This is a genomic window from Tatumella ptyseos ATCC 33301, assembly GCF_000735525.1.
GTDB lineage: Bacteria > Pseudomonadota > Gammaproteobacteria > Enterobacterales > Enterobacteriaceae > Tatumella > Tatumella ptyseos.
In genome coordinates this window covers 1-44,580 of sequence record NZ_JMPR01000031.1, presented here as the reverse complement: position 1 = coordinate 44,580, position 44,580 = coordinate 1, and the positions used below count along the sequence as shown (strand labels likewise).

39 protein-coding genes and 4 pseudogenes are annotated in these 44,580 nt (G+C 50.6%); 15 read left to right on the top strand and 28 right to left on the bottom strand.

All coding sequences use genetic code 11. The annotated features are described in order from the left end of the window. Window positions 1–53 precede the first annotated feature (53 nt). Window positions 54–1,185 (top strand): annotated as a pseudogene (locus GTPT_RS09095) (IS3 family transposase). A gap of 162 nt (window positions 1,186–1,347) precedes the next feature. Here the strand turns inward: GTPT_RS09095 and GTPT_RS09090 are convergent. Genes GTPT_RS09090 through GTPT_RS17980 form a run of 3 tightly spaced genes read right to left on the bottom strand, consistent with a single transcriptional unit; the run spans window position 1,348 to window position 4,666 of the window. Then, window positions 1,348–2,970, bottom strand: a complete 1,623-nt coding sequence (locus GTPT_RS09090) for a UvrD-helicase domain-containing protein (protein ID WP_029990493.1) — start codon at window positions 2,968–2,970, stop codon at window positions 1,348–1,350. Beyond that, window positions 2,967–4,190, bottom strand: a complete 1,224-nt coding sequence (locus tag GTPT_RS09085) for an ATP-dependent nuclease (RefSeq protein WP_345968893.1) — start codon at window positions 4,188–4,190, stop codon at window positions 2,967–2,969. The genes GTPT_RS09090 and GTPT_RS09085 overlap by 4 nt, the downstream gene beginning before the upstream one ends. Beyond that, window positions 4,184–4,666, bottom strand: a complete 483-nt coding sequence (locus GTPT_RS17980) for an AAA family ATPase (RefSeq protein WP_345968892.1) — start codon at window positions 4,664–4,666, stop codon at window positions 4,184–4,186. Before GTPT_RS17980 ends, GTPT_RS09085 begins: the two co-directional genes overlap by 7 nt. A gap of 720 nt (window positions 4,667–5,386) precedes the next feature. On the opposite strand from GTPT_RS17980, the pseudogene GTPT_RS17485 reads away from it, so the two are divergent. Beyond that, window positions 5,387–5,514, top strand: a pseudogene (locus GTPT_RS17485) (IS3 family transposase); the annotation flags it as partial. Window positions 5,515–5,615: 101 nt separating this feature from the next. Here GTPT_RS17485 and GTPT_RS09080 read toward each other — a convergent pair. The 4 genes from GTPT_RS09080 to GTPT_RS17975 form a co-directional block, all read right to left on the bottom strand. Continuing rightward, window positions 5,616–5,870, bottom strand: coding sequence for a pyocin S6 family toxin immunity protein (locus tag GTPT_RS09080; RefSeq protein WP_029990490.1), 255 nt, complete (start codon window positions 5,868–5,870; stop codon window positions 5,616–5,618). Between the two features lie 258 nt (window positions 5,871–6,128). Then, complete coding sequence (locus tag GTPT_RS09075; RefSeq protein ID WP_029990489.1) at window positions 6,129–6,386, bottom strand: bacteriocin immunity protein; 258 nt, start codon at window positions 6,384–6,386, stop codon at window positions 6,129–6,131. Window positions 6,387–6,479: 93 nt separating this feature from the next. Continuing rightward, window positions 6,480–6,719, bottom strand: a complete 240-nt coding sequence (locus GTPT_RS09070; RefSeq protein WP_241964919.1) for a bacteriocin immunity protein — start codon at window positions 6,717–6,719, stop codon at window positions 6,480–6,482. Between the two features lie 80 nt (window positions 6,720–6,799). Continuing rightward, window positions 6,800–6,970, bottom strand: coding sequence for a hypothetical protein (locus GTPT_RS17975; RefSeq protein WP_338116815.1), 171 nt, complete (start codon window positions 6,968–6,970; stop codon window positions 6,800–6,802). Window positions 6,971–7,575: 605 nt separating this feature from the next. Here GTPT_RS17975 and GTPT_RS09065 point away from each other — a divergent pair. Then, window positions 7,576–8,400 carry a substrate-binding periplasmic protein gene (locus tag GTPT_RS09065; RefSeq protein ID WP_025901357.1) on the top strand — a complete coding sequence of 275 codons (825 nt, stop codon included), beginning with the start codon at window positions 7,576–7,578 and terminating at the stop codon, window positions 8,398–8,400. A 389-nt stretch (window positions 8,401–8,789) separates the two neighbouring features. Here the strand turns inward: GTPT_RS09065 and GTPT_RS09055 are convergent, their stop codons facing one another. From GTPT_RS09055 to GTPT_RS09045, 3 genes are read right to left on the bottom strand one after another with little or no spacing between them, the layout of a single operon-like run. Next, window positions 8,790–10,118 carry an NAD(P)/FAD-dependent oxidoreductase gene (locus GTPT_RS09055; RefSeq protein ID WP_029990484.1) on the bottom strand — a complete coding sequence of 443 codons (1,329 nt, stop codon included), beginning with the start codon at window positions 10,116–10,118 and terminating at the stop codon, window positions 8,790–8,792. A 42-nt stretch (window positions 10,119–10,160) separates the two neighbouring features. Continuing rightward, complete coding sequence (locus GTPT_RS09050; protein WP_025901360.1) at window positions 10,161–10,772, bottom strand: helix-turn-helix domain-containing protein; 612 nt, start codon at window positions 10,770–10,772, stop codon at window positions 10,161–10,163. Between the two features lie 39 nt (window positions 10,773–10,811). Further along, window positions 10,812–12,287, bottom strand: coding sequence for an aldehyde dehydrogenase family protein (locus GTPT_RS09045; protein ID WP_025901361.1), 1,476 nt, complete (start codon window positions 12,285–12,287; stop codon window positions 10,812–10,814). A 443-nt stretch (window positions 12,288–12,730) separates the two neighbouring features. On the opposite strand from GTPT_RS09045, the gene GTPT_RS09040 reads away from it, so the two are divergent. The 3 genes from GTPT_RS09040 to GTPT_RS09030 are packed head-to-tail and all read left to right on the top strand — an operon-like array spanning window position 12,731 to window position 15,043. Beyond that, on the top strand, window positions 12,731–13,381 hold the full coding sequence (locus GTPT_RS09040; RefSeq protein WP_029990481.1) for an amino acid ABC transporter permease: 651 nt from the start codon (window positions 12,731–12,733) through the stop codon (window positions 13,379–13,381). Window position 13,382: 1 nt separating this feature from the next. Beyond that, window positions 13,383–14,150 (top strand): amino acid ABC transporter ATP-binding protein, encoded by a 768-nt coding sequence (locus tag GTPT_RS09035; RefSeq protein WP_029990479.1) that lies wholly within the window; start codon window positions 13,383–13,385, stop codon window positions 14,148–14,150. Between the two features lie 17 nt (window positions 14,151–14,167). Continuing rightward, window positions 14,168–15,043 carry a GNAT family N-acetyltransferase gene (locus GTPT_RS09030; RefSeq protein WP_029990477.1) on the top strand — a complete coding sequence of 292 codons (876 nt, stop codon included), beginning with the start codon at window positions 14,168–14,170 and terminating at the stop codon, window positions 15,041–15,043. A gap of 64 nt (window positions 15,044–15,107) precedes the next feature. Here the strand turns inward: GTPT_RS09030 and yajD are convergent, their stop codons facing one another. Both yajD and GTPT_RS09020 read right to left on the bottom strand, forming a co-directional pair. After that, a complete protein-coding gene (gene yajD / locus GTPT_RS09025) occupies window positions 15,108–15,455 on the bottom strand; it encodes an HNH nuclease YajD (RefSeq protein WP_025901364.1) in 348 nt (115 codons plus the stop codon). Window positions 15,456–15,735: 280 nt separating this feature from the next. Further along, entirely contained in the window at window positions 15,736–16,296 is a 561-nt protein-coding gene (locus tag GTPT_RS09020) for a GNAT family N-acetyltransferase (RefSeq protein WP_029990476.1), read from the bottom strand. A gap of 483 nt (window positions 16,297–16,779) precedes the next feature. Between GTPT_RS09020 and GTPT_RS09010 the strand changes: the two genes are divergently transcribed. The 6 genes from GTPT_RS09010 to GTPT_RS08985 all read left to right on the top strand — a co-directional run bounded on the left by GTPT_RS09010 (window position 16,780) and on the right by GTPT_RS08985 (window position 22,953). Next, a complete protein-coding gene (locus GTPT_RS09010; protein WP_029990473.1) occupies window positions 16,780–17,682 on the top strand; it encodes a LysR family transcriptional regulator in 903 nt (300 codons plus the stop codon). 503 nt (window positions 17,683–18,185) lie between these two features. Beyond that, the gene (locus GTPT_RS09005; protein WP_025901368.1) at window positions 18,186–19,010 is read left to right on the top strand and encodes an ABC transporter ATP-binding protein; all 825 of its coding nucleotides are present in this window, start codon (window positions 18,186–18,188) and stop codon (window positions 19,008–19,010) included. Further along, the gene (locus GTPT_RS09000; protein WP_029990472.1) at window positions 19,010–20,035 is read left to right on the top strand and encodes a FecCD family ABC transporter permease; all 1,026 of its coding nucleotides are present in this window, start codon (window positions 19,010–19,012) and stop codon (window positions 20,033–20,035) included. Before GTPT_RS09005 ends, GTPT_RS09000 begins: the two co-directional genes overlap by 1 nt. Next, complete coding sequence (locus tag GTPT_RS08995) at window positions 20,032–21,084, top strand: FecCD family ABC transporter permease (RefSeq protein ID WP_029990471.1); 1,053 nt, start codon at window positions 20,032–20,034, stop codon at window positions 21,082–21,084. The genes GTPT_RS09000 and GTPT_RS08995 overlap by 4 nt, the downstream gene beginning before the upstream one ends. Before the next feature lie 15 nt (window positions 21,085–21,099). Then, entirely contained in the window at window positions 21,100–22,047 is a 948-nt protein-coding gene (locus GTPT_RS08990; RefSeq protein ID WP_029990469.1) for an iron-siderophore ABC transporter substrate-binding protein, read from the top strand. A 12-nt stretch (window positions 22,048–22,059) separates the two neighbouring features. After that, window positions 22,060–22,953 (top strand): MurR/RpiR family transcriptional regulator, encoded by an 894-nt coding sequence (locus tag GTPT_RS08985; RefSeq protein WP_025901372.1) that lies wholly within the window; start codon window positions 22,060–22,062, stop codon window positions 22,951–22,953. 85 nt (window positions 22,954–23,038) lie between these two features. On the opposite strand, the gene GTPT_RS08980 is transcribed toward GTPT_RS08985, so the two are convergent. The 4 genes from GTPT_RS08980 to GTPT_RS08965 all read right to left on the bottom strand — a co-directional run bounded on the left by GTPT_RS08980 (window position 23,039) and on the right by GTPT_RS08965 (window position 31,157). Further along, entirely contained in the window at window positions 23,039–25,804 is a 2,766-nt protein-coding gene (locus GTPT_RS08980) for a M16 family metallopeptidase (protein WP_029990468.1), read from the bottom strand. Between the two features lie 60 nt (window positions 25,805–25,864). Further along, on the bottom strand, window positions 25,865–28,408 hold the full coding sequence (locus tag GTPT_RS08975) for a TonB-dependent receptor plug domain-containing protein (protein ID WP_071780113.1): 2,544 nt from the start codon (window positions 28,406–28,408) through the stop codon (window positions 25,865–25,867). A 36-nt stretch (window positions 28,409–28,444) separates the two neighbouring features. Continuing rightward, entirely contained in the window at window positions 28,445–29,317 is an 873-nt protein-coding gene (locus GTPT_RS16735) for a TonB family protein (protein ID WP_029990463.1), read from the bottom strand. 727 nt (window positions 29,318–30,044) lie between these two features. Next, window positions 30,045–31,157, bottom strand: a complete 1,113-nt coding sequence (locus tag GTPT_RS08965; protein WP_029990462.1) for a glycerol dehydrogenase — start codon at window positions 31,155–31,157, stop codon at window positions 30,045–30,047. 646 nt (window positions 31,158–31,803) lie between these two features. Here GTPT_RS08965 and GTPT_RS17480 point away from each other — a divergent pair. Continuing rightward, the gene (locus GTPT_RS17480) at window positions 31,804–31,980 is read left to right on the top strand and encodes a hypothetical protein (RefSeq protein WP_156022688.1); all 177 of its coding nucleotides are present in this window, start codon (window positions 31,804–31,806) and stop codon (window positions 31,978–31,980) included. Between the two features lie 80 nt (window positions 31,981–32,060). On the opposite strand, the gene GTPT_RS08955 is transcribed toward GTPT_RS17480, so the two are convergent. From GTPT_RS08955 to fetA, 3 genes are all read right to left on the bottom strand, one after another. Next, on the bottom strand, window positions 32,061–33,374 hold the full coding sequence (locus GTPT_RS08955; RefSeq protein WP_029990458.1) for a DNA cytosine methyltransferase: 1,314 nt from the start codon (window positions 33,372–33,374) through the stop codon (window positions 32,061–32,063). Window positions 33,375–33,732: 358 nt separating this feature from the next. Next, window positions 33,733–34,506 carry an iron efflux ABC transporter permease subunit FetB gene (fetB, locus tag GTPT_RS08950; protein WP_025901378.1) on the bottom strand — a complete coding sequence of 258 codons (774 nt, stop codon included), beginning with the start codon at window positions 34,504–34,506 and terminating at the stop codon, window positions 33,733–33,735. Further along, window positions 34,493–35,197 carry an iron efflux ABC transporter ATP-binding subunit FetA gene (gene fetA, locus GTPT_RS08945; protein ID WP_029990456.1) on the bottom strand — a complete coding sequence of 235 codons (705 nt, stop codon included), beginning with the start codon at window positions 35,195–35,197 and terminating at the stop codon, window positions 34,493–34,495. The genes fetB and fetA overlap by 14 nt, the downstream gene beginning before the upstream one ends. A 235-nt stretch (window positions 35,198–35,432) precedes the next feature. Between fetA and GTPT_RS08940 the strand changes: the two genes are divergently transcribed. Continuing rightward, window positions 35,433–36,356 (top strand): ketopantoate reductase family protein, encoded by a 924-nt coding sequence (locus GTPT_RS08940; RefSeq protein ID WP_029990455.1) that lies wholly within the window; start codon window positions 35,433–35,435, stop codon window positions 36,354–36,356. Between the two features lie 102 nt (window positions 36,357–36,458). Here the strand turns inward: GTPT_RS08940 and GTPT_RS08935 are convergent, their stop codons facing one another. The 5 genes from GTPT_RS08935 to dacD all read right to left on the bottom strand — a co-directional run bounded on the left by GTPT_RS08935 (window position 36,459) and on the right by dacD (window position 41,358). Beyond that, window positions 36,459–37,082, bottom strand: coding sequence for a glutathione S-transferase family protein (locus tag GTPT_RS08935; protein ID WP_071780114.1), 624 nt, complete (start codon window positions 37,080–37,082; stop codon window positions 36,459–36,461). A gap of 345 nt (window positions 37,083–37,427) precedes the next feature. Then, the gene (locus GTPT_RS08930; protein WP_029990453.1) at window positions 37,428–38,162 is read right to left on the bottom strand and encodes a 2-phosphosulfolactate phosphatase; all 735 of its coding nucleotides are present in this window, start codon (window positions 38,160–38,162) and stop codon (window positions 37,428–37,430) included. Window positions 38,163–38,495: 333 nt separating this feature from the next. Continuing rightward, complete coding sequence (locus GTPT_RS08925) at window positions 38,496–38,834, bottom strand: DUF496 family protein (RefSeq protein ID WP_025901383.1); 339 nt, start codon at window positions 38,832–38,834, stop codon at window positions 38,496–38,498. 153 nt (window positions 38,835–38,987) lie between these two features. Beyond that, entirely contained in the window at window positions 38,988–40,046 is a 1,059-nt protein-coding gene (locus GTPT_RS08920; RefSeq protein WP_025901384.1) for an FUSC family protein, read from the bottom strand. Window positions 40,047–40,188: 142 nt separating this feature from the next. Then, on the bottom strand, window positions 40,189–41,358 hold the full coding sequence (gene dacD / locus GTPT_RS08915; RefSeq protein ID WP_025901385.1) for a serine-type D-Ala-D-Ala carboxypeptidase DacD: 1,170 nt from the start codon (window positions 41,356–41,358) through the stop codon (window positions 40,189–40,191). A gap of 532 nt (window positions 41,359–41,890) precedes the next feature. On the opposite strand from dacD, the gene GTPT_RS08910 reads away from it, so the two are divergent. Continuing rightward, window positions 41,891–42,475 (top strand): sugar O-acetyltransferase, encoded by a 585-nt coding sequence (locus GTPT_RS08910; protein WP_051170760.1) that lies wholly within the window; start codon window positions 41,891–41,893, stop codon window positions 42,473–42,475. Window positions 42,476–42,521: 46 nt separating this feature from the next. On the opposite strand, the pseudogene GTPT_RS17805 reads toward GTPT_RS08910, so the two are convergent. From GTPT_RS17805 to GTPT_RS08895, 4 genes and pseudogenes are all read right to left on the bottom strand, one after another. After that, window positions 42,522–42,656: pseudogene (locus GTPT_RS17805) on the bottom strand (N-acetyltransferase); the annotation flags it as partial. A 101-nt stretch (window positions 42,657–42,757) separates the two neighbouring features. Further along, on the bottom strand, window positions 42,758–43,144 hold the full coding sequence (locus GTPT_RS08905; RefSeq protein ID WP_025901387.1) for an HVO_A0114 family putative DNA-binding protein: 387 nt from the start codon (window positions 43,142–43,144) through the stop codon (window positions 42,758–42,760). A gap of 4 nt (window positions 43,145–43,148) precedes the next feature. Next, window positions 43,149–43,514 (bottom strand): toxin-antitoxin system TumE family protein, encoded by a 366-nt coding sequence (locus tag GTPT_RS08900; RefSeq protein WP_029990451.1) that lies wholly within the window; start codon window positions 43,512–43,514, stop codon window positions 43,149–43,151. A 213-nt stretch (window positions 43,515–43,727) separates the two neighbouring features. Then, window positions 43,728–44,503: pseudogene (locus GTPT_RS08895) on the bottom strand (terminase); the annotation flags it as partial. Between the last annotated feature and the right edge of the window lie 77 nt (window positions 44,504–44,580).

Genomic DNA, 44,580 nt, shown 5'->3' with positions numbered 1-44,580 from the left:
GGGATACATCCCGATGTTAGTAAAGTCTTCATAAGCCACATGAGGACGTCCCCATGAAGAAGCGTTTTTCCGACGAACAGATCATCAGTATTCTGCGCGAGGCCGAAGCCGGGATTTCTGCACGGGAACTTTGCCGCAAGCACGCCATTTCCGATGCCACGTTTTACACCTGGCGCAAGAAGTATGGCGGCATGGAAGTGCCTGAGGTTAAGCGCCTGAAGGCGCTCGAGGAAGAGAACGCCAGACTCAAGAAGCTGCTTGCCGAAGCCATGCTGGATAAGGAGGCTCTTCAGGTGGCTCTTCAGGTGGCTCTTGGGCGAAAGTACTGACGACAGACCAGAAGCGGGAAGCCGTGGTGTTGATATGTGATGCAACCGATCTGTCGCAACGTCGTGCCTGCAGACTGGCAGGTTATCCCTTTCCACCTGCCGCTATGATGCTCAGCGTCCAGCTGCTGATGTGCATTTATCTGGACGTATCACTGAGCTGGCACTGGAGCGCAGGCGTTTTCGTTACCGGCGCATCTGGCAGTTACTGCGTCGGGAGGCCCTTCACGGTAATCACAAGCGGGTATACCGCATTTACCACCTTAACGGACTGAGCGTAAAACGCAGACAACGTCGTAAAGGGCTGGCGACAGAACGATTTCCACTTCTGCGCCCGGATGCACCGAACCTGACCTGGTCGATGGATTTCGTTATGGACGCACTGGCCACCGGTCGCAGGATCAAGTGCCTGACCTGCGTGGATGATTTCACGAAGGAGTGCCTGACAATTACCACCGCATTCGGGATTTCAGGCGTGCAGGTCACGCGTATTCTGGACAGTATCGCGCTGTTTCGTGGCTATCCGGCTACGATAAGAACCGATCAAGATCCGGAATTCACCAGCCGCGCACTGGATCAATGGGCCTTTGAGCATGGCGTGGAGTTGCGTCTTTTCCAGCCGGGCAAGCCGACCCAAAACGGATTTATTGAGAGTTTTAACGGACGATTCAGAGATGAGTGCCTGAATGAGCACTGGGTCAGCGATATTGTTCACGCCAGGAAAACGATTAATGACTGGCGGCAGGATTATAACGAGTGCCGTCCACATTCATCGCTGGATTACCAGACTTCAGCTGAATTTGCAGCAGGCTGGCGAAACGGGAAATATGAAGAAAAACCAACCGACATTACTAACTGAAGGTTGTATCTAATCCTGGGGGCAGGTCAATACCTTTTTTCGCTACCATTGAATATCGTGATAAATATAAATCATGAATGCACTTAAATAACCCCCCAGAAAGTTTTCGAGAGGAGAGTAATTAATTATCAGTAATATAGGTAGTTTTCAAATTTATCCCCCTTACATTTTTATGAATAAACCGTCCAAACCAGATCTGTTAAGGAACTGAGAAGGCGCCCCCCTTTTTAGTTGCCCATTTGTATTGTATCGGCTGTCGGAATAGAGGAGAGTTACAGCTTTTCGCGCCCTTGTCACACCTACATAATGCAGGTTAAGGCACTGTTGTTCATTCTGAAATATCACATCATAACTTCCCTGAACAAATTCCCGAATAGGAATTACCCAGTCATAAAGATCAAGATGGAATACAAAATCAAATTCCAGCCCTTTAGACTTGTGCAGGGTCATAATTTGTACTTCATCTTCATGAACTTTGAGATAGTTATTTCTCACACGCTGAATTGTTAGCGCGTCCTCAATACCATTGATATGCTCTTCCGCCATTCCGACGCCGAAGCAGCGGAAAACAATTTCTTTGATAACGTCCAAGAGAGCTTGATCAGTACAACTCCGTGTCTTCCGCATAAGGATACGCGTCTGTACAACTAAATGACGCTTGCAGGTCGGGTTCAAAAATTCATCAAGTAGAGGTTGAACCGTCAACTCGTCAGAAAAACGATAGGACAGCAGCGCTCTGATTAGTTCTGATGTCCTGCCACCTATTTTGGAGAGACGATCATCAAGGTAAGCCCTATTTGGGGCTTTCAAGTTGTCAGCAATCAGCTCAGCACACATGTTGCTCCGTACCAGAATTGCAATCTCGCTATTACATGGTATAGAAAAATGCACTTTCATTGCGGGAAGAACAGAATCTATCCATTCAGCGATGTTCTTTTGGCTTCCCTCGATTTTTTTCCTGTACACTCTCAGTTCATCCGCTTGCTGCAAGTGACATGTTGGGTCTTGCAGACGACTGGCATAGTTGATAATTGATGGGTGGCTTCTGAAATTCAGAGTTATCCTTTTGTGGCAGAAATCACTTGATTGTAAAAAGTCATTAAGCGAGTCACTACCCCGATGTGAATAGAGATAAATTGACTGCTCAGCATCACCAACAACCGTTAGCTGCAGCCCTATTGAAGCTAGTAATTTAAAAAATTGATGGGTAAAAAATCCGGTATCTTGATATTCATCCACATAGATCCCACCAGTATATCTTGCCTTGAGATATCGCTGACATGCAGGGGAATGCATTACAACATAGCAAGCTATGATGGGTAACAACTCAAGGACTATCGTTCCTCTCTGGTATAACTTGCATAGCTCCTCCATCCCGGTATCACTGATGTTATTTTCCATTTCAGCATGCAAGAAATACTGCTCCAATTTAGCCTTAGTCTGTGTCTCTAGATCCGACCAGCGGACGAGCTCTGTCTCCTGATGAGGACGGAACCATAGATGCGCGATAAATTGCATAACAATTTCACGCAGCATAAATTTGTCTGTAGTTCCGAAAAAGCTGGCCTTCAATTCGCCAACTACCGTTTTACATCGCGTCTTAAGTTCTGTAGATGACTTGTTGGTAAAAGAAATGGACACGACCCCCTGGAAATCGCGGCATAATTCTAGATGTCGAATGATCCTATGGACTAGAACGGTTGTTTTACCGCTTCCAGGGCAGGCGGTGACAACCAAGTTCCCGCAGTGGCTGATCGCATCAACCTGCTCTGCTGTCAAAATCATACTTCCTCCTTAGCAAGCCGCTGAGCATATAAAAGTGGTCGAGCGATATCCTTGTCTGATAGTTCAGGCAAAACTGTCCTGTAAGCGTTCAAAAATTCGCGCATCCTGATCGCTTTTTTCTCTCGGAAATAGTCAACCGCATCATCAGGATTAGTCTTGCCGGAAAATTCCATCATGTAGCTAGTCAAAGTACCAGCCAAATCCCCTTCAAGATCGGTGAATGACAGGAAGACGCCGTAAGGATTAACCTGCGGGGAAACGGTTCCCCAAGCATTCACCAGATCCTTATGTTTAATTTCATTTGGGACATTGATTCCTTTAGGTAACCCGCATAAAGCAAGTGCCCGGTTTACTCCTGTATAGCTCCAGTCTGTACGTCGTGGAACTTTCGCAGCGTCATTATCTGTTCGCACTACCCAGCGGATGTTCAGAGCCTGTAATATTTTTGTATAAACATCAAACTGTACGCCATCCACTGACATAATGCTTACATTAAGCCAGTCGAGATCTATTTTGAGTGCCTTTGCCAGCTCAGTGTAAAAAATCACTTCTGAAGGTCCCTCAACAAGCAAAACCACATTAGCAAAAAATGCCTCTGCTGGGATGATACTCATCCGATACCCCATACCATCCCATGCATCACTAATGCATGCCGAACAACCGTTGCTAGCGGCAGAGGTTTCACCCCTTCGAGAAAATAAACGGATAACGGAATCTGGCGTGAAATTAACAGCAATCTGAGGAGAGTGTGTAGTTACGATCGACTGCCCAGGCAGATTTTCCGTAAGATAGGTTGCTAATTTACGTTGCTGATGTGGAAACAGGTGTGCCTCGGGTTCCTCAATGCAATAGATAACAACTTCACTGCTAACATCGTGCTCCCGTAGGCTTTTTGCTCTCCAAAGGGCGAGAAGTATCTGGTTATTGAAACCGTCACCGCCCAACATGAGCTTTTTCCCGCTACTGCTAGCTCCCAGCTCTAGCTTCTCAATGAACTGCTCGATGCCGATAGCCCCGGTATCGAGTTGAACGCGCAGCCGTTCATGGTTATAAGAGAGCTTTCTTAACTCTTCATTGAGCTCTGCTGTTGCCTGTGCAACATAGCTGATGTCCCGTACCTTATTATTCACGTCACTTAGCAACGTATTCAATTCATCGAAAATAGCTTGATCACTGCGGCTCTGTTCTTCGTTGCGAATGTCCTGAGCCAGCCTTAGCAAGTGTTTTTTTCAATACGTATATATTTTTCAAGGTCGCGCTGAGAATTAATATATTTAAGGTTTAGATATTTTAAATAAAAACGATTGGGAACTTCCTCGTACTGAATACCATCATGGCTTAGCGAAACGGAATAGTCGAGATTAGCTAGCGAAGCTTGATATTTTATGTACGTCTCCTGATCTTCGCTGATGTAGCCTCCTATTCTAGAAACGATGGCATCTTCTATCACCTCTGCAAATTGAATGACAATTTCAAGGTTTTCGTGTTGCTCACCTGTTTCGGTAATATGGAAATCATTGCTTTTAGGTTCAAGTTCAAGCTCTGATAGGCTTTTGTCCAGAAGAAGCCTCAAGGCATATAATAGATTTGTCTTGCCGACGTCATTTGCTCCTATAATAAGTGATGATTTCTTGAAATTGATACGCGCGTCCGCAAAGTTCCTGAATCCTTTTAAAAAAATCGTTTCAATAAACATGGAAGTCTTCCTTAATACTATTATTCTAAAATGAAGTTTCAGTTACAGCCCCTCATGGAAAACAGTAGAATGAACTTGCCACACAGGTCAACATTGTATTGCCATATGTTAACGATACTCTCAAACTAAAACCAAACCCCGTGACGTGACTCTCTCCTGATTGATTAACTCACTACGGTGTGGACAACGACAGCTCTTGGCAAGGACGGATTGTCTGATCCCCTTAGGTACATCTCCCCTGCAGGAGACAGAATCAACACCCCTAGCAGAGGTAGACATAGTAGTGATGACCAAATGCTACATGGCCACTCAGCTAAGGTTTAAGTAACCAGCGTTTATTGGTGGTCATTCTGGTGGTCTTGACAGACAGGAAACTCTAGTTTAGCTTATTTATTAGCCAGTTGCTGGCAAAGGCGATCCCAGTCAGAGGAGCCATATTTAAGAAACCCGCTTAAGGAAACTTAAGCGGGTTTTTTGCTTTTATCCGTTGGTTATCCCTTTCTTCAGGTTCACCCTCGTTCAGTAAAAACGGTAATCCTCCCGAAAAACCGGTGTATTCATAAGCAGAACTTTCCCGTAATCTGAACTGAGGAGAATTCAATGAAGAAATCGCGTTTTACCGATAGCCAAATCCTGGCGATCCTTAAGCAGGCTGAAGCCGAAATCATTCAGGAAGCCATAGCAAAAAAGTGGTGAAGCCATCGCGTAGAAAGCTGATGGCACGTGAAGCTGTCAGATGGTCGTTCTGTACGTCTGCTAATATCATTGATGACTTTAATCGTGAGGCACTGGCGATTGATGCCGACTTTTCACTTCCGGCCATACGTGTCGTAAGAACGCTGGAGCGCAACAGTTAGTCGAAGGGATAAGGAATAAAGCAGCTCTAAGGAGGATGTGCTGCTTGCGTTAAATTGGCAGTTGATAACTTCGCTGCGAGGATAACTATATTTCAGATTTCCCCACCTGATATTTGAAAATCCAAATCTTCCTGGAAAAAGTTTTTATCTAAGATTTTCTCAATTGCCCTGACCTGTTGGCTGGTAAGATCCCATCCACCAATCCCTGCACTAAAGTCACTATAATCTTCATCTGTCCAAACCATGACTTTTGCTACTTCCGGGAGTTTTTCTTTCGGTATATCGATTTCGAAGACGAGTAGTTCATCTACACGTTCGAAAGCATCAATAGTATAAACAATTGTCATTTTTCTACCATTTTACCATTATTGGTATCATGGGGTTCTCCGGATACGATAACCCCTGCCTCACCACATTTCGGACAGGGGGTGGTTTTATCCTCAACGCGGCCCCCCGGAGACCGTGCCCGGTATCATTGGACATGGAGGCGATACAGACCGCGCCCGTGGTGGTTTTATCACCTTCAAGTGCGGTCCCTCGTCCATAGCAGTCAGATCGATTCCCCATTACGCCACCTCTGCAGATAACAGGAAATCAGTACGATCCTAACTCTTAAAGCCCGATTTACCATTCGCCTGACGCCATTCTTTCACTTCTTGGACCACCCCTTCGGGACTATCTTCGCGGTTTTCTCGTGGATAATAAATAAGGTCGGAACCTTCCGGGTGCTCACATAGACGTTCAAACGCCAGAAGGTTATTCACATCTTCTTCTTCGGCTTTTTCTTCTGCATTATAGATCCTACTAACCAATGCCAGAAATTCTTTCTCAGTATAATCAGAGATGGTTTTTTTATTATTCATGTAACCACCTTATTTATTATAATGTATATCAATATGCCACCGGGGTGTTGTAACCCACCATATTGTCAACGTTATAGACTTCACCACCTTAGCCTAACTCTTAAAGCCCGATTTACCATTCACCTGATGCCATTCTTTGACTTCCTGAACAACGCCTTCGGGGCTATCTTCACGATTTTCACTCGGATAGTAAATAAGATCCGAGCCATCAGGATGTTCAGCCAATCGTTTAAACTCAAAAATATTTTCTATATCTTCTGCGTCTGTAGTGTTACTGGCATCAAATAAATTACGAACAAAATCCAAAAATTCTTGCTCAGTATAATCACTAATTTTTTTTCATTTCATCCGCCTCTGTGAATATTTATATGACGTTTCGGGTTCACTATTCCCATAGTATCCGAATTATAAACCTAACCACCTTCACTGATCGGTTTAATATGATGAATATCACATTTTATCTTTCCTCCGGCCTGCTCACTCTCCCTTGATGCCGGGGCTTTACCAATCTTAATATTACCGGAGCTCCCACTGTACACCCTATTCTTCAGCCTACTAAGCCAGTGCCAGTGAGATAAATTCAATTTAATGAAATTTTAAGTATTCCCCGCATCAGCCTGAGCCCCACCCTGGCTAAGGTACATTGGACGTCCCCCGGCCACAGTCCTCCGCTGATCACTATATGAAATTCGTATTACATACGGATACCACAGAGTACAAGGGCTGAAGCGAAACGGCTGTAAATATCTGCATTAGCAGATTGACATTTCTTATGAAAATTTCATTATAGTGAATATGCTATGACAATAAAAACATAAGTCTCCGGAAAGCTGGCTCCGGAGAGTGCCAGAGGACCCCCTGATTGCAGAAACATATTTAAAAATTTTCTGCGGGTCAGAAGCCTGATTGGCAAGGATTATAGGGATTTATACCCGGTGAAAGTACCGGGCCCGTAAAAACGGGGTCATGGCGGGGACACATTGGCCGTTGACGATCACAGGAGTGATACCAGTGAAGCGCAAAATTATCATGTTCGCTCATCAGATAATACACCGGCATTGAAACGTACGGCCAAACTCAGGGAGCAATAACGTGTACAAAACCATAGGGGTTGCCGGGATTGCCCGCTAAACCTGACTTTTCATAAAGCATCTCTCATGGTGCCGTTTAACTCGCAGGAGATTAGAAAATGGTGATGTCGTCTTATTCTTCCGTTGCAGACGTAATTAAAAAGAAAACGAAATATCATACTTCCCGCTTAATACTTGCAGGTACCCTGGTATTTAGTGCCGGTGTCAATATTGCCCAGGCTGCTGACATTCCGACATTAACTGCTGGCTCCACACCATCAAGCAGGCCCGCGTGTTTTCTGGATATTACCACCGGTAAGTTTGAAGGATTTATGCCCGAGATAGCGTCTGAAGTTGCACGCCGGGCAGGTTTTAAAATTACGTTTAACGCCATTCCATTTTCTGCGTTATTACAATCATTACTGACCAATAAAATCGATATGATCGTCGCCGGAATGTCGCCGACAGCCCAACGTAAAACCAAGGTAGACTTTTCAGAAGATGTTACCAGCCTCGGTGAAGGTATTTTCGTTCGTAATGACAATAAGAAACAATACAAAACCGCGCAGGATTTCAAAGGTGAAGTGATTGGCATCATGGCGGGTGCAGATTATGGTCCTCGCATCGCGGCCATGCATGTCGCGAAAGAAGTGAAATTCTATGAAAGTCCGGCAGATCTTGCCAGAGACGTACAGTTAGGTCGTATTTCCGTAGGGATAAACGATTACCCTATTATTAAAGGAGAAGCGGCTGCGGGGTCACTAAAAGGTATGCATGTTGTTGAAAGTTATCAGCCGACTCAGGTTGATCCTATCGCCTTCGCATTCCGCAAAGGTAATGAACCCTTGCTGCTGAAAGTGAATAAAGCTATCGACAGTATGAAAGCCGATGGCTCGCTGCAGAAGATCCTGAACAAATGGGGTATGAAGTACTACGCCGGTTAAATGTGGCTCATACCTGCTATCCCTTATTTAAGATTTCCTGAATCATCCGTCCACTGCATTAAAAAGGGTTCATGTTCCGCATGAACCCTTTTTACATAGATGTGCCCTTTTCATCCGCGACGACAAAACCGGTCATCAAACCTCCGGCATTCACACCCTATGAGTCTGCCTTTCAAAGGGGAAGCGCAATATTTACGGAAGTGCCGACCGTATTTCTGTTAGCCACTCACTATTTTCGTTACCGCGAGCAGGAGTCGAAACCGGGAGACTTCAGGAAGAAAAAACAGGAAGGAGGGTTATTACGCGAATACCCGCAATACAAAAGGCTAAACAGACTCTCTGTGTTCGGGGCATTCCGGTGAGCCCCGGAATGCCCCGAACACAGAGGATTACATCATTTCCGGCTGACGAATAGTGCTGCCATCACTGAAACGCTCAAGCCGGTAGGGCGCTAATTCAGTGAAGGTGTTGTCGTTGGTCACCATTTCTGCGGCCAGCCGCCCAGCCCCCGGGCCAATACCAAACCCATGGCCGCTAAATCCGGAGGCAACAACAAAACCAGGTAAGTGACTGACCGGAGAAATCACCGGAACCAGGTCCGGCGTAGTATCAATCCATCCGGCCCAACTGCTTTCTACTTTTATCCCCTTTAATGCGGTGAACTCGCGCTCAATCTCAGCGATTGCCAGCTGCAAAATTTCTCCGTCCGGAATGGGGTCCAGGACCCGGTGTTTCTCAAAAGGAGACAGACCGTCAAAAGACCAGGACCCGGCAGCTTCAGGGCCATCGAAGAATGAACTGTTCAACCGGATTTTCAGTTTTTTCGCCAGTTTACTACGATACATTGGATAAAATTTTGCCGCATACCTGAGGTTCTGTGGGGCAAGATCCATGCGACCTCGCCCGGGCATGGAAACGGTATAGGACCCATCAAGCCGTCGACGCAATGCCAGATTCGGGGTACTCAGACAACCTTTCACAATTTCTTCAGCGACCGTGGTTTTGAATGCAGTTCCCAGAATATTCGCCGCAGGCAACTCAATTCCGTGACGCCGACACAATCGGGAACTCCATGCCCCGCCGCAGCAAATCACGGTGCTCGCTTTGACTAATCCCTTTTCGGTCCAGACACCGCTCACCTTTCCGCCACTGATATCCAGCCCACGGACCGCGCATTGCTGCTGAATATTCGCTCCTGAATTTTGCGCACCGGTTGCTATCGCCGGAGCCGCCTTTGAAGGATCTGCCTGTCCGTCGGTGGGTGACCAGACACCACCAATCCAGGGAGATGCCCCGCCAATTCTTTCCTGTGCCTCACTGGCACTAAGCAACTGGCTGGAAAAACCTTTCTCCTGAGCTTTTTTACCCCATGCTTCCCATTTCGCCATATCAGACTCCCGGGTCGTCCCGTAAAGGATCCCTGTACGGCGGAAACCGAGATCAATGCCAATTTCCTGGCTAAGTGTTTCCCAGCGCTGAAGACTGTACATCGCAAGAGGCAGCTCAAATAAATCGCGATTCTGTTGTCGAACCCATCCCCAGTTCCGGCTGGATTGTTCCCCGCCAATACACCCTTTTTCAAATAATGCGACAGAAACGCCACGCTGAGCTAATTCATAACATATTGAGGTGCCAATAATACCGCCACCGATGATGACAACATCCGCCTGCTCAGGAAAGGTCTTACTGTTCGCCACGGTATCCACTTTTACGCGCATGAAGTTTTCCTCAATGTCAGTAATTATAATATTAGCAACCCGCTATAAATGATTTTCAGGCTGGATATGCATAATCCACAGGACTTTCGCCCCTGAGTGAGTATGATTAAAAACGTTGTGTCTGAGGCTGCTTTTGAACTGGAAGCTATCACCCGGATGTAAAACGGTGCTATTACCCTCGATCTCAAGCGTCAGCTCACCTTCGAGCAGTAACCCTGCTTTTTCACCATAACCTGTCAGTACTTCATCCGACCTTATCTGTGCAGGAATATCGATTATCATAAATTGCAACTGATGGTCGCCTTTCGGGGACAATAATTCTTTCGCGATCCCCCGTTTTCCTACATGAAAGCCCGGGCGCTCCTGCAATCGTCTGACATAGTGTTCCGCACCGGGGGGATCATGTTCCTCATTTTCAAGAAATGCAGTCAGCGGGACATTTAATACAATGCGTAACTGCTCCAGCATTCGTACTGTCGGGTTACTCAGATTTCTTTCAATCTGACTGATGGCGCCGGCAGAAACTCCCGCACGGGAAGCCAGTTCACTGATTGTAAGGTTTCGGGATTTGCGCAATTTTCTTAAACGCAATCCAATATCAGCTTCAAGCGAGTCCGGAACCGGATCCTCACTCAACCCACGATCTTTAGTCATTTATTTTCATCCTGAGAATATGCCTCTTTCCATGATACGCTAAAAATCTATCAGCACGCTTTTATAACGCTGGCACGCTTCCATCGCAGCACGGCCCAGATCCTTCCCTATGCCTGACATTTTAAATCCGCCGGTCGGAATGATGAAATCCTGACTGCGCCCGTAGCGATTAACCCAGACAGTGCCCGCTTCAATCGCTCTTATTGCTCGCATCCCCTGCGAAAGATCACGGGTGTAAACACCGGCAGCCAGTCCGTACACAGTATCATTAGCCAGAGCAATGCCTTCATCCTCATCAGTGAAGGTTTGTATTGTCAGAACCGGTCCGAATACTTCCCGGCAAACCACATCCATATCGTTTGTGACCCCGGCAATCAATGTCGGACGATAAAATGCGCCATTTCCGGTCTCCGGGAAGAATGTCCCGCCAGTAAGGATGTCGGCTCCTTGCTCACGGGCATGACAGACGATGGAATGGATTTTATCCGCCTGCGGTTTATTTATTATCGGGGAATAGCGGCTCGCGCTGTTCCACGTTAAACCAGGCTCACAGCGGACAATATTCTGTTGAATTTTCTCAATGAGTTCATCGGCTATATTTTTATGAACGATTAAACGGGTCCCTGCCACACATACCTGACCCGCATTCCCGGTAAATCCGCCGGAAATACAGTTGGCAACCTGTGCCAAATCATTCACTTTCTCAAACACCAGTTGAGGGCTTTTCCCCCCTAATTCGAGCGTGACAGGCTTGATACCATTATTCGCAGCATTCGTCATAATAGCTGCACCCGTCACAGGCGACCCGGTAAAACTGATCTTACCTACCGCAGGATGAGCCACAAGCTGCGCACCGGCAGTCGCCCCTAATCCGTGAATAACATTGAGAACACCGGAAGGTATACCGGCTAAAACAGCAAGTTCAGCCAGGCGCACCGTGGAGAAGGGTGTCATTTCAGAAGGTTTAATGACTATTGCATTACCGGTAGCCAGCGCCGGACCACATTTCCAGGCAGCCATAGATAAGGGAAAATTCCAGGGCGTTATCGCACCAATCACACCATAAGGCTCCGCTGCACTGAAGCCTAGTTTGGAGTGACAGGTAGCAAAATGATCCCCCCCTTCTTTATCCGCCAGCTCTGCAAAAAAACGAATCGTTTCGGCTGCCGAGGCCACATCACCACTTTTGGCCAGCGTTACCGGACGGGTTGAACAGGCTGATTCTAATTGCAGCAGCACCACATCCTGCTCAATCAATTCAGCCCAGCGATAAAGAGCCCGCGTCCGTTCTCGAGGCGCACAGGTTGACCAGCCACTCTCTTTTGCCGCACGTAAGGCGCTACTGACGGCATGATCTACTGTGTCTGCACTGGCATCCGGGATAGAGGCAAAAAACTTGCCATCAGAAGGACGATTAACATCAATTTCTCTCTCTCCGGCGGGTGTCACTAAAGTACCGCCGATGTAATGACCTACCGGGACGGGCACGTTCTCCGGAGTGAAGTCTAACGTCATTTAAAAGTCCTTTGAATTAGGCCTGATGATGTCATCCGCAGGGATCTGCTCAATTTCTGGCGTTCAACGCTTATTTCAATTCACTTATGCCTTGTCTGGCATGCTCCTACCCCCGGTACTTCGGGTTATCAGAAACAGGGCCGGTATAAAGGTGGAGCACGAACGCCCCTAAGTTTCATTATAATGAATTTATGACTATCACTTTGTCAAGCTTATCCACCCTAAAATACGCCGGGTTAACTCCCCCCAGCAACCACTGAATAAAGCAAACCATCCTGAAATATAGTGCTGACATTCATCGAATAGCGTTTATAAGCAAATAATATGATCAGAGGCAGCAAAGCGATTGACTTAACAGAGGCATCCGATGATATTCATTAAAATGAATTATGCATGGATTTATTTCCCTGCCCACCAAAGACCAAAAAAAGAGCGAGTGACATATGGATTGGAGCAATGTTCATACCTATCTGCCATTTCTGCTAAAAGGCGCAGAGATGACGGTCTATATCACTGTTATTTCATTGGTGATTAGCACCCCTCTTGGGCTGCTTTGGGCAGCAGGAAAAATGTGTCCCTGGCGCATCATCCACTGGCCGGTATCAGTCATTATTAATATCACCCGTGGATTACCGATGATTGTGGTCCTGTTCTATATCTATTTCGTGTTCCCGGATATAGGTATCACCCTCACCTCTTTCGAAGCCAGCGTTATCGGGATTGCCTTCTGTTATTCAACTTATATTGCAGAGATATTCCGGGCCGGAATAGAAGCGGTAGACCGTGGACAACTGGAAGCTGCACGCTCCCTGGGGATGGGTTTCAGAAAAGCCATGTGCCGGGTGATCCTTCCTCAGGCATTCCATATAGCATTACCCCCTTATAGCAACACACTGGTAATGATGCTCAAGGATTCGGCTCTGGCTTCCACCATTGCGGTGACAGAAATAACGCGTCAGGGGCAATTGATTGCAGCATCAACGTTTGACAATACCACTATTTATACTCTGGTAGCGCTACTCTATCTGGCGCTGAGCTTGCCTCTGATGGCGATGACCAAGCGACTGGAAGCACGACGAGTGAAAGGGGCTTAAGATGATTGAAATCAAAGATGTCCATAAACGCTTTGACCAGGTTGAAGTCCTTAAAGGGGTAAATTTCAGCGTGGCAGAAGGGGAAGTGGTCTGCCTGATTGGCCCTTCCGGCTCCGGTAAGTCGACGATATTAAGGTGTATTAATGGACTGGAAACCTATGAGGGTGGAGAAATAAGCGTTCTGGGACAACGCGTCAATAACAAAGATAAAAGCATTAATAACCTGCGCCGTCAGGTCGGCATGGTGTTTCAGCGCTTTAATCTGTTTCCTCACCGCTCGGTGCTGGAGAATGTCATGGAGGGGGCTATCCATGTGAATGGCGAGCCCCGGGATATCGCACAGAAACGTGCAATAGAGCTGCTCGGGCTGGTCGGACTTGCTGATAAATTATCGGCATGGCCCGCTCAACTGTCCGGAGGACAGCAACAACGCGTCGCGATTGCCAGAACGTTGGCCCTCAATCCCAAAGCGATTCTGTTTGATGAGCCTACTTCCGCCTTAGACCCTGAACTGGTGGGTGACGTGTTGCAGGTTATGCGTACATTAGCGGATGAAGGTATGACCATGATCGTGGTCACTCATGAAATGCAGTTTGCACGTGAAGTGGCGGACAGAGTCTGTTTTTTATACAGTGGCCGCATTGTCGAACAGGGGCCAGCCGGAGAGGTTTTGGGTAACCCACAAGAGCCCAGAACACAGGAGTTTTTAAAAAGGATCCTTGGCGGCTCGCGTCCGACCCGCTGTGAGACATGCAGGAAAATAGCCTGATCAGGAATACAGAGGAAATGAACCTGCTTTTGCCCACTGTCGATGACCCATTACATCTTCGTAAAATGACATGGCAGGATTTACCTGCCGTCCATCGTTTGTCGTCTCTGGTGGGGTGGTCACATCGCCCTGAAGACTGGCAGTTCATGTTTCAGTCCGGGCAAGGATGGATAGCCGAAATCCATGGCAGGATCGTGGGTTGCGCACTTTACTGGCTTTGGGGCAATAGTGCCGCCACCGTGGGGATGGTGATTGTCTCTCCGGACTGGCAGGGAAAGCGTATCGGGTTTCTTATGATGGAAAAGATAATGTCTTGCCTGGAGGGTTACCAGGTGCGTCTTCATGCAACAGCAATGGGTAAAGGACTTTATCAAAAGTTCGGTTTTAAGGACGCCGGGATTGTGACTCAGTACCTGAGCAACCCGTCACCAAAAATACAGCCGTGTAATATTCCAGAACCGTTATCGGTACGTCTGGCGTATCCGTCAGATAAAGAAACACTGACAGCACTGGATTATCTCTCCACCGGCCTGCTGCGCACTGAATTAATCGAACAAATCCTCACCGATGGAATAAAAACGATTGTTTTACTGGATAAACATCAGCAAATTATCGGTTTTGCCGGTTACCGGAACTTTGGCCAGGGAGTCATTATCGGACCGGTCGCTGCCAGTAATATTGAGCAAGCGAAAGTGCTTATTTCTCAATTTTTTTCCGACGCCGCCGGGTTGGTGCTCCGCATTGATATTACGGATAATGCACCGCTGGCACGCTGGCTGGAGGATCTTGGGTTCACACCTGTCAGCATCCCGATAGTGATGTATAAAGGTCGCCGACCGGCAGAGAAAAGGCAATGCTCAAATTTTGCTATCGTCACCCAGGCTTTAGGGTGACGGCTCAGCGTAAATTTTTAAGGAAGGTTGAATATTACCGGTGACGCCCGCCGCCGGATCGGGACTATTTTTTCTTATTCAGCATCGACTTTAAATCGGCAAAAGGGTTAAACGTCGCCACACCCATATCTTTTTGTGCATCTTCGCCCGCGACAACGCGGGTGCCATACATATCGGCTTCTGTGTATTTCGAGTGTTCATGATCGTGGCAATAGAGGCACAATAGCTCCCAGTTACTGCCATCTTCCGGGTTATTGGTGTGATCGTGATCGATATGGTGGACCGTCAACTCACGCAGGTTGGAATAAACGAACTCCCGGGAACAGCGCCCGCAGACCCACGGATATATTTTAAGTGCTTTTTCACGATAGCCACTTTCCAGCCGCGCGTAGTTTTTTGGAATAAAAGCCATTGCCAGTGTTACCTTTTATAAAAAGACGATGTCGGATTTTGCTGAAGACAGCCGGTGTCCCTTCCTGCTGAGAAGATGCACCTTATCTGAGTATGGCTATTCTACACGGGTAAGCGATAACCTGACCACAGAGCCGATAACAAACACCGGACAGTTTTTCATTTTTTGTCACCGTAACCTGCTGACTGCGGCGTCATTACGATGACGACAGAATGTGGCACCCCGCCCCACCGGAATTTATATACCGCAGTCATCCCTTCCCCTGCCGGGAGCCTGTAAATTACCGGGCCTCAGAGCGCCGAACGCGGGCATTCCATTCATCGCGGGTGATTTCCCATAATTCAGACGTCATCCAGCCGCTGACATAGTGTTTCTCTTCCGTCCCGATAAGCCGCATGCCACTGCTTTCGGAGATTGCCCGGGAACGACGGTTATCCGCGGCTTTCGGTACCCGTAAAACGTCCCGCTCCAGGGTATTGAACCAGAAATCCGTGACCGCAATACTGGCTTCACGCATATAGCCCTGCCCCTGATATTCAGGCACCAGCCAGAAACCCCGGTTATTATCGGGTATATCATATAAACAGATATGCCCGATAAGTTCTTCCGGGGCGCTCTTTCGGCGTACCGTCCAGCACCATGCCTGCCCTTTTTCCATTTGCGGAAGGGCAATGGAGTTGACGTAAACCTCTGCACCATCATCCGGATAGGGCCAGGGGACAGTCCCTGTCAGATACCGGACGATCTCCCAGCGCGGAAAACATTGCTGGATCTGCACTGCATCTTCACTGACCAGCGGGGTTAACAATAATCGCGATGTTTCCAGCACGGGTATCGGCATAGCAGACTCCTGTCTCAGGTTAAGATTCTGTATAAGTGATGACCTTTTCTGCAGCAAAGCTTCCGGCAGTCACTGTGCCCGGAGGGCTGTGTTTAACATATTCCGGGGATTGCTCTGTACTGTTGCTCACCGGGACCGGAACACCCGGAGACAGCTCAGAGGATCCCCCGTGTCGCTGCCCTGCTTTGATGCCGGCCACGCCGGACATTTAAGGTTACGTCCTGTCGGTTAATTCTTCAGAAAACATATCAGGAAATGCATTGGCAGCAAAGTCACTGGTTTCGCTCAGTCCCCCCCTGCGGAAAATCAGATAAAAAGAGAATAACCCTCTGTTTTAAAATATAAAGACAGCAACTTCCGCTAACCTGAAAAAGTGATAACAGGGCTCACCCATCGCCTGTTATCGTAAAACCGTTTGCAATTCACTGATTCGCAGGTTAAATCAATAATAACTCCCCTTCAGATATCAGATTACTCACGTAAATGAAGAAAAAAGCATTGAACCAGGTGACCGATTTTGACCTTAAGCTGCTGAGAATTTTTAAAGCAGTCGCTGACTGTGGCAGTTTCTCTGCGGCAGAAGGATTATTGGGGATCACCCGTTCCGCGATCAGCTTACATATGGGTGACCTGGAACAGCGATTAGGTATGCGGCTATGTCAACGCGGACGGGCAGGATTCTCGCTGACTGATGAAGGGAGAGAAATTCTGCGGCTGAGCGAAACCATGATGACCTCCGTAGAATTTTTTCGCCAGCAGGTGAATCAGATGCATGAGCAGATACGCGGTGAATTTAAACTGGGTATTATTAATAACCTGGTGACGCAGCCGATGATGCGGATCACGGAAGCATTACAGGAACTGCGTACCCGCGGCCCGGAAATCCGCATTAATCTGAGTATGTGCACGCCGGCTGAGATTGAAAGAGGCCTGATGGACGGACGTCTTCATGCAGGCGCCTTGCCTATGATCACCCCGCTCTCGACACTCAACTATTATCCTCTCTATGAAGAGAAATCCAGCCTTTACTGCAGTCATGCTCACCCGTTATTCGATACGGCGGAGAATGTTGACAGCGCCCGTCTGAGCACTGCGGATGCCGTCGCCCCCGGCTACCGGATGACCGCAGAAACTATCGGTTTACACCAGCAGCTTAACTGCAATGCCACCGCGACTGACCGTGAAGGGATAGCCTTTCTGATCCTGACCGGAAAATTTGTAGGCTTTCTGCCCGACCATTATGCAACTACCTGGGTTGAGAAGCATAGGATGCGGGCGATTAATCCGGATAAGATGTTTTTTACCACCACCATCGCGGCAGCGACCCGAAAAGGCCACCGCGCCAATGCCATTCTTGATCTCTTCTTACGCTCGCTCGGGCTCTGACGCCAGGCTGGCATGATGCACTTTAACGCCAACAGCTGGATCCCCGCCCATTCCGGGAATGGCAGTCACCCGCGGTAATGACCGGGACTATGTTTTTGTATCGCGATACACAAGCCCGATATCACGGCCGGTAAGCGGTTCGGTTTCTCATGTCGTGATCTGGTAGGGGATCTTCTGCAGATGATAATTTCTCCGGGGGCCATTCAGGAGAAATTATCATGTAGTAGTAAATGAAAGTATTAACGGTTAGCTACAGCATAATACGAATATATTTACGGGGATCCGCAATCGGAATTAAATTTAACCATATGATATATATAATAATATATCGTCATTCACGATAATGTCACTCCATCGCCTTTTTACCTGCCGGACATCTGATAACCTTATATTTTTCTTGACTACTACATAGCACCCAAGCAAAATTGAAGGGAGAATGATACTTATTACTATTTGCGTTCTGATGATCGTCGGTGTGTTCCGGGTCTGACGCAGGAGTTAACATGCCACAGCAGGCCCCCCCTACCATGGAAACACGAGGTTTACAGGTCGAAAACCTGCGTGCCGGTTACCAGAAAAAGATAATTATTGATGATATCAGCCTGAGCCTTCCGCCCGGTAAAATGACCATACTGGCCGGTGCCAATGGTTCAGGAAAATCAACATTACTCAACAGTATCGCGCGGATGATCACCCCGCACGCCGGACAGGTCATCCTGGATGGTAAGGCTATCCATCAGCAGCCTGCCCGTCAGGTAGCACGTCAGCTGGGCATTCTGCCGCAAACCCCGCTGCTGCCTGAGGGGCTGACCGTCGCAGAACTGATCTCGCGGGGACGTTTCCCGTGGCAGGGTTTTCTGCGCCAGTGGTCAGAGGCCGATGAACAGGCGGTGACAGAAGCGATGCGCCTGACCGGCACCGAATCTCTGGCGCACCAACAGGTAGAAAATCTTTCCGGCGGTCAGCGTCAGAGATGCTGGATAGCCATGACACTCGCCCAGCAGACACCGACAATTTTGCTGGATGAGCCGACCACCTTTCTCGATCTGCGTTATCAGGTCGACATCCTGGAATTGCTGCGTGATCTGACCCGGTACCACAACCGGACGGTTATCATGGTGTTGCACGACCTGAATTTTGCCGTTAATTACGCAGATACTCTGGTGTTCCTGAAACAGGGCAAACTGTGCGCTGTCACCGACGACCCTGCTACCTGTACTCCGTCGCTGATCCAATCCGTGTTTGACCTGGATGTTCAGATGTCGATCAACCCGCAGACCGGCAAACCCTTCTTTATGCCCTTTCCTGCGATGAAGAGTTCACAATAATGACCGGAACCGCCCCTTTGTTCCGCCATCGCCAGTCCCGTTACCTGCTGAGTCTGCTGTTAACTGCCTTGCTGGTGGCCGTCTGCTCTGTGTTTGACTTAGCTATCGGTGCCCGGTATATCTCACCGGAAACGGTCGTCCGGGCACTGGTCGCTTATGACCCGCACAATTTCAATCATCATGTTGTGGTTGAACTTCGCCTGTTACGTCTGATTGCCGCATTACTGATTGGCAGTGCCTTAGGCGTTGCCGGATTGCTGTTACAGTCGGTGATCCGCAATCCCTTAGGTGAGCCCCATATTCTTGGCTTAAACGCCGGGGCCGCGCTGGCGGTGGTCATGAGTACGGCCTGTGGCGCGACCTGGCTCACCTTGCCTGGCATCCGGCCGCTGGTCGCGGCAGGCGGTGCTGCACTGCTGTTCAGTCTGGTGACCCTCTTCTCCTCCGCCGGACGCAGCGGGTTGACGGTGATGAAAGTCACACTCTGCGGGGTGGCCTTGTCTGCTTTCGCCTCCTCACTGACCGCCACGGTACTGTTACTGGATGAGCAGACCATGATGGACATGCGCACCTGGCTTGCCGGTGATCTTGCCGGATTGAGCTGGCCGGGGGTACAGGCGGCGGCTATCCCGGTGGCTCTAGCTATCCTGCTGGCGGGATGGCTGGCGCCTTCGCTGAATGCTCTGGCGCTGGGAGATCACCTGGCCCGCGGGTTAGGGGTGGATCTGCGGCGTACCCGTATTTTGTCCATTTTCGCCATTGCGTTACTCAGTGGTGCGGCTGTCTCTCTGGCCGGGCCGATAGGTTTCGTCGGGCTGATTGTCCCGAATGTAGTGCGGCGGCTGGTGACAGAAGATGTGCGTAAGGCTATCCCGTGCTGTGCTTTGTGCGGCGCGCTGGTTCTGCTGGTTGCCGATATTGCCGCACGCACGCTGATAGCCCCGCAGGAGCTGGCCACCGGCGTAATGACCGCCCTCGCCGGGGCGCCGGTCTTTATCTTTATTGCCTCGAGGTTTTTTAAATGAGCCCCCTGTTGCGTGCCGTCGGCTGGAAAGCACTCCGTCAGGGCCGGTGGTCTGTTCTGCTCAGGCCCGCCACCCTTGTTCGGCTGGCACTCTTCCTGCTGCTGATTTTACTGTTACTGGTCTTCGGCATCAGTCATGGCAGCCTGCAGGTACCGGTATCCGGTGTCGCCAGGGCACTGTTTTACCCGCAGGAGGTTCATGACCCCTCTCTGTTTATCGTCAGAGGAGTCCGGCTCCCCCGGTTGCTGATGGCTGTCACGGTCGGCGCAATGCTGGGGATGGCCGGGGCTGCCATGCAGTCCATTACCCGTAATGGCCTGGCAGACCCGGGACTGCTGGGGGTGAAGGAAGGTGCCAGTATTGTGGTACTGACGCAGATCCTCTTCTTCCCGGCTCTGGGCATGCTCTGGCAACCGGTGACCGGGATGGCCGGGGGCTTGCTGGTCTCGGCATTAGTCGTCCTGCTGGGCAGAGATTTTTCCAGGCCCCGTTTTATTCTGATCGGTATCGGTATTTCGTGGATATTCGCGGCCGCCATCGGGGTCTTTATGACCACTGCCGATGTCCGGCAGGTTCAGACCGTGATGTTATGGATGGCGGGCAGTCTGAATACGGTCAGCTGGCCACTGCTATTGATTTCCCTCTGCTGGGGGATCCCGGCCATATTGCTGTTATTTCTCACCGCCCGTGCTTCAGATATTGCGTTGCTCGGGAATGCCGCGGCCACCGGTTTGGGTGTCAGGTTATCGCAATTAACCCTGCTGCGTTTTATCGCCCCGGTCATTCTGACGGCAACCTGTATTTCCTGTGTCGGCAGTATCGGCTTTGTCGGGCTGATGGCCCCGCACCTGTCACGCATGCTGTTCCGCGGCGGCCAGTCGGCCCTGCTCAGTGGCAGTGCTGTCTGTGGCGGAGTGCTGGTGTTACTGGCCGATAATGTGGGAAGACTGGCCTTTGCCCCATTACAGTTGCCTGCCGGTATCGTGATTTCATTACTCGGTGGCCCGTTTTTCCTGTTACTGCTCTGGCAACGCAGGGACAAATTCTGATGTGTAAGGATAATTATGCGTATTCTTTCTGTTTTACTGTTATTTATCAGCACCTTTGTCATCGCTGCGCCGCAGACTCAGCAGTTCACCGACGATACCGGACGAACGGTGACCGTACCACTGCACCCGAAACGGATCGTGTCACTGCATGATCTGGACATCACTATCCCGTTAATCGAGCTGGGGGTTTTCCCGGTCGGCAGTCATGGCCGGACGTTACCGGATGGCAGTCATACACTGCGTTCCGCACGGCTGTTAACCGGCGTTGATTTTAATGACTCAGGGATCCGGTTTATCGGTACCTCGGATATTGATATCGAGGCCATTGCCGCACTGAAACCGGACCTGATTATTACCGAACCGGGCCGTAGCGCCTCGATTGAACAGCTTGAGAAAATTGCTCCGACCGTCAGTATTGACCATCTGAAAGGCGGTGCGCCACGGATTTACAGTAAGCTTGCACAACTGACCGGTACCCAGGTTCAACTGTCACGCCTGGAGGCCCGGTATCAGGATGAAATCAGACAACTGAAACAGACCATTGGCGGTCGTAAGATAACGGTCTCCGTGCTGCAGGCCAATAACGGTAAAATTGCTGTTATGCACAGCTACCATTCGTTGGGGAAAGTGCTGCGTGATGCCGGCCTGACCTTCCCTGCCCTGATCAACAATATTCCTGAAGACGGCCGTATGAATGTCAGCGCCGAGCGACTCCCGGATCTGGATGCGGATCTGGTGTTTGATACCTGGCGTAGTGATACCGGTGGGACTCCGGCAGATGAAATCGCGGCAATGAATGCCGTGATGCCGGGCTGGTGTAATTTCCTGACGGCCTGTCAGAAAGGCCACTATGTGATGGTTTCACGTGATGAGGCTATTTCAAATACCTTTGCGGCACTCAGCCTGATGGCGGCCGTGGTTCAGTCTCAGATTGCAGGGCTGGCTGTCTCTGGCGCGAAATAAGCGGAACGGACAATGAAAGAACAGAAGAAAAATAAACACAGGGTGGATGTCTACGGTGAACGTTTACGCAGTCGGGCACCACAACTGTCTGCCAGCCTGCAGAATGTTCTTTATTATATTAATGAACACCGCGCAACTGTTCTGGAAGCGACCGCACTGGAAATTGCAGCAGCCACCGGCACCTCGGATGCCACGGTGGTCCGTGCGGTACAGGCACTGGGGTTCGCCGGGTTACGTGACCTGAAAAAAACCCTCGAATTGTGGTTTGAACCGGTAATGAACTCCGCCGATAAAATGAGCTCCACGGTGAGTGAGTTTACCTGTGATACCCAGTCGAGTATCAATTTTGTGCTGGAAGGTCATAAACATACCTGTGAAGTGCTTGCCTCTCAGGAAAACCGTCTTGCGTTGTCGCGGGCGGTTTCACTGTTACTGGAAGCCCGCCAGACCGCGATTTTCGGTATTAACGCCTCCGGGATCCTCGCCGAATATGCTGCCCGCTTATTTAACCGTATCGGTCTGCCGTGTGTGTCGCTTAACCGCTCGGGCATTGGCCTTGCAGAACAGTTACTGACCCTGCAACGCGGCGATGTACTGATCATGATGGCCCAGAAGTCAGCGCACCGGGAAGGTATGACCACACTGCGGGAAGCAAGGCGGCTGGGGAATCCGGTGATCCTGCTGACCAACGCAATGGACTCGAAGTTTGCTCAGGAAGCGGATGTGGTGATCCAGGTCCCGCGCGGGGGAGAAAACGGTAAGATCCCGTTGCACGGAACGGTGCTGGTATGCCTGGAGATGCTGGTATTATCCGTCGCGTCGTCGGCCTCTCAGCGCACGATAAAATCGATGAAACGTCTGCAGGAATTACATCGCGGCCTTAAACCCGGCACCCATAAACGCTGACCCCGGAACATTTTTCTTTACACCCGAACGAACGCTCCGGTCATGGCCGGCAGGCTCTTCCTGCCCGCCGGCCAGAGTCACCGCCTTACGGCCCTTTTTCCTCCGCAGCGGGCTTCGGTAAACCGATAAATACCTTCAGGTTCAGCTGATTGACCAGTAATTCCGCCATCTCCCGTACCTTATCCGTCTGTATAGCTGCCGCCAGTCCTTTGACCTCAGAGAGATACCGGGGATCATGGTAATGGCGGTAACTGAGGATCAGCCGCTTTTGCAGACTGTAAATATCCCCGCTGCGTGACTGTTCCGCCAGCTCAAACTGGCGACGTTGCTCCTCCACCTGCTGCGGTGTGATCTGTGACGGCAGTTGTCTGAAGACCTGTAATGCACGCTGCCATAACTCCCCGGCCCTTTGCGGCGCCGTGGTAAAACTCAGCGCGGACTCAATCCGCTGGTGGCGATCGTTCAGGGTACTGCTGAACCGCAGCCGGTAAACCCCTAATGCGTCATCACGCAGGCTGGATTTTAATGCCTGAGTCGCGAGGTTCTGCGCAACGTTCAACCGGACAGCGTCTTCCGGGGACCAGCGGCGGGAGGTAAAACTCCAGGCATTCACCGTCGCGCGCGGCTCTGCATTCGTTTCACTCACCCAGTCATCATAACCACTGACCGGTAATTCGCGGGTCAGCCGGCGGGGTTTACCCCGCGGGATGGTCGCCAGATACCGGGCCGCCAGCGGCACCAGCTCTGGCACATCGTCCGCCACCAGATACCAGGTCATCGGTGCCCTGACCGTCTGTCGCCACTGCTGCAGAAATTCGCTATTTTCTGTCCTGCTCAGCCGTCCGGTATCCGCCGCCGCGCCCGTGTCCGGCAGTCCGTAGCGTAAACGGTAGATCTGTAACTCGCGATCACCATTGTCAGACTGCTCGCGGGTCGCCTGCTGACGCAGGAGTTGCATCATACTCTCGCCACGAACCTGCGGATCGATCCCCGCATTGACCTGTATTTGATGATTGATAGCCAGCAAATTTTCGAGGTCCCGCGCGGTGCCGACAGAATCAATCAGTAATTCATCCGGCTGCTGGGTGATCAGCAGGGATACCGAATGTTCCTTTTTCCAGCGCCCGAAGTCACCTGTCCGCCATCCCGCAGGGCCGCTCTGCTTAATCATCTGACCGGCAAGCTGTGACTGCCAGCGATCCAGCCCCTGCATCAGAAAGCCGGACGGACTGGTGGCCGATAAATAGACCCGGTCTTTCGCCAGCGGTGTTTTCAGCCACACCAGGGTATCGCCGTTACTCAGTGTCCACTGACGGGTCTGTTGTTCAGGATAGATTTTCAGCGCGTTAAGGGAACCGGCCCCGGTGACCGCGGGTAGCTGAGGTAACACTGCAGCAGGGGGACGGCGATACGGCGATAACGCGAGCGTAGCCACCTCCGCCATCTGCCGGCGTACCTCCTGAGAGTCCGGCAGCCTGGCCGTGCGTCTCCCCGGGATCCCGAACTGCACCAGTTGATCGCCGGCCAGCAGCCAGTCCGTGATCTGCTGATTAACCTGCGCGTCAGTAATGCTGTCCGTCAGTGAAAGGATGGCTTTACCCCGCTGCTGACTGTCAGTGAATGGCTGTTTCTGCTCCCAGCGGACAGAAAGTTCACGGACCCACCCGCTAAAGTCACGCTGTTCCGGCCGGGCTGCCATTGCTATCGCTGCTTCACGGATGGCCTGCCGTTCGTCGGCAATATCTGCGGGATCGGCACCATAGCGCAGAAAACGTTCACGTTCACGCAGCAGGCGGGTCAGACCTTGCTGATGCTGACCCGGCGTTACATCCACAAATAATCCCAGTGCCTGCGTGTCTCTGCCAATAGCCGATTTGCGGACAATAATACGACTGCCGGTGGCCTGAACGTCCGGCCCGGAGGTTTGTAACTGACGTGTCAGCACCTGCAGCGCTATCTGGCTGACCAGCCGCTGCGTTAACGTAGTGTCCGGCCCTGGTGAGAACCGGCTGACCAGCGATACCTGGCTATTGCCACTCTGACTGTCCTGCAGCCGGACTACCCGTAGCTGGTTTGCCAGCACCGGTTCATAGTAGTTTCTGGCGCTGACCGGCGCAGCAGGCATGCCCTGAAAGGCGTCGGTGATCAACTGCCGGGCCTGCTGCACATCAAAATCACCGATGATCAGTAACCGCATATTCCCCGGCCGGTACCAGCGCTGATAAAACTGGCGAAGTGCCCCGGCACCGGTATCCTGAATAGACTTTTCATCGCCAATCGGTGGCCGGGACGGATACCGTGACCCTTCCCGCAGAGCGGCAACCCGTTGCTGATTCATGCGGCTGGCGACCCCCAGCTGTCCCCGCCATTCCTCCATAATGATCCGCCGCTCACTTTGTAAATCCGCATCGGTGATACTGGCCGCCCCGGTCATCTGGCTCAGCGCCTTCATCGCCAGCGGAATGCCCGCGCTGCCATCGGGCGGACTCATCATAAACAGCGTACGCTCATAGTTAGTCATGGCATTATACTGGCGGGCCCGTTGCCAGCCGTGGCTTTGTAACAGACTGGCGCCCCCCTGCGGATACTGCCGGCTGCCGCGGAACACCATATGCTCAACCATATGCGCGACAGCAGGTTCATTCGCCTGCTGATCCAGTGACCCGGCATCGACACTCAGCCGGATATCCACCCGGTGCTGATAGCCTTCCATCGGCACCAGGGTATAACTGAAGCCGTTAGCCAGTTGACCTTCAATAATGCGGGGAAAACCGCTGAGTTTTTCCCCCGCAATCCCCCATGAACTGGTAAACACTGACAGAAAAACCACTACCCACTTCATCTGTTTCATTCCAGGACTATCCTCTGCCGCAGCCTTGCGGCATGACTATTTCGTAAAAAAACCTGCCGGTTACCAGTTGTAAGCCACACCCAGCCAGAACTGACGACCCGTTTTATATGTCACCGTTTTACTGCTGCTGCCGGTGGTTTGGGAGGCGGCGATAACATTATCCAGTACGTTAATCACATCGAGCGTCAGCTCAATGCTCTGCTGCCCGTAGGTCGGTTGCAGGTAACTGAAGTGCCAGTCATAAGAGAAATAATCTTTGTATCGGGTCTGGTCATAACGGGTGGCATTGCCTTCATAATTTCCGCAGACACTGCCCTCTGCCGGGCAACTGACAGACGTGGTGGTATAGCCACGGTATCCGGCGGTATATCCCAGATTCTGGTTCCAGTTAAGACGTAATGCAGGGAAGTAGGTATTCAGGTTAACGAAAGCCGTCCAGGGGGTGTTGAAATCCAGCGCATCCATTTCGCCTTTATCCATTAACCGGCCACCGACGATCACTTTATTGTCATCGGTATCGCTGACATCGTAATAACTTTGTGAGCTGGATTTATTCTTTGTATAACTGGCTCCCGCCGACCAGCGCATTTCACCCCAGGAAAAGGTTTTCGGGCTGACTGGCTCGCCGGTCAGTGAAAAGGTATTGCCACGGGTTCTGGCATTGTTCGCCAGAATATAAGCCCGCTCACCGGCATCATTCGTTACCGTCTGTCGGCCAAACTGATCTTTCCCCTGACGGTTAACCCATTTCAGGGTCCATACCGAGTTCAGCACTCGCTGTGAAAGGCCCAGTGATAACTCATCACTGTAAGGGGTTTTCAGGGATGAAGTGGCATAATCAATGGAAGCGGTTTTAAGCTCTCCGTCACTCCAGGCCCCGGAAGCACTGCTGCGGGTCCGTACCGAATAGCTGCTGATCCCCTGGCGTAACTGATACGCCAGCAGGCTCTGGCCGTAATAGCGGTTGGCTCCGCCGAACAGACGGGTGGAATGGTCATCCCACAGATCATAAGAAGCGGCCAGACGCGGTGCCAGGGTCAGATTTTTCAGGAAATCATCATACTGAGCCCGGACGCCCGGCGTGACTTCCAGCTTGCCTACGCTCATGCTGTCCTGAAAATAGAACGCATAATCCGTATAACTGGCGGCGACTTCCCGCGCCGGGTAAACCGTCAGGTTTTTAAAATATTGCTCACCATTGATGCAGTAAATATCACCGGACTGACAAACAACTCCGGTATCCACGATCGCTATTCCCCGGGACAGGGTGACATCATTAAACCGTTGATACCGGGCACTGTAGCGGTCAATCTCCCAGCCAGCATCTGCCTGATGTGCCACCGGTCCCGACATCAGCGGATTCAGTTCATAATCCTGTTTCAGCATGAGAGTGCGTTTCTCTGTGGAATAGGTGCCGTAACCGCCGATCAATGCCGTCTGATAATTTTTAGTGGCCGGTGAGCTGACCCAGTCAATGGTATCTGACACAAATCCCGCCGAAGCATACGATTTATACCAGGTAAGTAACTGATCTGACTGATGAGAAATCTTATTTTGTTCATACTGATAACCCGCCAGGCTGGTCACTTTCCCCCACCCGGTCAGATGCTCCCACTCCGCATTCAGACGGTAGCCGCCACCCGTATTGGTAAAGGCCCCGTTTTTCACGTTGGCTTTATAATATTCCGAAGAATGCGGCGAATACATGCCGGTCAGTCGGAGGGTGTCGCCATTATCTGCCAGATAGGTGCCTTTCAGTAAATAGGTCTCTGACAACCGTTTCTGGTTGCTCCACTCCCCCAGGTAACTTTGGTAATACGGGATTGTCGATTGCTGACGGTTATAGGCGAACAACAGGGCCGCGTTATCGCTGAGTGGCTGGTTCACAGAAACAGAATAGGTTTCTTTTCTGAATTTCGGCTGACTGGTCAGGCTGGTCGCGGAATCAAAATCTTCTGCCTCATCCGCATCAATATGATAGCGGGTCCAGGCGGAGCGTGTGGTGCGGTAGGCTATCCGGCCGGAGGCGCGTCCGGTTTGCGGGTCTTTCAGCCGCGCATCGACCACGCCGCCGGTGAATCCGCCATATCTGGCCGAGATATTGCTATCAAATACCTCTAACTGTTCGATAAGTTCGGAATTTATCCAGAAGGACTGCGTCCCGCCGGCGGGCAAATCGGTGGGAGAATACCCGTCCGGGGTTGCGGAGAATTCGCCGCCATTAGCCCCGGGATTCACCGTATTATTATTCGATAGCCCGTCAATGGTGAAATTGTTGTTATAAAATTTCTCACCGTGGAAAGAGACATTTTCCGGCGCGATTTCTCCGGGGGTGGTACTGCTGTCGGTAGTATTAGCAAACCGGACCGCGGGATTATGTTTCAGTAACTCTGGCACACTCCCGTTTCCGGTCGGAAACTGGTTTATCTGTGTTTTATCGAGTATCTGCGTTCCCATCGACTGACTGGTCGGCGTCGTACGTACAAGGATAGTATCTTCCTGTGTCTGCTCCTCCGGCGTTGTATCAGCACGATTATTTTCCAGGCCGAACGCCGCCCCCGGCAATAAAACTATTGCCGCGATAAAGGTTATTTTGTTTCCCACGAAGTATTCCCAAAGATGTTATGTGATAAAAATTTATTAATCCGCCAGAGCCACCGCCCCACTGAGTTTAAAAATTATCGTGACGGTCTGATTTTCGGCCGCAGCCCCCTTCTGATAACGCCAGCGGGCGATATCTTTATAAAGTCCTCCGCTGAATACACCGGCGGGATTTTCTTCTGTGATCCGGACATGAGTAACCGTACCGTCCGCAGTGACATCAAAGCGCAGTTTTACTCTGCCTTCGACGCCCAACGCTTTCGCACGCTGCGGATAATTGACCCTGCGGGTTAAGGCTTTGACGGTGGCATGAGGATGTTCCCCGGCACCTGCACGGGTCGTCGCTGTATTACCGGTACCGGCATTTTCCGGGGGAACCCGGGCAATATTTTCCAAAGAAGCTCCGTCAGACATTGCCCTGCTGGCAAGCCGGGGTTTCGTCACCCCGGGCGGTCGTCGCTGAACAGAAACAGGTTGTGTTCTGCCGGCCACCCGGGGCCGGGTAACCGCGACACTTTTTCCGGTGGAATGCGCTGCCCGCACCGCCCGGGAAGGCTTCTCTGAGGCGTGTGGGATCTTTTTCATGGCCGGCAAGGCCACTGTGCCGCGCTCACTGACCGGTAATGGTGATCGTGCCGGGGTCCCGACAGTCACCGGCAATACTTTCGGTGGCAGTCGTTCGGGAGATTGCGGGTTCACCTGTACCGCGGTGAAGACCGGAACGGCAGAAGAAGCGTTGCTCTGTCCGCCTCCGCTCATCAATACCCGGGAGGGCGCATGAGAAATCATGGCAAAGATCAGCAGTGCATGAACCCCCACAGACATCATCACAGACACGTTAACCGTTGCTTTCCTCCGTGCATCGGCGGCGGAGACTTCCCCCCCGGCTTCAGGAATCCACAGACTACACAAACTCGCCTTCCTCTTACCGACGGTGCAGGGACTTATCTGTCGTGATGTCATCCTGAAAAAAGACTCAGAAAAGATAAGACTGCATTACCTAAAAAATGATAATGAGAATTATTTTACAAACGATAATCAATTGCAATAAAAAACATTACATTCAGATACAAACAGAAATAAATGATGTTTTAACGAGCGATTTTTTCGCCCTGCTGCCTGTTATGTCGCCAACGTGCTCTGCATAACGTCAGGGAGTTATGGACATGCACCGATGACCTGGCAGCAGAATCCGTTCACACCGGCGTGTGATACGGCCGGATCATTCGGTGATTTTATTTATCAATATTACCCGGTGACAGTAAAAAGCGGACCGGAAATGGCGAGGCAGGAAAGCGCAAAATAGCGACTAAAAATGAGCAATTCAGCGGTGAAAGGCGTAATGACGGTGCGCTCTGATACGTTTTGTCATGCCCTGGCTGACGACAAACGAAGACCGAAAACAGCGACTGAATCATCCGACCGCGAGTTTACGCCGATATTTTCATCAGGGTGTGAGTGACTGTGAAGCCGGCTTACGGAGGAAAGCATTTGCTCCCGGGAAAGGAACTGCGGTTTATGCGGCAAAAAAAATCCACCGCCCGGTTCAGGGTCAGCGGATAAGGATGACGGGGGTCACAGAACAGCTATTTCACCGTCGCGGGCCACCCCAGAGATGGATTATGACGGGAGGCAGAAATCAGCCTTTCATCCGGTGCGCTATCGTATTGGCAGTCACCATCGCGTTATATACATCATCGACCGTCAGTTCCATCGGCATATTGTTCATCGTGTCGCCCGGTGCACAGGCAATACGTGCAACTTCACGCCATTCAGATTCGACAAATGTTTTCAGGCCCATATCTTCCAGTGTCAGCGGGAGTTTTGCCGCTTTCACAATACGCACCACATTGTCCCACTCTTCCTGCGGGGCATTTTCCAGCACCAACTGCGTCAGCAGGCCAAAGACCACTTTCTCACCGTGCTGCGCTTTATGCAGATCAGGCACCACTGACATGCCGTTATTGACTGCATGGGCCGCCGCCAGACCACCCGCCTCGGCCCCGACACCACTCAGATAAATCGTCGCCTCAATGGTCTGCTCCAGCGCCGGGGTGGTCAGGTGGTTAGCCACAGCGTCCATAGCTGCATCGATATTTTCACTCAGCAGACGGTAGCATAGCTCAGCCAGCCCCAGTCCGGTTCTTGACGGTTTATGCAACACCAGGTTAATGCCATCCGCCGCATAGCAGGCACGGGCCTCAAAATAGGTCGCTAACGCATCGCCGACGCCAGCGGAGAAGAAGCGCAAAGGGGCGGCTGCGATAATCGAAGTATCGGCAACCACGACGTCCGGGTTCTGCGGTAAGTACAGATATTCGTCAAACTCTCCGCTTTCGGTATAGATGACCGCCAGAGCAGTACAAGGCGCATCGGTAGAAGCAATCGTCGGAAACAGTACCACCGGCAGTTTCAGGTAGAAAGCAACCGCTTTAGCGGTATCGAGCGTTTTACCTCCGCCGACGCCGACAATGACATTCGCTTCGCTGGCACGGACACATTCCTGAAGACGGTCGATCTCTTTCCGGCAACATTCATAGCGGAACTTCTCAGCACATCCTTTCAGTCCGGCAGCGTGGAGGGCCGGCAATGCCTGTTCCTGCACTTTTGGCAGAATAAATTCATCGGTAATGATCAGGGTGTTATCGCCAAAATCTTTCACGAAGTCATCGATTTTCGACAACATATCGGTGCCAATAAAGAATTTTTTCGGTGATGTTACCGTTCTTGGTAATTTAGTTTCTTTAATCATTTCAGCTTCCCGTCATGTGACCTTTAATGGGTTTATGATGGTGATATTCTCTCCCTCTCATATTGATCGTGATCATAAGCGGGTCTGTTTATTTGCCTTATTTATCGATAACACTGCCGGACGACAGAACAATCACCGCACAGAAAAACGATATTCCGTGTCCCGAACCCCCGGAGAAACTGAACGTAACACAATGAATAATAACATTATTAAAAGAAGGTGCGGAGCCAGATAGCGGTTATAATGTCGCGCGCATTTCCTGTCTGCATCGCCGGCGATGGAAATAAAAATCCCGACATTTCTTCCCCCTCTGTATGCTGTCTTTTCTCCTTAGGCTTATAAAAATAACTCAGGAAATAAATTAGCATCCATAAACCTGCACTCCCTCTGCGGGGCATTTTTCTGCCAATGGCATTCCGAAAGATGCCGGAAATGTACCGGAGGTGATCAAAAGGTTCTCTTCTGACATAAAAATGCGACTACGGCAGGGCTGATAACGATAGATACCCTCGCCATCACACCCGGCCGGGGCCACTGCCCTGCGGCTGACCGCACTCTGTTTAATGGCAACACTTCAGGCAGGCTCCGGACGGACGGATAATCAACGTGATGGCTATAGGTTTACGGATCGGAAGGGATTCATAGGGTGCCGAAGGCATCGGCAGGGACAGTCAGTGGCATAACACTGGCCATTGCGAATATTTCATCGGCACTGTCATCGATGCTGTCCGGCGGGCCTGGACGGCCCCCGGGAATATCACTGATGTTTATTGCCACCAGCCGTATTGCGCCGGACAGTACGCTGGCAATGGTGGCTCTGTAGTCTGAAAAAAACATGGCCTCAGGCAGGTTATATCGATACGGTGCCTCGCACCGTTATCGAATAACAGAGGTCCGCCCTTCTCATTCGCACCGACGTAACCGGCTGGCGGCTTCCAGCGCACTGACCATCTGTCCTGCCAGCGCAGCGATAACGTTCATGCAAACGGAATTACCGAACTGTTTATAAATCTGACCATGTGAAACGGCATCAACGATAAAATCATCGGGGAATCCCTGTAAACGGGCACACTCTTTCGGCGTCAGTTTTCGCGGGTTTTTCCCTTCAGCCTGCTGTTCAATCAGTATTTCTGAACCGTCTTTATAATACCTGGCGCTAAGAGTATTGGTGTACTCACTGTCAGCGTTAAACAGGCTGTAACCAAAGCCGTTTCCGCGCTGCTTGTGAGACGAACGCCTTTTCTGGTGGCCGAGCCACAGTTTATCGGACAGGGTATAAACGTCTTTGCCTTTTCTGGCAATCAGTGCCGCCAGTTGCTGCGGTTGCAGTAAAATGTCACCCACCCGGGTCGGCGTACAAGGCGGTTCCGGCCACCGGAAGACCTGGTCGAAATCAACACCGCTGAAATAGTCTTTATCAAAACCGACAATATAAACCCGCTCACGGTTCTGAGGCGCGCCAAAATCTCCCGCACGCAATACCCGGAAATCGACCCAGTAGTTCAGCTTTTCAGACAATGCCCGCCGGGCCTCTTCACTCATCGGGACATCATCAGGAATAGCCTGCACATGCTTACCCTGTAAAATATCGATAATGGTTTTCAGGGTGCGGCCTTTATCATGTCCCCGAAGCTGTTTAACATTTTCCAGCAGGAACGCTTTTGGCTTTTTCGCGGCCAGGATGCGCTGAATTTCAAAAAACATGGTTCCGCGGGTATCACTGAAGCCCTGCTTACGCCCGGCGAGAGAAAAAGCCTGACAGGGGAACCCGCCCAGCAGCACATCGTGATCGGCAATCTCCGTGGCCCTGACCCGGGTGATGTCGCCGACCGGCATTTCTCCGTAATTGGCCAGATAGGTTTTCTGGGCGTATTTATCCCATTCCGAGGTAAAAACACAGTGCCCGCCCAGGCGCTGAAAAGGCAGGCGGATCCCGCCGATTCCGGCAAACAGATCAATAAATGTAAACCGGCTTTCCGACTGCGGTGGCTGCCGGAAAGGCGCTTCCTGTGCATGTTTTTGCAGTTTTTTACCCATGTTCAGGATAGCCTTCCGTTTGGCTACGGAAGGCATAAGCTGCCCGGACTCCCATTCACCGACGGTATGTTCGCCGTGAGCAGGCATCCCAAGCACACTGGCGAACTCAGCACGCCCCAGGCCAAGCTCTTCCCTGATGCTCTTTATTTCTTCTGGTGTTGGATGTACTAAGTGGGACATTATTCGGTTACTTATGCGGTTTTCGTCCCGGAAGACTAACATCGCCCTCAAAAGCCCGCAATCAGTTATTCCGGAGTGTGACACCGTAAGGTATTTCACTCTGAAAATTATCTGCTTTGCGGATCTGGCGGGTTGCGCGCCGGACACAGAACACCCTGCATGGCTCTGCCAGCGGTGGCCCGTTATCCGGCCACCTTCGGAAAGAGGATTTACCGTAACACGATCACCGGCATGCACAGTCAGGACCAGAATATTCTGTGACTAACCTGGCACTCTTCGGTGCTGTCATCAGAGGACAACGTTCCGGGAGGAAGGAAAGCATCGCCCCCGGAGCGTTTTTACTGTGTGCAGATTAGCATTAGCGCGGGGATTTAATGACCAACTGATGGCGATCATTATAGAACCGGCGGTAGGCCAGATAGCCGGCAATAATAGTCGACAGACTGGCGGTAGATAACAGCATAAAGGTCACCATTATCTGATATTTAATCGCTTTTACCGGGTCAATTCCCGCAAAGATCAATCCGGACATCATCCCCGGCAGACTAACCAGCCCCACGGTTTTCGCTGAATCAATGGTCGGGATCATCGCGGCACGAATACTTTCCCGCAGCAGTCCCGCAGACGACTGCTTCGGGGTCGCTCCCAGACTGAGCATCTCCTGAATTTGCTGCTGTCCGCTGGCAAATCGTTGCCCCAGGTTATTGTAACAAAGCCCGACCGCAACCATACCGTTACCGGCAATCATTCCGGCTATCGGGATCACCTGCATAGGCTGAAACTCAATCGACCCGGTCAGCACCAGCACCAGTAACGTCAGGACGGCACCGGTAGTGATGGCGACAAATGACATCAGGAAAGCATTATCTATATATTTACTGCGCTTTTTGGCATTCCAGGCCGCATTGAAACAGATAAACAGCACCATTAATACCGTCAGAAAGGCATTGTTCAGGTCAAACAGATACTTTAATACGTAACCGACAATCACCAGTTGTACAACGGCCCGGAAGATACTCCACAAAATATCTTTTTCCAGTGCCAGTTTTTCCCGGTAACTGATCACAATCGCCACCAGCACTAAGGCCAGCGACATAATAAGCGATCCATTGGTGATATTATGCTGGTTCACTCGCGTCTTCCTTTGTATTTTCTGAGGGGGTTCCTTCCTGCGCTGCGGAGGGAGGCGTTAAGCGGATCACATGATCTGCATGGCGTATTTCATCCACATCGTGAGTGACCCACAGGACGGCCAGATTCTTTTCACGCACATAGTGATGAATAATATCGTTCACCTGGCGTTTATTTTTTTCGTCCAGCGCACTGGTGATTTCATCCAGCAGCAGGATCTTAGGTAAAAACTGCAGATGACGGATCAGTGAAATACGTTGTTTTTCTCCGCCTGAGAGCTCCGTTACAGGTTGATCCAGCATGTTTGCCGGTAATGAAAACCGTTGCAGTTCTTTGATCAGTTGCTGGTTATCGGCTGTTTTGCGACGCAGCATCCAGGGAAACTGCAGGTTATCGGCAACCGTATTGCCAAACAGTGACGGGGTTTGTGCGCAGTAAGATACCTGCTGACGATACTCTTCCGGCGAATAGTGCGTAATATTTTTACCGCCTAACGTAATCTCCCCGCTCTGCGGACTGATCAGTGAAGAGATAATTTTGAGCAGCGTACTCTTTCCGCATCCCGAAGGCCCGGTGATCAGAGTAAATTCACCGGCATTGAGTGTCAGTGAAATATCACGGAGGATTTGTGACCCGCCGGCCTGGTAATTTATCTTATCCACTGCCAGCAGTGGTGTTTCCTGATCCTTCATGCCTTATTATCCCGTACTGAACTGTTTTATCTATTTTAACTATTATCCCCGCACCGAAGATATGGCTTTTTTGGCCGCCGGAGGCACATCTTTACCAGATCCCCTGAGATAGCCCGCATGCCTTGCTAAATCTTCGCTTGCAGAATTGTAATAATTTCTGACCTTGCTGGCTGGTGTTTCTGGCGTCCGCCTTTTAAGGTAGAACCTGAGACTAAAACATGACAGGGGATGGAATATGCGAATACTGGTTGTGGGTGCCGGCTCTACAGGCGGCTATTTCGGTGCCTGCCTGGCACGTCACGGGCGGGATGTGACCTTTCTGGTCCGTGAAAAACGCGCTGCTGCTCTCGAAAAGCACGGGTTAGTGGTTCATGCTGATGCCGGACGTTTTGCGATACAGCCACAGTTGCTAAAGGCCGGGGAGATCAGTGGCCCGTTTGACCTGATCCTCCTCACAGTGAAGAGTTTCGGGCTCTCACAGGCCATCCATGACATTACCCCCGCGGTCGGTGAGCAGACGCTGATTTTACCGGTGCTGAACGGTATGCGACATATCAGCACGCTGGCAGAGGTGTTCGGTAAAGATAAAGTGCTGGGGGGACTGTGTAAAATCCATTCCACGCTGAATGAGCAAGGCGAAATTCTGCAAATGTCTGCGCTGCATCAGCTTTACTACGGTGAGCAGGACGGCAGTGATTCAGCACGCGTGCGTGAGCTGGATGCCGTGTTGAGTGGCTGCGGGTTTGATAACCGGCTATCCATGACCATTCAGAATGATATGTGGGAAAAATGGTTACTGCTGAGTACGCTGGGTGCCGTGACCTGCCTGTCAAGGGGCAACACTCAACAGGTCGTGCGTTCTGCCGGTGGCGGAGTACTGCTACAGAGCCTGTTCAGTGAAGTATTAGCCGTGATCACTGCCTGCGGCTATCAGCCACGCCCGGCGGTCATTGCCGGTACCCTCCAGATGCTGAGTAACCCCGAAACTCCGCTCACATCCTCTATGTACCGGGATTTAGACCAGGGGTTCTCTGTGGAGGCAGACCAGATCATCGGTGACCTGGTCGACAGAGCCAATGCACACGCCGTCCCCGTACCACTCCTGAATGCAGTGTATGTCAACCTGCAGGTTTATCAGCAAACACGGCAGGCCGTCTGACCCCTGCTGATGACTGCCCCCGGTTGAATGGTTCACAGGCAACCGGGGGATTAATCAGAAGAACAAACTCCCCCCGTTTCTGGCGGGGCACGATCATAGTCATCAACGACGATGACAACATCCCCCGGACATCTTTTTTGGGCAAAGGCGGGATAAAGATCTTCTGAATAACGGCCATTCCGTCAGGGCGTTCTGATAATGACCCGCCTGCCCCGTGAAATGAACACCATAGGAGGCCAGACGATATGCCATCACTGAATAGAAGGCATCCACTGCCCCCGGCGTCTCTCCGCGGTAGAACCCACCCCGGCCCGTGGCAAAAATAATTCCGATACGTTCGATTTCTGCTTCCGCTTCCGCGGATAACACTACCGGCGCCGTTTCACCGGAGGCAACAAATGGCATTTGCCGGCGGACTTCAGCAAAACCTGAGTGTAATTCGGCACATAAGCTTCTCTCCTCAGCCCGTAAGGCTGCCTCTGCGGAATACAGTAAGCCGGGTTTACTTTCGTTTAAGTACTCTGTGATAGACAGTGAATCATAAACAACAACATCACCGTCCCTGAGCACGGGCACCCGCCCGGTCGGTGATAAGTGTTTGAGTTCCCGCCTGCTCTCTTCGTTGCTGAGGTCAAAGATACGCAGTTCCGGGGGTATCCCGGCAATCTCCATACAGAGTAGCGCTCTCAGCGACCAGCTGGATTCTGTCCCGGCAAATAGTTTCATTTCAGGCTCCATGTTAACAGAGCTATCATTTATAGCATTCCCCTCCGATGCCACACAATAAAAATTTGTCTTTATTATCATCACATTATCTTGATATCCACCCTGCCCGCAGAGGGAGTAACAGCCATCCCTGCACAGAAGAACGCCCCCGCAAACAGGGCAGGCAGGGCGTTGCGGATCACACAACATTGACACTATGCAGCGCATATTATTTCAGAATACGTACGGGGGACATTTCCCGGAGAGAGGGTATCGCCAGGCGACGAATATGGGGCAAAGATATTCTGAAAATTTGAGCAGTGAAAATACGGGCGTATAGTTCACCATAACCTTTAAGCGGCAAATTTATGGCTGGTATTCTGCATAATACTCACCGTACAACCGGCAGGCCCATGAAGAACGATCCGTTTCCAGACAAAGCGCGACATCCTCACCGAAACCACGCTCATGTAATTCGCATGCCGACGAACACTCTGCGAGAAGCCCCGGATTTTGCTGACGGTAATGTTGCCAGGCCGATAATGCCGCCAATGATTCAGGCGAACACCTGCCCCGTCCCATAGCTTCAATGATACTACCGGCGGCAATGTAACCTTCAACCGAAGGTCGCAGACCTCCGTCAGGCCACTGTTCTCCGCAAGGCACCAGTAATATTCGCTGAAAGTTACGACAGGCTTCTGCTGTAGCCGTTCTGTTCCTGAAGCATCCACTGAAAATGGCTGCGCCCGTTTCCCTGGCCCTGAACGAAATCGCAGAGCCATTCGGCGAGGGTAATACCAGTCTCTCTCCCTGGCCTATTTTCCTGAGTGAAACCGGCGAGAGTGTGTAGCCCTCACTCCCGTGTCGCCTTTCAAAATGTGCAGTAACGGCCCCTCTTTTCTCCCCATACTCCGTTGCTGAGGCGTCTTTACGGAGATACGGATAGATACGGGCACCGTTATCGATAGCCACGCTCACACAGGTAGAAAAAGACATAACATCAATAATGACGATACAATCGGCATCGGCTGCCAGATAATCGATGGCCGGCATTCCCCATTCAAGACGAACGTCAAAGGTTGCCTGACTAAAGCAGTGCATGATGATTTCTCCGTATGAGAGTTACAAACCGGTGTCACTATCAGCTCTGACCGGAATCGGCCGTAAGGCATGATACCCTGCTTTCGGGTGATATGGCCTGAAAAGAGATGGTTCCTGTGTGACCACAGGTCGCAATCACATTGTCAGAAACTGAACATAACAGGCAGAGAGTGGGAATATCCGTCGCCCGTAGATGCGGGGGAGTATCAATCAACGCCTCAGGGTATCTGCCTGCAGCAGGTATAAAGCGGGTTCCCGGTCGTACAACCGGAGAGAGAAAACATTCTCAATGTAACGCCCGGGTCAATACCCGGGCATCGATGAAAGACGAGGTTATTTTTTCACTTCACCCTGCATCGTTTTCTGCTCGCCCATCACTTTCAGTTTTTTCGAAATATCCCGGCGTTCTTTGGAGAGATCAGCATTTCTGATGATGTATTCATCGACCCGGTCTTCATAATCACTGCGCATACTGGCGATGATCTCCTGAATCGCTTCGATACTCATCCCGGGCTTAATATATTCACTCAGGTTATCCAGCAGCAGTACACGCTTCTGATTATCGCGGACTTTTTTCTCGTTATCAGCAATTTCGCGTTGCAGCTTGTTTTTACGGCGAAACATACGGACAAATTCGAGTACGTCCTGGAAGGATTGTTTGGCATTTTCCATGATAACACCTTTGTTTGACGCCTGTTCGGACAGGCGTGAGTTTCAGAATCGGTTGGGTTCAAATGAAGTCCCGGCATCACTACTGTGACTTCTAAAACTTTTCAATACCTTATCTTAGCGCAAAGGAATGGCATTTCACACGATACTGATTGATTACTTTCGCAACACCATTCGGATAAGTTCATGTAACCGTACCAGCTGACCATGTAACTCCAGACTCAGCCAGACGTAACCATACACGGGTGTCGCTTCTGCTTTCGCATGTTCAGCCTTCGATAACAAACCGCTCAGTTCACGTTTCATTTCATCAAGCTCTGCAATGGTGGCAGAGACCTGGTCGGTTTTCCCGGTTTTCAACATCCCGGAAAGTGTACGGAACAGGTTTTCTGTCAGCGCCTGGGTACGACGCAATGTCGGTGCATTCAGTAGCAGCAGATGACTCTCCCGCGAAGCCCACCACGCATTGATCTGCATCTCCAGCGTATAGACCATATTTCGCTGGATAGTCTGGATGGCTTCAAACACCGATTTAGGAATGCGTGTCTCTTTACTGGAAGGTTCCAGCAGGGAGCGTATTTTCACACTACCGGAAGTCAGTTGCTGAATAGAGGTATTCAGGCGGGGTTTTTCCAGTAAATTCGGTGATAAACCGGTCTGGTAGATTTTCAGTGAGGCGATTAATGCATCCGACATTCTGATGCGCCAGAAGGTATAGGCACGCTGCGCCCAAATCCCGGTGAAGATGACGGCCAGCACGGATCCAAAAATGACATCCCCTCCCCGCCATAATGCGGTCAGGAAATCACCGGGCGGAGCTCCGACCACCACACCGAGGGTAATGCCGATCAGTAACGCCATATAAGGCCGTTTACCTAAGGTCAGATAACCACAGACAAACATCACAATACCGCACCAGGCCAGCATCAGCGGCAGCGAATACAACTCTATCTTCAGGGCTATCAGCCCCGATACAGAACCGGCAATCGTACCGATAATACGTTGTACAGCTCGCGGAAACACATTTCCCCAGGAAGAGATAGGCCCCATAACCACCACCAGCGTGATCAGTGGCCAGCTACCCTCAGGGATGTGTAATAAACGGACCAGCAAAAAAGACAGCAAAAAAGCAATGGCGATACGCACACCATGAACGGTCTGGTAATGGCGGTAAAGCCAGAATTCAGGTCGGGATATGGGCTTGTCAGGGCGCAAAATCATGTTCCGTTGGACTTTTCAGACCTCTATTTTTGCATATTACAAAAAAAGATCCGTTGCAATTCATGGCGGTCACCGTCGGAAAACATAAAAAACCCCGGTAAAGACCGGGGCTGAACAAATCCACAGGGCAGAAGGATTACAGTTTCTGCTTAATGTAGTCGGTGATGCGGGTAATGATGCCACCTTTAGCCACACTCTGTAAGGCGACTAACGGATAGCTGGCAATTTGTTTGTCTTTATCCATCACCTGGATTTCACCAATCGTTTGGTCCTGAGTCAGCGGAGCATCCAGCTCTTTATTCGTCAGTACATATTTCGCTTTAACATTGTTGATTTCACCACGAGGTAACGACAGATAGACGTCTTTCGCAGAACCTACATTCACCGTATGCGGGTTACCGTACCAGACATTCTCCGTTCCCAGAGGTTTGCCGGCATGGAATAATTGTACGGTATCGAAGTTGTTCTGTCCCCAGACCAGCAGTTTCCTTGCCTGATCTTCACGGCCTTTAGGGCTGTCAGCACCCATCACCACCGCAATCAGACGGTGGTTTCCTATGATATTACTGGCGATAATGTTAAAGCCGGCAGTTTCTGTATGACCGGTTTTCATTCCGTCCACATGCAGGCTGTTATCCCACAGTAGCCCGACACGGTTGTTCTGAGTAATACCATTCCATGTCATCGTCTTCTGACTGTACATGTGGTAGAACTCCGGCTCGCCATGAATAATGGCTCTTGCGACAATCGCCAGATCCCGTGCGGTACTGTACTGCCCCGGGGCATCCAGACCATGAACGGTTTCGAAATGGGTGTTTTTCAGACCGAGGTTGGCCACGACCTGGTTCATCATCGCAACGAAATTCTGCTGACCTCCGGCGACATAATCAGCCAGCGCCACACAAGCATCGTTACCTGAATCGACAATGACCCCCCGGCTCAGATCACGCACACTGATTTTATCGCCAGGCTTGAGGAACATCAGAGAAGAGCCTTTAAATACCGGATTACCTGCACCCCAGGCATCGGTACCGACGGTGACGATATCATCAGGAGAGATTCGTTTAGCATTAATTGCCCGGTCAACCACATAGCCGGTCACCAGTTTAGTCAGACTGGCGGGATTACGTCGTTCATCGGGGTTACCGGCTGTCAGCACCTGCCCGGTGGTCGCATCCATTAACACCCAGGAGGCCGCGTTGATAGGCGGTGGCGTCATTGAAACAGGGAAGGTAGTGTCATCGGCATGTGCCGCTGACGCCAGTAAAATCATACCCGATACAGTAATAAGCAGACGCCTTTTCAAGCTAAATTCCTCAATAATTTGGGTGGGTTGACAGGTTTTAGACGCCTTTTTACGGCATTTTTTCACTGCTGACATCTCTCAATTGTGAGAAAGTGTAAATCGCCAACCGGGGATATCTGCTGTCAAACGGGTTAACAGAAAACATCGTGCTATTCTGAGCCCTTTCCGCGGCGGCTGTCCGGCAATAACCTCCGCCACAGCGGGGAGTATTACCTGCCGGGGAAAGATTGCAGACTTGTCACCTTATCCCTTGAAATGAATCATTTTCTCACACCCTGAATGCCACTTTCAGCGCTGTGTGAATACCCTACGGAACAGTAAATTCGTCCGTCGTGTGGGATTTTCCCGGGGTGGGACAGGTTTAACGATTATCGCTGTCAGTGATCCGGGTCTGACTCAGGCCACGGTTCAGCAGTTCAGGATTATGCTGAGACTGATAACCGCCGGTGAAATGTAAATCCCTGTCAGAAACATAGCCTTTACGACAGAAAATGCTTAGTCTCTGAACAGCCTTTTCTGCTCAGGAGAACGTATGACGAAGATAAATAACATTACCGGGGTCCCGGATGGCCAGCTTTATGACCCGAATTATGATGCAGAAATCATCACTCGCCGGGAAGCGGCAAAGGCCCTCTGTATGCGCTATAACCAGACGGGACCGTCGCAGCGCCAAGCCCTTCTGCAGGAAATCGCCGGCAGTATCGGTAAGAGCCCCTGTATTGAGCCTCCTTTCTTCTGCGACTATGGCAGCAATATACACCTCGGCGACCACTTCTATGCGAATCACAATCTGGTGATCCTGGACGGTGCAGAAGTGAGGTGCGGTGATCATGTTTTCATTGCCCCGAATGTCGGCCTGTATACCGCCGGACATCCGCTGGACAGTGCACGAAGAAATGCCGGGCTGGAGTATGCCAAACCGATCACCCTCGGAAATAATGTCTGGATTGGTGCAGGGAGCTCTGTTCTGCCCGGAGTAACTATCGGAGACGGTGCAATCATCGGCGCCGGTAGTGTAGTATCCCGTGATATTCCCCCCAATGTGGTTGCCGTTGGTAATCCCTGCAAAGTGATCCGGGAAATCAACGAGGCAGATGCTGAAAGAACTGCGTTCTGAGCACGGATATCGCAAAACACCAGACTTAATGCCAGTGATTAAGATACTAACGATGGCCGGGGGTAAGGGTAGGAAAAAACAGTGAATTTTCATTCGGAGATTTGAGTTCGATAAAACCCGGCTTCCGATAAAACTCTTTTGCGCCATCGTTTAAAGCTTCGACAAACATGCCGCGGATGCCATCAGAAAAGAGAGATCAGATTACGACGCTAGTAAGTAACAAAATCAGCAACCCGGAAAGCAAAAGCCACCGGGAGGTAGGTTAACGAAGATTTAGTAAAATCAGGCAGCTGCTTTAGACGCGAATTTTATCTTAAGCTCTTGTTTTATTTGTATCTCGAAATCAGTGAAAAGCGCCACCGGTTTCACGCTTTTACCCTGCTTCTCAAGGCGAACGAAGCCTCTTGAGCTAAGAGTTTTTAAGGTAACCGATAAGTTACTTTTCTGTCGTCCGCTCATTTCGGCAAGCTCAGTGATTGTTTCTGGCTGCCGGGCATCCATAAGCTGTAGTAACTCAATGTTCTCATTACTTAAAACCTGAGCCAGTGCATTTACAGAGGTAAACCATAGCCTGGGCTCTCCCGGCTCAGGCTTGTACTCGCCTTTAACTATAGCAAGCATCCTTTGACGGATGTGCTCTTCAGGCATAACACCAATAAGAGCTTTCATATTTTTAACCTCGATTTTCTCGTTGTGCGACGACTTCTTCTGCCTCCCTGAAGAAGTCCTCAAGAAGCTGCGCTGCTGACAAAAACTCGTACGGGAATCCTTTATCGTGTGGAGTACGATGCCTATGGTCGTAAACTACTCTTCCTGAATAGTGACCTTTTTTAGGAGTTTTTATACCATAAGCATTGTCTATACCGTAGACGCGGGTATTGTATTGGTCGTGCAGTGTTAAGCTATACCTGATCCCATGCGGAATAAATGATGTTGGCTTAACTTCCCAGGCTTCAATTTTCCACCAATAACCATCATCCCGGTACACTGTGGAGCCATGTAGTGAAAGTAAGTAGTCTAACCCTTCATCTCTTTCCATATCGGCTTCCATTAGGTTATGATCTGATCATAACTATAATTACAACGATGTCAAACACAGCGAAGTACTTTGCCACAAAATGAGACATGCTCCACTGCCCCTTCAGCCGCTTCTCTTTCATAGCAAAATCATCATCAACTACCTTGTCGTATTTTGGCATTCAGCAACAGGATAATTTCCCCTGCCCTTTGAAACGGAAACTGAAATTGATCACTCCTTTTGGTGATATCCTTGCGCTGACCACGCAGGCAGCGCAATGCCATACTTAGCCTCAATCTCAGAGAAATAATCGCTCAGACGCTGCGGTATTGGCTCCACCGGGTCGATTGCATACTGCGGATTCTTCCACCAGGAGAAAAAGAAGAACTTCCAGTCGAGATTGTACAGCGGTTTGCCCTGCATCTGTGCTTTTTCAGCAGTCTGGCAGTAATCGAAGAAGTAACCGGCGCGACCTTCTGCCGTGCTTTCGATTGTGGTGAAGCAGTCGGTAGAAACGGCCTAGAATGCGCTGGTCACAATCTCCTGGGCTTTATCCGGAAACTTGGCGCATATCTTGCCGAATTCTGAAACATGCAGATAACGCAGCGTACTACCACGAAATGACGTGCTGATGTAGAGTGATGCGCCTTTACTGAATACCAGTTCACCGGCAGCGTCATTGCTGGCCGGGTTTGCCGCTTTGATACCGTCTGGCAGACGGTAGTAGGCGTATTTAATCTTTTCCCTGAACAGGCGTTTTGCATCATTCAGGGTATGAACTATCAGGGCGCATCTGGCAGTCTCAAACAGCGCGGCGTCCAGCTGGATGACGTCGTGAAACCTAACTGGCGGGCTTTCAGGATGATGTTGCGGTGGTGCATCCCTTCAAAGTATTCAAGCTGCTCCGGCGTCATCGTGAACCGGACGGGCTTACCTTCTTTGTCGGTAATCCAGTAAAGGTGATTCAGACGCCAGAGCTTATCCCTCAGTAATACCCTCAGTGTCAGCATAGTTGTCACCCCCTCTGATAAATCAATCTGAGGGCATGGAGTGACACATGAAACGTATTTCACCGGAACGTAAGGCT

Excerpts from the sequence above, each read along its gene's own strand:
- yajD (WP_025901364.1), bottom strand. The coding sequence starts at position 15,455 with ATGGCTTTTATTCCAAAAAACTACGCGCGGCTGGAAAGTGGCTATCGT.
- GTPT_RS17980 (WP_345968892.1), bottom strand. The coding sequence starts at position 4,666 with ATGTTTATTGAAACGATTTTTTTAAAAGGATTCAGGAACTTTGCGGAC.
- fetA (WP_029990456.1), bottom strand. The coding sequence starts at position 35,197 with ATGAAGGATCAGGAAACACCACTGCTGGCAGTGGATAAGATAAATTAC.
- GTPT_RS08990 (WP_029990469.1), top strand. The coding sequence starts at position 21,100 with ATGCGTATTCTTTCTGTTTTACTGTTATTTATCAGCACCTTTGTCATC.
- GTPT_RS09080 (WP_029990490.1), bottom strand. The coding sequence starts at position 5,870 with ATGACAATTGTTTATACTATTGATGCTTTCGAACGTGTAGATGAACTA.
- GTPT_RS08985 (WP_025901372.1), top strand. The coding sequence starts at position 22,060 with ATGAAAGAACAGAAGAAAAATAAACACAGGGTGGATGTCTACGGTGAA.
- GTPT_RS08925 (WP_025901383.1), bottom strand. The coding sequence starts at position 38,834 with ATGGAAAATGCCAAACAATCCTTCCAGGACGTACTCGAATTTGTCCGT.
- GTPT_RS09030 (WP_029990477.1), top strand. The coding sequence starts at position 14,168 with ATGAACCTGCTTTTGCCCACTGTCGATGACCCATTACATCTTCGTAAA.
- GTPT_RS08935 (WP_071780114.1), bottom strand. The coding sequence starts at position 37,082 with ATGAAACTATTTGCCGGGACAGAATCCAGCTGGTCGCTGAGAGCGCTA.
- GTPT_RS09045 (WP_025901361.1), bottom strand. The coding sequence starts at position 12,287 with ATGACGTTAGACTTCACTCCGGAGAACGTGCCCGTCCCGGTAGGTCAT.
- GTPT_RS08980 (WP_029990468.1), bottom strand. The coding sequence starts at position 25,804 with ATGAAACAGATGAAGTGGGTAGTGGTTTTTCTGTCAGTGTTTACCAGT.
- GTPT_RS09075 (WP_029990489.1), bottom strand. The coding sequence starts at position 6,386 with ATGAATAATAAAAAAACCATCTCTGATTATACTGAGAAAGAATTTCTG.
- GTPT_RS09040 (WP_029990481.1), top strand. The coding sequence starts at position 12,731 with ATGGATTGGAGCAATGTTCATACCTATCTGCCATTTCTGCTAAAAGGC.
- GTPT_RS09090 (WP_029990493.1), bottom strand. The coding sequence starts at position 2,970 with ATGATTTTGACAGCAGAGCAGGTTGATGCGATCAGCCACTGCGGGAAC.
- GTPT_RS08905 (WP_025901387.1), bottom strand. The coding sequence starts at position 43,144 with ATGAAAGCTCTTATTGGTGTTATGCCTGAAGAGCACATCCGTCAAAGG.
- GTPT_RS09000 (WP_029990472.1), top strand. The coding sequence starts at position 19,010 with ATGACCGGAACCGCCCCTTTGTTCCGCCATCGCCAGTCCCGTTACCTG.
- GTPT_RS09065 (WP_025901357.1), top strand. The coding sequence starts at position 7,576 with ATGGTGATGTCGTCTTATTCTTCCGTTGCAGACGTAATTAAAAAGAAA.
- GTPT_RS09010 (WP_029990473.1), top strand. The coding sequence starts at position 16,780 with ATGAAGAAAAAAGCATTGAACCAGGTGACCGATTTTGACCTTAAGCTG.
- GTPT_RS08910 (WP_051170760.1), top strand. The coding sequence starts at position 41,891 with ATGACGAAGATAAATAACATTACCGGGGTCCCGGATGGCCAGCTTTAT.
- GTPT_RS09055 (WP_029990484.1), bottom strand. The coding sequence starts at position 10,118 with ATGCGCGTAAAAGTGGATACCGTGGCGAACAGTAAGACCTTTCCTGAG.
- GTPT_RS08940 (WP_029990455.1), top strand. The coding sequence starts at position 35,433 with ATGCGAATACTGGTTGTGGGTGCCGGCTCTACAGGCGGCTATTTCGGT.
- GTPT_RS09035 (WP_029990479.1), top strand. The coding sequence starts at position 13,383 with ATGATTGAAATCAAAGATGTCCATAAACGCTTTGACCAGGTTGAAGTC.
- GTPT_RS09050 (WP_025901360.1), bottom strand. The coding sequence starts at position 10,772 with ATGACTAAAGATCGTGGGTTGAGTGAGGATCCGGTTCCGGACTCGCTT.
- GTPT_RS09005 (WP_025901368.1), top strand. The coding sequence starts at position 18,186 with ATGCCACAGCAGGCCCCCCCTACCATGGAAACACGAGGTTTACAGGTC.
- GTPT_RS09020 (WP_029990476.1), bottom strand. The coding sequence starts at position 16,296 with ATGCCGATACCCGTGCTGGAAACATCGCGATTATTGTTAACCCCGCTG.
- GTPT_RS08995 (WP_029990471.1), top strand. The coding sequence starts at position 20,032 with ATGAGCCCCCTGTTGCGTGCCGTCGGCTGGAAAGCACTCCGTCAGGGC.
- GTPT_RS08965 (WP_029990462.1), bottom strand. The coding sequence starts at position 31,157 with ATGATTAAAGAAACTAAATTACCAAGAACGGTAACATCACCGAAAAAA.
- GTPT_RS08900 (WP_029990451.1), bottom strand. The coding sequence starts at position 43,514 with ATGGAAAGAGATGAAGGGTTAGACTACTTACTTTCACTACATGGCTCC.
- GTPT_RS08930 (WP_029990453.1), bottom strand. The coding sequence starts at position 38,162 with ATGCACTGCTTTAGTCAGGCAACCTTTGACGTTCGTCTTGAATGGGGA.
- GTPT_RS08955 (WP_029990458.1), bottom strand. The coding sequence starts at position 33,374 with ATGTCCCACTTAGTACATCCAACACCAGAAGAAATAAAGAGCATCAGG.